Here is a 57,671-nt window from a genome sequence, read left to right on the forward strand (position 1 = left end):
AGCTCGTTGAAGCGGTCGGCCTCGGCGCGGCCGTGCCAGATCGCGGCGCAGGTGTCGGTGCAGCGGCGTGCGAAGTCGGCCTCGTCCAGCGGCTCGGCCGGCACGTGGTCGGGGTAGCGCAGGGTGAACCGGTACAGGCGGCAGTCGATTCCGGCGGCGGTGGTCAGGCGGTAGGGCCGCTCGTCGAGAACGTGCACGCCCAGGCTCTGCAGGATCGGCATCACCTCGCTCAGCGAGGCGGCCCGCCCGGCGACATACAGGGTGAGCCGCCACTCGCCGGCGGTGCCGGGCAGCCGTTCCATGCGCAGATCGACCGCGCCGTCGTCGAGCGCTTCGAGCCGTCCGAGGTCGGCGAGGGCCCGCTCGGGGGAGGTGTCGCGCTTATAGCCTTCGGGTATGACCGCGCTGTAGTGCCCGCTCAGCGCGGGTGCGATCGGGGTGTTGCGGAGGCGGTCGTCCCAGTCGCCGTCGAGGCGCCGCCGCGGTCGCGACGCCGCATCCGGAACCGAAGAAGTTGCCGTCATGTCCACTACCTTCCAGCGGAAATGCCACCGTTTCCGCGCCGGGGCGCGGCCGGGCGCAGGTCGCGGGCGGCCAGGGGTGGTCGCACACGAGGGCGCGCTGCGCCGGTCGCTTGACAGTTGCTTGTATATACAGGACTATACACCTAACTCCGGTTTCTCGTGACCCGGCGCACATTTTCCGATTCCGAGGAGAGAACAATGACGAACGCATCCACCCCGCCCGGCCCGCGCCCCGTGCGCGCCGCCCGCGGAACCGAACTGAGCGCGCTGGGCTGGCAGCAGGAAGGCGCGCTGCGGATGCTGATGAACAACCTCGACCCCGAAGTGGCCGAACGGCCCGACGATCTCGTGGTCTACGGCGGCACCGGCCGGGCGGCGCGCAGCTGGGAGGCGTTCGACGCGATCGTGCGCACCCTGAAGACGCTGAAGAACGACGAGACCCTGCTCGTGCAGTCCGGCAAGCCGGTCGGTGTCTTCCGCACCCACGAGTGGGCGCCGCGCGTGCTGCTGGCCAACTCGAACCTGGTGGGCGACTGGGCCAACTGGGAGGAGTTCCGCAAGCTCGAGCAGCTCGGCCTCATCATGTACGGCCAGATGACCGCAGGCTCGTGGATCTACATCGGCAGCCAGGGCATTCTGCAGGGCACCTACGAGACCTTCGGCGCGGTCGCGCGCAAGCGTTTCGGCGGCACGCTGGCCGGCACCATCACCCTGACCGCGGGCCTGGGCGGCATGGGCGGCGCGCAGCCGCTGGCGGTGACCATGAACGAGGGCGTGGCGATCTGCGTGGAATGCGACCCCGCGCGCATCGACCGCCGCATCGCGCACGGCTACCTCGACACCAGGGCCGACACCGTCGAGGAGGCGCTGAAGCTGGCGCTCGCGGCCCGCGACGAGCGCAAGCCGCTCTCGATCGGCCTGCTCGGCAACGCCGCCGAGATCTTCCCCCAGCTGCTGGCGATGGACGCCCCGATCGACATCGTCACCGACCAGACCTCCGCGCACGATCCGTTGTCCTACCTGCCGGTGGGCGTCGCGCTCGCGGACTGGCACACCATGGCCGAGAAGGACCCCGCCTGGTTCACCGAGGCCGCGCAGGCCTCGATGGCCAAGCACGTCGAAGCGATGGTCGGCTTCCTGGACAAGGGCGCGGAGGTGTTCGACTACGGCAACTCCATCCGCGACGAGGCACGCAAGGGCGGCTACGAGCGCGCCTTCGCGTTCCCCGGCTTCGTGCCCGCCTACATCCGCCCGCTGTTCGAGGAGGGCCTCGGCCCGTTCCGCTGGGCCGCGCTGTCGGGCGATCCGAAGGACATCGCCGCCACCGACCGCGCGATCCTCGAGCTGTTCCCCGAGAACGAGCACCTGAAGCGGTGGATCACCATGGCGGGGGAGAAGGTGAAGTTCGAGGGGCTGCCCGCGCGTATCTGCTGGCTCGGCTACGGCGAACGCCACCGTGCCGGCCTGAAGTTCAACGAGATGGTGGCCTCCGGTGAGCTGTCCGCGCCGGTCGCCATCGGCCGCGACCACCTCGACTCCGGTTCGGTGGCCTCGCCCTACCGCGAGACCGAGGCGATGGCCGACGGCTCCGACGCCATCGCCGACTGGCCGCTGCTCAACGCCCTGGTCAACACCGCCTCCGGCGCGTCGTGGGTGTCCATCCACCACGGCGGCGGTGTCGGCATGGGCCGCTCCATCCACGCCGGCCAGGTGTGCATCGCCGACGGCACCGAACTGGCCGCCCAGAAGCTCGAGCGCGTGCTGACCAACGACCCCGGCATGGGCGTCATCCGGCACGTGGACGCGGGCTACGACCACGCGGCCGAGGTCGCCCGGGAGCGCGGCGTGCGCATCCCGATGCAGGAAGGCTGATCGGCCCGACCGGTCCACGACCCCGGAGCTGCGTGAGGGGCAGCTTCGGGGTCGTCTGCGTTGCGGGAAGCCTTGGTATTCACCGGGATTCCGCGACCGCTGTCCGGACGGCCGGTGCCAGGATCGCGACGGCGTCGGTCCGAGGAACGGGGATACGACAATGCCCCCGCCCGGGTCGGGGCGGGGGCATCGTCGTGGTGCTCAGCCGGTGGCCGTGCTCAATCCAGCGGGCCGATTACCGATTCCGCGCCCGCGACGAGGGCGCCGGAGGCGGCCAGCCGGACCGCCGCCTCGATCTCGGGGGCCAGGTGGCGATCGGCGCCGGGGCCCTCGACGTGTTCGCGCAGCACCGCGCGAACGGCGGCGGTGGCGGGGGCAGGGGACAGCGGCGCGCGCAGGTCCAGGGCGCGCGCGGCGGTCAGCGCCTCGACGGCCAGTACGCGGGTGAGGCCGTCGAGGGCCCGGCGCAGCTTGCGGGCCGCCGACCATCCCATCGAGACGTGATCCTCCTGCATCGCCGAGGACGGGATGGAGTCCACGCTGGCGGGGACGGCCAGCCGCTTGAGCTCGGAGACGATCGCGGCCTGGGTGTACTGGGCGATCATGTGCCCGCTGTCCACGCCGGGGTCGTCGGCCAGGAAGGGCGGCAGGCCGTGGCTGCGCGCCTTGTCCAGGAAACGGTCGGTGCGGCGTTCGCTGATGCTCGCCACGTCGGCGACCACGATGGCGAGGAAGTCCAGCACGTAGGCCACCGGGGCGCCGTGGAAGTTGCCGTTGGATTCCACCCGCCCGTCCAGCGTCACCACCGGGTTGTCCACCGCGGCGGCCAGCTCCCACTGCGCGACCCGTTCGGCGTGCGCGAGGGTGTCCCTGGCGCCGCCGGCGACCTGGGGCGCGCAGCGCAGCGAGTAGGCGTCCTGCACCACGGTGCAGTCCGGGGTGGCGTGGCTGGCCACGATGGGTGAGTCCGCGAGCAGCCGGGACATGTTCGACGCCGCCGCGGCCTGGCCGGGGTGCGGGCGCAGCGCCTGCAGGTCGGCGGCGAACACCTTGTCGGTGCCCATCAGCGCTTCCACGCTCATCGCCGCGGTCACGTCGGCCAGCTGCAGCAACCGGCGCAGATCGTGGCAGGCCAGCACCAGCATGCCGAGCATGCCGTCGGTGCCGTTGATCAGCGCCAAGCCCTCCTTCTCGGCCAGCTCGACCGGCTCGATGCCGGCCTCGGCCAGCGCCTGGGCCGCGGGCCGGAGTTCGCCGTGGGCATCGCGCACGGTGCCCTCGCCGAGCACGGCCAGCGCCACGTGCGCCAGCGGCGCGAGGTCGCCCGAGCAGCCGAGGCTGCCGTACTCGTGCACCACCGGGGTGATCCCGGCCGAGAGCAGTTCCGCGTAGGTCCGGGCCACCTCGGGGCGCACGCCGGTGCGGCCGGTGGCCAGGGTGGACAGCCGCAGCAGCATCAGCGCGCGCACCACCTCGCGTTCGACCTCGGGGCCCGAGCCCGCCGCGTGCGAGCGCACCAGACTGCGCTGCAACTGCTTGCGGAGCTCGAGCGGGATGTGGCGCACCGCCAGCGCGCCGAACCCGGTCGAGACACCGTAGACGGGCTTCGGGTCGGCGGCCAGCGCTTCGATGCGCTTGCGACTGTCGGCCATCGCGGCCACGGCCTCGTCGGACAGCCGCACCGGCGCCCCGTCCCTGGCCACCCGCACCACGTCCGCGGGCGTCACCGGTCCGGTGCCCACCACGACGGGTTCGGCGGTGACCGATGCCTTGCGCTCGGCGTCGATGCTCACAGGTTCTTCTCCATTTCGATTCGAGGGGTCGGGGTCGTCAGTGCCGGGTCGGCCGGGTCGGTTCCGGGACCGGCCACGGGTGCCGCATCGGTTGCGGCGGGGGTGGGCCGCACCCACCGGCGATAGGCCAGCCACAGCAGGGCAAGCCACACCGCGCCCACCACCAGCGCCACCCGGCTGTCGGCGTCGAAGGCGATCATCGCCACGACGAACACCAGGAACGCGATGGTGATCAGCTGCCCGTAGGGCCAGAACGGCACCGGGAAGCGCAGCGCCGCGGTCTCCTCGGCGCTCATCCGCCGCCGGGAGCGGTAATGCGCGAGCAGGATCATCAGCCAGACGAAGATGGTCGCGAAGGTGGCGATGGAGGCGATGATCAGGAAGACCTTGTCCGGGATCAGGTAGTTCAGCAGCACGCCTACCAGCAGCGTGACCGTCATGATCACCACCGTCATCCACGGCACGCCGTTGCGGGAGACCTGGCGCATCACCGCGGGCGCCTGGCCGCGCTGGGCCATGCCGTACATCATCCGCCCCGCACCGAAGATGTCGCTGTTGATCGCCGAGAGTGCCGCGGTGATCACCACGATGTTGAGCACGGTGGCGGCCGGGCCGATACCGAGGGCCTGGAAGATCTGCACGAACGGGCTGCCCTCGGAGCCGATGCTCTGCCAGGGGTTGATCGCCATGATCACCGCCAGGGTGAGCACGTAGAACAGCATGATCCGCACCGGGACGGTGTTGATCGCGCGCGGGATGGTGCGCTCGGGCCGCTCGGCCTCGCCCGCGGTGATGCCGATGATCTCGGTGCCGCCGAAGGCGAACATCACGATCGCGAAGCAGGTGAGGAAGCCGCCGATGCCGGTGGCGAAGAAGCCGCCCTCGGCCCACAGGTGGGTGAGCCCGGCGTCGGTGTCGTGCATGCCGAAGCCGAAGATCAGGATCGCGACGCCGCCGACGATCATCGCCAGGATCGCGACGATCTTGACCAGGCTGAACCAGAACTCGACCTCGCCGAACACCTTGACGTGCAGCAGGTTGACCGCGCCGATGAACAGGATGATCGACAGCACCCAGATCCAGCGCGGCACGTCCGGGAACCAGAAGCCCATGTAGACGCCGAAGGCGGTGACGTCGGCCAGGCAGACGATCACCATCTCGAAGGTGTAGGTCCACCCGGTCATGAATCCGGCCAGCGGGCCCAGGTGCTTGCTGGCGTACTCGCCGAACGAGCCGGAGACCGGATTGCTCACCGCCATCTCGCCCAGCGAGCGCAGCACGATGTAGATCGCGGCGCCGCCGATCAGGTAGGCCAGCAGGACCGCGGGTCCGGCGCGGTGGATGGCCTCGGCCGATCCGTAGAACAGGCCGGTGCCGATGGCCGACCCGAGGGCGATGAATCGGATGTGCCGGGCCGTGAGGCCCCGCGTCAGCACGTCGGCGGTCTGGTTCAAACCAATCTCCCGGGTTTCGGAGGACGGAAACGGGGTCGATGCGTTCCGGGTATCGATGTGCGTCCGGTCACATCGAGGTGCATGTATAAGCCTGTCTATACAGGAATGTCAATGCCCACCTCGGCCGGACCTGATCGATCACTCTGCGGTTCGCCCGTGGTTCTGGACAAATTCTGCGATCCACGCCATAGTCAGTCTTGCCGTCTGGCGAAATACGTATTCCGTCTGATGAAATTCTCGTCCTATCCCGAGGAGCGTTCCCGTGTCCGTCCCGGTTCTCGACCACGACCTAGACCTGACCGAATTCCGCAGCAGCGTAAGAGCTTTCGCGGAGGCCGAGATCCTGCCCGGTGCCGCCGAGCGCGACGCCTCGGCGCGGTTCCCCGCCGACCTGGTGCGCAGGCTCGCCGACCAGGACCTGATGGGCATCTCGGTGCCCACCGAATACGGCGGGCTCGGCCTGTCCACCCGCGCGCAGCTGGTCGCCATCGAGGAGGTCGCCCGCGCCGACGCCGCCCTCGCCTCGATCTACACCGCCCACTACCTCGGCCTCGAACCGATCCTGGTCGGCGGCACCGAGGAGCAGCGGGCGCGCCGGCTGCCCGCGCTTGCCGCCGGTGAACAGCTGGCCGGGTTCGCCCTCACCGAGCCGGACGCCGGGTCCGACATCGCGTCCATGCGCACGGTGGCCCGCCGCGCCGCGGACGGCTGGCACCTCTCCGGCGCCAAGACCTTCATCTCCAACGCCCGCGAGGCCGACCTTGTGGTGCTGTTCGCCAAGACCGATCCCGACGCCGGGTTCCGCGGCATCACCGCTTTCGCGGTCCCGAAGGGCACGCCGGGCATCACCTACTCCGAGCCGCAGGACAAGCTGGGCATCCGCTCGGCGCCGACCTACACCGTCTACCTCGACGACGTGGTCCTGCCGCACGACGCGGTGATCGGCACCGAGGGCCGCGGCGGCAACATCGCGCTCACCGCCCTCAACCGCGCCCGCATCGATGTCGCCGCGATGGCCAACGGCATCGCGTTGCGCGCCTGGGAGCTGGGCCGCCGGTACGCGGCCGAGCGCAAGCAGTTCGGGCATCCGATCTCGGAGTTCCAGGCCATCCAGCTGCTGCTCGGCGCGTGCGACGCCGAACTCGTCGCCGCCCGGGTGACCGCCGACTGGGCGGCCGATGTCAAGGACGCCGGGCAGGACCTGCGCCGGGCCGCCTCGATCTCGAAGTACACCGCCACCGAGGCCTGCTTCGCGATCGTCGACCGGGTGGTGCAGATCCACGGCGGCGCGGGGTTCATGCGCGAATCCGAGATCGAACGCCTCTACCGGGACTGCCGCATCCTGCGCATCTTCGAGGGCACCTCGCAGATCCAGCTGTTGACCATCGCGGGCAACGCCCCGTCGATCCGGTCCTACGACTACTGAGAGGCCGACCCGTGAACGCCCTACCTCCGCTCGACGGCGTGCGCGTCGTCGACCTGTCCCGGGTGCTGGCCGGGCCGTACTGCACCGCGCTGCTCGCCGACGCGGGCGCCGACGTGGTGAAGATCGAGACCAAGGCCGGTGAGGACGCCCGTCACCTCGGGCCGTTCCGTGACGGCGAGAGCCTGTACTTCACCGTGCTCAACCGCGGCAAACGCTCGGTCGCGCTCGACCTCAAGGACCCGGCCGACCGGGACGCGCTGCTGGAGCTGATCGCCGGGGCCGATGTGGTGGTCGAGAACTTCCGGCCCGGCGTCACCACCCGCCTCGGCATCGACTACGCCGCCGCGCGGGCGCGCAACCCGCGCCTCGTCTACGCCTCCATCTCCGGCTTCGGCCAGCAGGGGCCGATGTCCGGCGCCGCCGCCTACGACCTGGTCGTGCAGGCGTTGTCGGGGATCATGAGCATCACCGGCTCGCCCGAATCCGGCCCGACCCGCCTGGGCGAATCGTTCGGCGACCTGATCGCCGGGCTGTTCGCCGCGTGGGGGATCAGCACCGCGCTGCTGGCCGCCCGCACCACCGGGCAGGGCCAGCACCTGGACGTGGCGATGTTCGACAGCATGCTCGCCATGCTGCCCACCGCGCACAGCCAGTTGCAGGCCACCGGCGCCGCGCCGGGCCGGGTGGGCAACCGGCACCCGGTGTCGACTCCGTTCGACACCTACCGCGCCGACGACGGACTGTTCGTGCTCGCCGTCGCCAGCCAGTCCGGTTTCGAGAAGCTGGCCCGCACCCTCGGCCGTGGCGACCTGATCACCGATCCGCGCTTCGCCGACGACACCGCCCGCACCGTCAACGAGCCGGTGCTGCGCAAGGAGATCGAGAACTGGGCGGCGGGCCGCACGGTCGCCCAGGTCGTGGCGATCCTGACCGCCGCAGGCCTGGCGGCCTCACCGGTGTGGGACGTGGCGCAGGCGCTGGACTCCGAGCAGGCGCGCAGCCGCGGGGTGGTGCAGTCCTTCGAGCATCCCGTGGCGGGCATCGTAAGCTACGTCCGGCAGCCTGTCGTCTTCGGCGGCAGCGCCCGTCCGCCGGTGCGGCGCAGTCCGCTGCTCGACGAGCACCACGAGGAGGTCCTCGCGGAATTCGGCTAGCTTCCGGCACACCTTGCTCCCGGTACATGGAGGAACACCCGATGGCCCCCGGCGACGTGACCCGCAGCGTGAGCCGGACCTTCGAGTTGCTCGGGGCCATCATCGAGCACGGCGGGCTCACCCTCGCCGACGCCGCCAAGGCCACCGAACTCGCGCCGAGCACCGCGCTGCGGCTGATCCGCAGCCTGGAGCAGACCGAGTTCGTGCTGCGCGGCGAGGACAACGTCTACCGGGTGGGCCCGCGGCTGCTGCAGATCGGCGCACGCGCCATCGCCGACCACCAGTTGGTGCTGCGTGCCCGTCCCGCGATGGCGGCCATCGCCGAGACCACCCGGGAGTCGACCTACCTGTCGGCGCCCGGCCCGCGGGGCACCGCGCTCTACATCGACCAGATCCAGGGCACCTACGCCATCCGGCACATGGGCTGGGTGGGGCAGACCGTGCCGCTGGTGGGCACCGCGGTGGGCGCGGCGCTGCTCGGTGAGGTCGGCCCGCAGGGCTACGCCGTCGCCCACGACACCATCGAGGAGCATTCGACCGGTGTCGCCGCGCCCATCCACGACGCCATCGGCCGCGTCGCCGGCGCGTTGAGCGTCGTCGGACCGACCTTCCGCCTCGACGACGAGACCTGCGCCCGGCACGGCCGGGTCCTGGTCGAGCACTGCGCCCGGCTCTCGGCCGAGCTGGGCCGCACGACCCCCGACTGATCACCTTTCGTCGCGCCACCGGACCCGGGGAACTCCGGGAAACCACTCCGAACCGCTTGACAGCCTGTCTATACAGGCATATACATATCTCCGGTGTGGCGTGATCCAACACACAGCACGCGCGTCGTCGTGTGCGACGCCGCGATCACCGCGCCGCACATGCACTCGCCGCAGAAAGTCAGGCCAGCCATGAAAAACGACGGCACCGCCGAGGACATCCTCACCCTCGAACGCCGCACCATCGACGTCGTTCCCGACAGCGAACGACACGGCACCCCGCGCAGCCAGTTCACCCTCTGGTTCGGCGCCAACATGCAGATCACCGCGATCGTCGACGGCGCACTGGCCGTCGTGTTCGGCGCCGACGCGCTGTGGGCGATCATCGGCCTGCTGATCGGCAACGTCTTCGGCGGCGCCGTGATGGCGCTGCACTCCGCGCAGGGCCCGCGGATGGGGCTGCCGCAGATGATCTCGAGCCGGGCCCAGTTCGGCGTCAAGGGCGCGGTGATCCCGCTGGTGATGGTGATCCTGATGTACCTGGGCTTCGCCGCCACCGGCACCGTGCTCGCCGGTCAAGCGGTGAACAAGGTCCTCGGCATCGACAGCCCCACCGTCGGCATCCTGATCTTCGGCGGCCTCACCGCCTTCGTCGCCATCACCGGCTACCGCCTCATCCACATGGTCGGGCGGGTCGCCACCGTCGTCGGCATCGTCGGATTCACCTACCTGGCGATCCGCTTGTTCGCCGAGTACCCGGTCGCCGACTACGTCGGCATCGTCGACTTCGACGTGGTCACCTTCCTGCTGGCGATCTCGCTGAGCGCGGGCTGGCAGCTGACCTTCGGCCCCTATGTCGCCGACTACTCCCGGTACCTGCCGCGCAGCACCAGCGAGCGCACCACCTTCTGGTCGACCTTCCTCGGCAGCGTGATCGGCTCGCAGTGGTCGATGACCTTCGGCGCGCTCGTCGCCGCGGTCGCGGGCGATGCCTTCCTCGGCAACCAGGTCGGCTTCATGGGCGATCTGGCCGGCCCGGCGGCCGTCGCCTTCCTGATCTACCTGGTGATCGTGGTCGGCAAGCTCACCGTCAACGTGCTCAACGCCTACGGCGGGTTCATGTCCATCCTCACCACCGTGACCGCCTTCAACGGCCGCTCGCACATCTCCACCACCGCGCGCACCCTCTACATCCTCGGCTTCGTCGGGGTGTCGATGCTCATCGCCATCGCCGCCAGCGCGGACTTCCTGGAGAACTTCAAGAACTTCGTGCTCGTGCTGCTCATGGTGTTCACGCCGTGGAGCGCGATCAACCTGATCGACTACTACCTGATCTCCAAGGAGCGCATCGACCTGCCCGCGCTCTACGACCCGAACGGCCGCTACGGCGCGTGGAACACCCCCGCGATGATCTGCTACGCGCTCGGGGTGGTGGCCCAGATCCCGTTCCTGGCGCAGAAGATGTACACCGGACCGGTCACCGAGATGCTCGGCGGCGCCGACATCTCCTGGATCGTGGGCATCCTGTTCACCGGCGCGATCTACTACCCGATCGCCAAGCGCACCAACAACCCGCCCGCGCAGATGATCTACCCGACCCACACCGAGATGGTCGACACCCGCCTCTAGGAGCCCGCGATGCCCACCACCGCACTGACCGGCATCGGCCAGCTGGTCACCAACGATCCCGCCCTGGGCGAGGGCCCGCTCGGCCTGCGCCGCGACGCCGCGATCGTGTTCGAGGAAGGGGTCGTCGCGTGGGTCGGCGACTCCGCCCACGTGCCCGCCACCGACACCGCGCACGACCTGGACGGGCGGGCCGTGCTGCCCGGCTTCGTCGAATCGCATTCGCACCTGGTGTTCGCCGGCGACCGCGCCGAGGAGTTCGCCGCCAGGATGTCCGGCCGCCCGTACGGCGCGGGCGGCATCCGCACCACCATCGAGGCCACCCGCGCCGCCACCGACGAACAGCTGGGCGCGAACGTGCGGCGGCTGCTCGACGAATCGCTGCGCGCCGGCAGCACCACCGTGGAATGCAAGTCGGGCTACGGACAGTCCGTCGAGCACGAGCTGCGCAGCGTGCGGGTGGCCGGCCGCTACACCGACGAGGTGACGTTGCTGGCCGCGCACGTGCCGCCGCCCGAATACGCCGGACGCGTCGACGATTACGTGGCGATGGCGTGCGCGGAGATGATCCCCCGGTGCGCGCCGCACGCGAAGTGGATCGACGTGTTCTGCGAGCAGGGCGCCTTCGACCGCGACCAGGCGCACGCGGTGCTCACCGCGGGCATCGCGCACGGACTGGTCCCGCGCGTGCACGGCAACCAACTGCACCGCGGGCCCGGTGTGCAGCTGGCGGTGGAGGTGGGCGCGGCCTCGGTCGACCACGTCACCTACATCGACGACGCCGACATCGAGGCGCTCGCGCACAGCGACACCGTCGCCACCCTGCTGCCCGGTGCCGACTTCTGCACCCGCAACAGCTATCCCGACGCGCGCGCCCTGCTCGACGCGGGGGTGACGGTGGCGCTCGGCGCCGACTGCAACCCCGGCACCAGCTACACCACCAGCCTGCCGTTCTGCATCGCGCTCGCGGTGCGCGAGCTGCGCATGACCCCCGACGAGGCGGTCTGGGCGGCGACCGCCGGTGGCGCGCGGGCGCTGCGGCGCGGCGACGTCGGCGTGCTCACGCCCGGCGCCCGCGCCGACGCGCTGGCCCTGGACGCCCCCTCGCACCTGCACCTGGCCTACCGGCCGGGTGTCCCGCTGATCAGCCGAGTGTGGCACGAGGGCACACTCGCCTACGCGACGAACTGAGGAGACATGCGACCCGCACCCCGCTGGACCGGCCGCACCGACGGCACCACCGACGAACACCTGCGCTGGCACCAGGTCGTGGCGCCCTACGCGCCCGGCGCCGAGCCCGGTTCCTGCGTGTTCGTCGGCTTCGCCAGTGACGAAGGGGTGCGGCGCAACAAGGGACGGGTCGGCGCGGCCGCCGGTCCCGACGCGCTGCGGCAGGCCATGGCCCCGATGGCGCTCGACCGCCCGCGCCGCGCCTACGACGCGGGCACCGTCGAGGTGGTCGGCGAGGCGCTGGAGGAGGGGCAGCGCGCGCTCGGCGGCACGGTCGCGGGTCTGCTCGACGCCGGGCATTTCCCGGTGGTGTTCGGCGGCGGGCACGAGATCGCCTACGGCACCTACCTCGGTGTCACCGGATCGTCGCGCCGTGCGCCCGGCACCCGCCTCGGAATCCTGAACCTGGACGCGCATTTCGATCTGCGGGCCGACCCGGTGCCCAGTTCGGGCACCCCGTTCCGGCAGATCCTCGCGGCCGAGGGGGACGCCGTCCGGTACGCGGTGCTCGGTATCAGCCAACCCAGCAACACCGCCGCCCTCTTCGACACCGCCGCGCGCTTCGGCGTGCGCCACCTCCCCGACGACGAGTGCGACCCCGCGACGGCCCTGGCCTTCGTCGACGCCTTCCTCGCCGAGATCGACCTGGTGTATCTGACCATCGACCTCGACGTGCTGCCCGCCGCCGTCGCCCCCGGGGTCAGCGCACCCGCCGCGTTCGGTGTGCCGCTGCCGACCCTGCAGGCCGTGTGCGACCGGGTCGGCGCCAGCGGCAAACTCGCCGTCGTCGACGTGGCCGAACTCAACCCCGGCCTCGACATCGACAACCGCACCGCGCGCACCGCGGCCCGGCTGATCCACCGGATCGTCACCCGGCACGTGCCGATCCCCGCGGGCTGACCGACGTCACGAATTCGGGTGCGCCGGAACGGAATCCGGCGCACCCGAGCTCACTTCGCGCTCGCCGCCGCCGATTCCGCCAGTTCCGCCGCCAGGGCCGCCCCGTCCTCGTCGGCCAGTGCCGCATCCCGCAGTCGCGCCAGCCGCTCGGCGGCGTCCGGGGTGCCCGCCAGCTCCTGCGCGGCCGCCATCAAGCGGGTGAAGCTCTCCCACCCGTGCTCCCAGGTCGCGCCGTATCCCTTGAGGACGCGTTGGCATTCGACGATCTCGCGGGCCAGGTCGGCGTCGATGCTCGCCGCCGACAGCGCGATGGCCAGCCACTCCTCGATGGCGGCCTGCTCGCGGGCGAACCGCAGCGAGCGCGGGCGCAGCGGGCGCACCCGGGCCATCACCGACAGGGCGGTGTAGCCGGTGATCGAACTGGTGTTGACGATCATGCCCCGGTGGGTCAGTTTGCGCACCACCCGGCCGAAGACCGTGGAGCGGCGCAGGGTCGCGCCCAGCCGCTCGGGCAGGGTGTCGGTGATCTCGTCGCTCTGCGGGTGCAGGTACTCGCGCACCTGGATGAGCTGATCCGGTTCCGCACGGGCCTCCGCCCGGATGCGATCCATCCGGTGACGCCGGGTCTTCTGCAGCGCGACCTGGATGGTGTCCTGATAGCACATCCACAACGCGAGGTGCCGGGCCGCTTCCACCGTAAGCCGCGCGGCGCCCTCGGCGTCGGGGTCCACGGCGGCGAAGCGCGCCACCCGCTCCAGATACCGCCGAGCGTAGGTCTTGTTCTGGTAGACCGCGGTGCGCACCAGGCCGTGCAGAATCATCGAACGCGCCGCGGCGGGCAGGTCGGCCACCTCGGCGGCCAGGGTCCGCAGTTTCGGCCCCACCAGCGCGCCGGGGTCGGTCGCGGCGATCTCGTTGCGCCGCCGGTCCTCCCGCTCCTTCTTCTCCTCCGCCGACAGCGGCCGGGGGACCAGCGTCAACGGCACCGGCTCGCTCGCGCGGGCCGCGCCGGAGCCGGCCGCCGTCGTGCCCCCGGCGGGGGCCGCCGACCGCGCCGCCTCGTAGCCCGCGGCGAACGCCGCGAGCGACTGCTCGACACCCTTGCCGAAATCGCGGATCGGCTGCTCGAACTGCTCGCGGCCGAACGGCAGCACCCCGCACCCGGCCAGCGCGCCGAACAGCGACGCGCTGATCACGCTGCGCGCCTGCTCGGCCACCGCCATGAAGTCGGCGGCGATCAGCCGCTTCGCCCCGCGCCGCGCGGTCTCCAGCAGCGCCGCCGAATCCGCGCGTCCGTCGCCCGGGGCCATCCGCTCGTCGATGGCGAACACCCGGTGCGTGGAGGTGATCAGGGTGGTCCGGTCGGGCGTGCTGAAGCCACGCTGCACCGCCCGCCCGGCTTCCATCAGCTCCGAGGCGACCACGACGTCGACCTCGCCGGGGGTGGGGAACACACTGAGCACCGGCACCGCCCGTGCGGCACCGGAAGGCGGTGTGGGCGGGAACAATTCGACGTAGTACACGGTCGCGCCGGTGCGCTGCGCCACGCCGGGCACCGAGGTGGACTGGGCCCAGTACCCGGCCTTCTCCGCCACCTCGACGATCCAGTCCGCGAGCACTCCGCCGCCCTCGCCGCCCATGGCCAGCACGGCCAGGGTGAGCGGCCGCTGCCCGTCGTACCAACTCGACATCACTGCGCCTCCAGACCGGCGATCCGCCGTTCGACTCCGCGGGCGAGCAGCCCGATCCACCACCCGCGCACCCGGGCGAGCAGCCGGTCCCGGCGGGTCGGGTTGTAGACGACATCCGTGCGATAGAACGACGGGCACAGCACCGCCGCGTGGGCGTTCGCCCCGCAGACACCGCAGCCAACGCAGCTGTCCAGCACGGTGGCGATGGGGTCGGTGCGCAGCGGGTCGGGATTGTCGGTGACGGTGAGCGAGGGGCACCCGGAGATGCGGATGCAGGCGTGGTCGCCGGTGCAGGTCTCCGGGTCGACGCCGTAGCGTTCCCGCACCACGCGCTTGCCCTCGCGCAGCGCCCGGGCCCGCTGCGGTTTCTCCCTGCGCTGCTTGTTGAGCTGGCATTCGCTCTGCATCACCAGGACTTTCGGCCCCGGCTCGTCGGTGGTGAGCGCTTCGACGAAGGTGTCGCGGACCTTCGTGACGTCGTAGGTGTCGTCGATCGTCTTGGCCCACCGGACGCCGATCCCGCGCACGGCCCGCTCGATCGGGTGCTTGGTGGAGCGGGCGGGCAGTTCGGCCGCCGAGGACAGCACATCCTGGCCGCCGGTCGCGGCGGCGTAACCGTTGTCGACCACCACCAGCAGCTGGTCGTTCTTGTTGTAGACGGCGTTGCCGACGCCGCTGCTCAACCCGTTGTGCCAGAAGCCGCCGTCGCCCATCATGGCGATCGTGCGGCGGTCCGAGCCCGTCGAGTTCAGCGCCGAGGCGGCCGCGGAGCCCAGGCCGTAGCCCATCGTGGTGGCGCCGAGGTCGAACGGCGCGTTCACCGAGAACAGATGGCAGCCGATGTCGGCGCTGATGTGGTGCTTGCCGGTCTCCCGCTCGGCGAGCTTCAGTCCGCTGAAGATCGGCCGCTCCGGGCATCCGGTGCACAGGCCCGGCGGGCGCGGATGCACGAGCTGCGGATCGACGCGGGTGGCGAAGGGGCTGGCCGGGTCGTCGGCGGGACGCAGCAGCGCCGGCTCGGCGGTGACCGCCGTGGGCAGATAGCGCGCGAGGAACTCGTGCAGGCCACGGGTGACCACCAGCGAGGTGTATTCCCCGGCCATCGTGAACAGATCCTTACCGTGCAGCACGGTAGGCACGTCGGCGCGGCGCAGCACGGTGTTGATGTTCTGTTCGATGAAGTCGGGCTGACCCTCTTCGACCAGCAGCACCGCCCGCTTGCCGCGGCAGAATTCGACGACCTCCTCGTCGATCACCGGGTAGGCCACGTTCATCACATACAGCGGCACCCGGGTGTTGCCGAAGGCGTCCGAGCAGCCGAGCAGTTCCATCGAGCGGTTGAGGGTGTTGTAGAGCCCGCCCTGCACGATGATCCCGACATCGGCCAGATCGGCGCCGAACACCTCGTTGAGCCCGTGCTCGCGGATGTAGCGCACCGCGGCGGGCCAGCGGTCCTCGATCTTCTCCCGTTCGTGCTGGAAACTGGCCGGCGGCAACACGATCCGGCTCACATCGCGGGTCGGCTGCCGGGTCGCCTCGGTCACCGTCAGCGGCGGTCGCTTGTTGTCCTTGGCCTCGAACGCGCCGTGCAGGTGGCACGAGCGCAGCCGCAGCAGCAGGAACACCGGGGTGTTGCTGGCCTCCGACAGCTCGAAGCCCGACTCCACCGCGTCGACGATCGCGGTCACGTCCGGCCGCGGATCCAGCAGCCACATCTGCGATTTCATGGCGAAGGCGTGCGAGCGCTCCTGCATGATGCTCGAGCCCTCACCGTAGTCCTCGCCGAGGATGATCAGCGCGCCGCCGGTCACGCCGCCGCTGGCCAGGTTCGCCAGCGCGTCGGCGGCGACGTTGGTGCCGACGGTGGATTTCCAGGTCACCGCGCCGCGCAGCGGGTAGTGCACCGAGGCGGCGAGCATGGCGGCCGCGGTGGCCTCCGAGGCGCTGTTCTCGAAGTAGACGCCGAGCTCGTCGAGGACCTCCTTGGCGTCGCCGAGCACGTCCATCAGGTGCGAGATCGGCGCGCCCTGATATCCGCCGACGTAGGCGACACCGGATTGCAGCAACGCCTTCGTGACGGCCAGGATGCCTTCGACGTGCAGGGTGCTCCCGGCCCCCTGGCGCAGCTTTCCGACTTCGTTGGCGAACGAGCGTTCCGCCATGTGTTGTCCTCCGATTCGTGTGCGAGAGCCCGGTGTTCGATCAGCCGCGGCGCCGCCCGGTGGGCGTGCCGGGTCAGCGTTCGACGAGGGCGAGCACCCGGGCGGGACTGCCGGAACCGCCGACGATCGGCAGCGGCGAGACGATCAGCAGCGCGCCGGTGGCGGGCAGCTTGTCGAGGTTGCGCAGGCTGGTCAGGCCCCATTTGTTCGCGCCGAGCAGCAGGCTGTGGCAGGGGAACGCGGGATCGAAGCCGGGCGCCGCGCCCGCGTCGGTGCCGACGGTCTCCACCCCGAAGCCGGCCAGCGGGGACTTCTCGGCCAGCCAGCGGGCGCACTCCACCGACACACCCGGGGTGTGCCCGTCGTTGGTGAAGGCGGCCGCGTCGGCACCGCGGACAGCCCAGCCGGTGCGGTAGAGCAGCCAGCCGCCCTCGGGCAGCGGTCCGTGTTCCTGTTCCCATGCCTCGAGGTGGGCGACCTCGAGCAGGAAGTCGGGGTCGTCGGCGACCTGCGCGGTGAGGTCGACGACGGCGGCGGGCGCCACCAGGGTCTGCAACGGCGCCTGCGAGACGTCGTGCCCGTCGCGGCCGGTCTCCCAGTGCACTGGTGCGTCGAGGTGCGTGCCGGTGTGTTCGCCGGTGTGGATGTTGTTCCAGTACCAGGCCGGGCCGCGGTCGTCGTACCGGCTGATCTCCTCCAGCCGGAACGGCACGGTGTTGGCCAGCGGCGGCGGCAGTTGCAGGATCGGCGTCGATTCCTGCAGCGGGGTGGTGAGATCGATGATCTCGACGGCCCCGCTGCGGGTGGCCTCGACGACGGTGCTGAGAACGGACATCACTACTCCTGCGAGGGTGCGTGGGTTTGCGACGAGTCTGGTGATCGGCGGGACGCCCGGCTATCCGCTCGGCGCGGCGGTTGTCCCGGGTGCGCGAAGTCAGCGCCGGCGCAGCCGGGCCAACGGTCCCGGCCGGGTGAGGGTGGTGGCGACCAGATGTCCGGAGCCGCCGCCGAGCCCGGGGCCGGGGTGGGTGGAGGCGCCGATCTGCCACAGCCCAGGCACCGGGGTGCGGTGCCTGCCGACCGAGCCCAGCGGCCGCCACAGGTAGCTCTGGTCGAGTTCGCCGGAGCCGCCGTACGGGTCGCCCGCGACCGCGTTGACGTTGTAGGCGGCCAGATCCGCCGGCGTCACCACGTCGACGGCGAGCACCTTGGCGCGCAGATCCGGCGCGTGCGCGGCGATCCGGTCCAGCACGCGGTCGGCGTACGCCGACGCCAGCTCTTTCGTCCATCCCGCGGCGGTGTCGAGGGCGCCCGCCGCGTCACCGCGCGGCGCGAAGGGCACCTCCTGGAGTTGCAGCCACAGCGCCGCCGCGCCCGCGGGCACCCGGTCCGGGTCCAGGACGTACTGCTGGCCCACCACGACCGTGGGCCGCCGCGGCAGCAGCCCGGCCTCGGCCTCGGCACAGGCGATGCCGGTGCTCGCCGATCCGTCCGACAGGTGCACCAGCGGAATCTCGGCCAGCCGCGGGTCGCGCCAGCCGAGCGGACCCGACAGCGCGACGTGGATCTGCATCTCGCCGCGGCCGTAGCGGAAGCGGGCGGCCTCCGCGCGCAGGTCCGCGTCGACGGCGGCGGCCGGGAGCAGGTCGCCGTAGAGCGCGGTCGGCGTCACCGAAGCGAGCACGGCCCGGCGGGCGCGGAAGGTCCTGCCGCCCGCGACGACGCCGGTCGCTCGCCCGGACTCGACCACGATCCGCTCGACCTCGGTGCCGGTCTCGATCCGCACGCCGAGCGCGCCGAGCAGTGACCGGAACGCCGCCACGAACTCGCCCGAGCCGCCCGCGACCACGGGCAGGCCTGCGGCGTGCAGGGTGGTGGCCAGCATCGGCACCATCAACCCGCCGGTGGCGTGGTCGGGCGCCAGCCCGGCGTGCAGCAGCCACGGCGCGAACAGGTGGTCGACCTCGGGGCCGCGGAAGTAGCGGCGGGTGTAGCCGCGCCCGCTGGTCAGCGCGTCGCGCAGCCACGTCTCGGTGCCGCGGCGGCCGTTGCCGCGCAGCAGGCCGGTCACCGGTCCCAGGACGGCGGGCGAGCGCAGTTCGGCGCCCATCAGCCCGCCGATCGCGGGCAGGTTCGCGGTCAGCCGCGCGACCATCTCCAGGTACGCGGCGCGGTCGCCGGCGTCGGTGAAGGCCGCGGCGGTGCGTTCCGGGTCGCGGTGCGCGGCCGTGACGGCGCCGTCGTCGCCGACGCTGGCGGTCACCCACCCGTCGGTGTTGCGGTAGGTCAGGCCGTGCTCGTGCAGCAGCTCGCCCAGGCCGGCGTAGGCCGCGCCGGTGACGAACAGCGGATGCCAGGAGGAGAAGGTGTCGTGCCGGTAGCCGGGCAGCGTGCGTTCCTCGGTGGCGATGAATCCGCCGATGTCGCTGTTGCGTTCGGCCACCAGCACCGACCATCCGGCGCGCGCGAGTTCCGCGGCGGCGACCAGCCCGTTGATCCCCGATCCGACGACGATCGCGTCGACCTCGGCCGATGTGTGTTCGCTCATGCCGCGCGACGGTAGGAGCGCGCGTGAGCCCGCGCTATCCACTGTGCGCGAGGGCTGTGCGGATAGCGCGGGGGAGCGGGCGGCGGTCCCGCGGCGACGGGTTCAGGCGCGGCGGTAGCCGGCCAGGATCGCGTCGTCCACGTCGGGCAGGTTGACCACGATGTTGTCGGGGGTGCGCGCGGTCAGCCACACCAGTTCCTCGGTGGTGCTCATGTTCACCTCGATGTGCGGCATGAACGGCGGCACGAACACGAAATCGCCCTCCTTCATGTCGACGTACTGCTGGTAGTCGGCGCCGAAGTAGATGCGCGCCACCCCCTTCAGCACGTAACCGCCGGTCTCCGCCTCGCCGTGGTGGTGCGGCAGCGACCGGTACCCGGGTTCGTTGGACACCCGGCCGTACCAGATCCTGGTGGCGGGGGTGTGCTGCGGGCTCACGCCCGACACCCGCACCGCGCCGCCGGACTGGGCGGTGTCGGTGTGCTCCTGCCCGGCCGGGGTGACGACGGGAACCGCGGTGGTGTCGAGGGTTTCGTTGCTCATCGGTCTTCCTTTCCGTCCCGCGGGGCGGGATCGTCTTCGGTGGGGAGGGTGATCCGGTTGCGGAGCAGCCCGATGCCTTCGATCTCGGTCTCCACCACGTCGCCGTCGCGCAGGTGCCGCGGCGGGTCGGCGGCCACCCCGACACCGCCCGGCGTGCCGGTGAGCACGACGTCGCCGGGGCGCAGGGTGGTGAAGGCGGAGATGTAGGACAGCAGCGCCCCCGGGTCGAACAGCAGGTCGTAGGTGGAGCCGCACTGCTCGACGACGCCGTTGACGCGGCAGGTGATGCGCAGGCCGTCGCCGGGATCGGCCTCGTCGGGGGTGACCAGGTCGGGGCCGAGGGGCGTGGTGGCGTCGAAGGCCTTGCCCTGCAACCACTGTGCGGTGCGGCGCTGCCAGGTGCGCACCGAGAAGTCGTTGGCGACCGTGTAACCGGCGATCCCGGCCCGTGCGGTCGCCCGGTCGGCGCGGCGCAGTTCGACCCCGACCACGACGGCCAGTTCCGCCTCCCAGTCCAGGCCGGCGTCGGCGGCGGCCATGCCGAGGGTGATGTCGGCGTCCCAGGCGGTGAGGGTGTCGGCGAATTTGGCGAACAGCGTGGGGAATTCGGGCTCCGCGCGGCCGAGTTCGGCGATGTGGGCGCGGTAGTTGTGGCCGCAGCAGACGATCTTGCGCGGCGCGGTGACCACCGGCGCCGAGCGGCCGGCGACCGGCTCGCCCGTCACCGCGGACCGCCAGTCGGGGCGGGCGAGCAGCGCGCCCACGTCGGGCGCGGCGGTGGGGTACCAGTGCCCGTCGCGGCGGATCTCCGCGTGGGAGCCGCCGTCGTCGGTGCGGACAGTTCGCAGGCGCATTGCTCGATGTACTCCAGAGGCTGGGGGCCGGGGCGATCCCCGCGGCGGTGGAACGCCGGAATATCGCGTTCTGTTGACGGTGGTGACAATAGCACTATAGTGTGGTCCGCACCACCCCTTCCCCCATGGCTCGCTGCTTCGTCGAGCCGGACCAGAGTGAGGCGACATGGCTGTCGAACGCATCAATCCCGCAACGCTGGCGAAGCCCTCCGGTTTCGCGCACGCCACCCGGCACCGCGGCATCGTGCATCTGGCCGGGCAGACGGCGATGGACGCCGACGGCAAGATCGTCGAGGGCGGCATCGTCGAGCAGTTCCGGCAGGCGATGACGAACATGCTGACCGCGCTGGCCGCGGCGGGTGGGCGCCCGCAGGATCTGGTGAGCGTGACGATCTACCTGCTCGACATTCCCGACTACCAGGCCAACGGCAAGGAGATCGGGCGCATCTGGCGGGAGCTGGCGGGCACCGAGTACCCGGCGATGACCGGCGTCGGCGTCACCGCGCTGTGGCAACCGGAGGCGCTCATCGAGATCCAGGCCGTCGCCGCGATCGACTGAGCGCGCGCGATCCCGTCTCCGATTCCCGTCTCGGAAAGGGCGGAAACCTTGCTCACTCCTTCAGCCCACATCGACACCTTCTGCCGGGACAACCTCCCGCCGCCGTCGCAGTGGCCGGAGTTCGTCTTCGACCTGCCCGCCCTGCGGTATCCGGAGCGGCTGAACTGCGCGAGCGTGCTGCTCGACGGCGCGGTGGACCGCCACGGCCGCGACCGTCCGTGCCTGTCCACCGCCGAATCCACCTGGAGCTACGGCGATCTGCTCGACACCGCCAACCGGATCGCGCGGGTGCTCACCGAGGACTTCGGCCTGGTTCCCGGTAACCGGGTGCTGCTGCGCTCGCCCAACACGCCCTGGCTGGTGGCCTGCTGGTTCGCCGTGGTCAAGGCGGGCGGCGTGGTCGTCACGACCATGCCGCTGCTGCGCGCGGCCGAACTGACCAAGCTGATCGACCTGACCCGCCCGGCCCTGGCGCTGTGCGATCACCGCCTCACCGCGGAACTGGCCTGCGCCGACCTGCCGGTCGTGCCGGTGGGCGGGCCGGGCGCCGAGGACCTCACCCGCCGCGCCGCCGCGAAGCCGCCGACCTTCACCGACGTCGCGACCGCCGCCGACGACGTGGTGTTGCTCGCGCCCACCTCGGGCACCACCGGGACTCCCAAGGCCACCATGCACTTCCACCGCGACGTGCTGGCCGTCGCCGACACCTTCGGCGCGCATGTGCTGCGCCCGCGCCCCGACGACGTGTTCATCGGCACCCCGCCGCTGGCGTTCACCTTCGGCCTCGGCGGGCTGGTGATCTTCCCGCTGCGGGTCGGTGCCTCGACGGTGCTGCTCGAGCGCGCCGACCCGGAGTCGCTGGTGGTGGCGATCGAGAAGTTCGCCGCCACCGTGCTGTTCACCGCACCCACGGCCTACAAGGCGCTGCTGAAGCGCGACGACCTGGACGGACTGCGCACGCTACGGCGATGTGTGTCGGCGGGAGAGCACCTGCCGGAGCCGGTGTTCACCGGCTTCCGTGAGCGGACCGGCATCTCGATCGTCAACGGCATCGGCGGCACCGAGCTGCTGCACATCTACATCTCCGCCGCCGACGCGGACATCCGGCCCGGTTCGCTGGGCCGCGCCGTGCCGGGCTTCCGGGTGGAGATCCAGGACGACGACGGCAACCCGGTCCCGGACGGCACCGCCGGTCTGCTTGCGGTCAAGGGCCCCACCGGCTGCCGCTACCTGGCCGACCCGCGCCAGCGGGACTACGTGCGCGGCGGCTGGAATCTGACCGGCGACACCTGCACCCGCGACGCCGACGGCTACCTCTGGTACCACGCGCGCAGCGACGACATGATCGTCTCCGCCGGCTACAACATCGGCGCGCCCGAGGTGGAGGCCGTGCTCGACCGGCACCCGGACGTGGCGGAGTGCGCGGTCGTCGGCGTGCCCGACGCGGACCGCGGCAACGTCGTGCACGCCGCCGTCGTGTTGCGCGCGGGCGTCGACGGCAGCGACGAGAAGGTCCGGGAACTCCAGGATTTCGTCAAGAGCACGGCCGCGCCCTACAAGTATCCGCGCAGCATCGTGTTCGTCACCGAGTTGCCGCGCAACCCCAGCGGCAAACTCCAGCGGTTCAAGGTGCGGGAACAGTGGAAGGCCGCACGATGAGCGGCGTCGTCGTCGAGCGCGTGGTGGACTGGCAGGACACCGACGCCGCCGGGCACTACCACCACAGCACCGTGATCCGCTGGGTGGAGGCGGCCGAAGCCGCCCTGCTGGACGGGCTCGGGCTGCGCGGGCTGTTCGGCAGCATCCCGCGGGTGCGTTTCGAGGTCGACTACCTGGACCGGCTGTGGTTCGGCGACACCGCCGCCATCGCGCTGTCGGTGGGCAGGCTCGGGCGCTCCTCGGTGCGCTACGACTTCCTCGTCACCCGGATTCCCCCGGATGCGCAGCCCCCGTCCCCGGCGGCGCGGGGTGCCTTGACCGCCGTGCACGCCCCCGACCCCGCCGCCCGTTCGCGGCCGTGGCCCACGGCGGTGGCCGCCGCGTTGCGCGGTACCCGGGCCGCCGACCCCAGAACCGATTACCCCCGACACCAGTGAGGCTTCGATGCGTATCGCCGTGATCGGCGGAGGGCCCGCGGGCCTGTACTTCTCCGCCCTGATGAAACAGCTCGACCCGAGCCACGAGATCACCATCTGGGAACGCAACGCTCCCGACGACACCTTCGGGTTCGGCGTGGTGTTCTCCGACGAGACCCTCGGCGGCATCGAGCACGCCGACGAGCAGATCTACCGTGGGATGAGCGAGCAGTTCGCGCGCTGGAGCGACATCGACATCCACTACCGCGGCCAGGTGCGCACCTCCGGTGGCCAGGGCTTCGCGGCGATGAGCCGCAAGGAACTGCTGCGGCTGCTGCAACGCCGCTGCACCGACCTCGGCGTCACCATCCACTTCCGCACCCCGGCCCCCGACGTCGAAGATCTCGCCGCCACCCACGATCTGGTGCTGGCCTCCGACGGCATCAACTCCGCGGTGCGCAGCACCTTCGCCGACGTGTTCGAACCGAGCCTGGATCCCCGGCGCAACAAGTACATGTGGCTGGGCACCGACCTGGTGTTCGAGGCGTTCGAGTTCTTCGTCAAACACACCCCGCACGGGATCATGCAGGTGCACGCCTACCCGTTCAGCGCGCAGCAGAGCACCTTCATCGTCGAGATGCACGAATCGGTCTGGCGCGAGGCCGGTTTCGCCGCCTTCGCCGACCGCGAGTTCGCGCCGGGGGAGAACGACGAGCAGTCCATCGCGCGGATCGCCGAGCTGTTCGCCGCCGAACTCGACGGACACCGGTTGCAGGCCAACAACTCCCGGTGGATCTCCTTCACCACCGTGCGCAACCGCACCTGGCGCCACGGCAACATCGTGCTCATCGGCGATGCCGCGCACACCGCGCACTTCTCCATCGGCTCGGGCACCAAGCTGGCGATGGAGGACGCCCTGGCACTGGCGGCCTGCCTGCACGAGAACGACTCGGTCGCCGCCGGCCTGGCCGCCTACGAGACCGAACGCAAACCGGTCGTGGAATCGGTGCAGCGCGCCGCACAGGCCAGCCTGGAGTGGTTCGAGTCCATCGCCCAGTACACCGACCAGCACCCCGACCAGTTCGCCTTCAACCTGCTCACCCGCAGCCGCCGGATCACCTACGACAACCTGCGGTTGCGCGACGACGGCTTCGTCGAGGCTATCGACGGCTGGTACCTGTCCACCCAGGACGCCGCCGCCGCGGCGCCGCGGCCGCCGATGTTCTACCCGTTGCGGCTCAAGGACGTCGAACTGCCCAATCGCATCCTGGTCTCGCCGATGGACATGTACTCCGCCGTCGACGGGGTGCCCACCGACTTCCATCTGGTGCACCTGGGCAGCAAGGCGCTCGGCGGCGCCGGCCTGGTGATGACCGAGATGGTGTGCGTGTCCCCGGAGGGGCGCATCACCCCCGGCTGCGCCGGGCTCTACACACCGGAGCAGGAGCGGGCCTGGGCCAGGGTGGTCGATTTCGTGCACGGCCACACGCGCGCGAAGATCGGTGTGCAGCTCGGACATTCGGGTCGCAAGGGCGCGACCAAGGTGATGTGGGAGGGCATCGACGACCCACTCGAGTCCGGCGGCTGGGAGACCGTCGGACCCTCGGCCATCCCCTACGGTCCGGCCAGCCGCACCCCGCGGGAGATCACCCGCGCGGAGATGGACCGGGTCACCCGCGAATTCGCCGACGCCGCCGCGGCCGCCGCTCGCGCCGGATTCGACCTGCTCGAGCTGCACTGCGCGCACGGCTACCTGCTCTCGGCGTTCCTCTCACCGCTGGCCAACCGGCGCACCGACGAGTACGGCGGCAGCCTGGACAATCGGCTGCGGTTCCCGCTACGGGTGTTCGACGCGGTCAAGCAGGTCTGGCCCGCGGACCGGCCGCTGTCGGTGCGCATCTCGGCCACCGACTGGGCCGAGGGCGGCAACACCGTCGACGACGCGGTCGAGATCGCGCGCGCCTTCGCCGCCCACGGGGTCGACGTGCTGCACGTCTCCTCGGGGCAGGTGGTCAAGCACGAGAAGCCCGCCTACGGCCGCAGCTACCAGACGCCCTTCGCCGATCGCATCCGCCAGGAGGTCGGGGTGCCGCACGGCGTGGCCGTCGTCGCCGTCGGCGCCATCTCCTCCCACGACGACGTCAACTCGGTCCTGCTGGCCGGTCGCGCCGACCTCGTCGCCATCGGCCGCGCGCACCTGTGGGATCCGCAGTGGACCCTGCACGCGGCGGTGGAACAGGGCTATCGCGGCGAGGCCGCCGAATGGCCCGCGCCCTTCCGCGCGGGCAACCGGAAACCACCCACCGGTCGCACCGACGGCCCACCGCCGCGCCTGGAACTGATCCGCGCGACGGGCACGTCCGCACCGCGGCGGCGGTGGACGCCCGCGCGGGTGACGGCCGCGGTCTGAGACCCGAACGTGCCCGGGAGCCACGCTCCCGGGCACGTGGTCGTTCCGGGGTCGGCGGCGGACCGGTCGCCGAGCCGACGAGGGCGCGCCGGGTCAGCAGGCGGCCGCGGTCTGCGCTGCGCCGTCGGTGGCCAATCGCAGTGTCTGCGAGGGTGATTCGCCGAAACGGTCCCGGTAGAGCACCGAGAAGCGGCCCGGGTGCAGGAAACCCCAGCGAATCGCGATGTCGGTGACCGTGGTCAGGGTGGGGTCGGCTTGGAGCAGGTCGGTGCGCACGCGGCGCAGTCGCACATCGCGCAGGAACGCCATCGGGGTGGTGTTGTAGTAGCGGCGGAAACCGTCCTGCAGGGTACGGGTGCCGATGCCGACCGCGTCGGCGATGTCGTCGACGGTCAGCGGTTCGTGGGCGTGCGCCTCGATCAGTTCGGCCGCCCTGGCGATCGGCCGGGACACCACGGGCTGTGGTTTGCGGTCGAGTTCGTCGCGATAGTTGTGCGGCTGGCCCAGGATCAGCTGGCTGACCAGCAGCCCTTCGAACTCCTGCACCGCGATGGAGGTGGGTGCGGCCGCGCGGTCGATGGCGTCGACCAACAGGGTGAGCAGTCCGCGCCAGGTCCGGTTGGCCGGGGTGGTGAGATCCATGCGGGGGTCGAACACCAGCGGCGCGGCGGGCTCGCGGCCGAGTTTCTTGCGCACCGCGTCGTGCACCGTGGCGCGGTCCAGGCGCAGCAGCAGCTGCCGATTGGCGCCCTCCCACGCCATCGACACCCGGTCGCCCGGCTCGAGCACCGAGGCGACCTCGGGGGTGGAGACGAAACTGCGCGAGCCGACCGTGATCGCGGCGTGGCCCTCGAGCGGAACCTGGATGAGGTAGAAGTCGTCGAGGTCGCGCGGGTCGATACGCACGTCGGTGCCGTATTCGAGGTAGTAGACGCCGGCGGTGTCCCAACGGACGCCGTGGAAGTGTGCGTCCAGGGCGATGTCGCGGCGCAGCGGCGAGAGCCGGTGATCGCAGAACGCGGTGCCGACGGCCGAACGGACGAGGTCGGGATCGCCGGAAGTGGTGAGCTGGTGCCGGGCCAGCGGCCGGTCCTCGTACTGCAACGGCTCCTCCACGGGAATGGTCCAACGCATGACGATTCGATGACCATCGTCACAAACGCGCATTACCATTGTGTTCCACGCCGAGGTCCGGCGTGTCAAGAATCGCGAAATCGATGCCGTCGCGCGGGCGGAACCGTCCGTGACTCGCAGGACAGTCTGCCGTGACCGGGGTCACACTGTCCAGTCCGTCGCCGCGACCGTCGTCATCCGGGCCGCAGACTCGTGCGCGATCGACAGAGTTCGGACAACTCCCGCGCTCCGCGGATAGCTGCCCGCCCGCGGCGTCCCTACCGTGACAGCCCTCACCGGAACCAGCGTCTCGGAGGGCGTGATGCCACAGTCCAGCTCACTAGCGAACAAGACCGCGATCGTCACCGGCGGTGCCACCCTGTTCGGCGCCGCGGTCGTCGAGGAACTCGTGGCCGCGGGCGCGCGCGTCGTGCTCGCCGACCTCGACGACGCCGCGGGGCCGCAGGTCGCCCAGCGCACCGGTGCCACCTTCGTGCACACCGACGTCACCGACGACGATTCCATCGCCCGGTGCGTGGCCACCGCCGTCGAGCGCTTCGGCTCGCTCGACGTGCTGGTCAACCTGGCCTGCTCCTACGGCGACGACGGCGCCGACACCGACCGGGCGACCTGGCTGCGCACCCTCGACGTCAACCTGGTCGGCGCGGTCGTCTTCGCCGCGGCGGCCCGCCCGCACCTGGCCCGCGCCGGCGGCGCGGTGATCAACCTCAGCTCGATCTCGGCCAAGGTCGCCCAGGCCGGCCGCTGGGTCTACCCGGCGAGCAAGGCCGCGATCGTGCAGGTCACCCGCAGCATGGCCACCGACTACGCGGGCGACGGCATCCGGGTGAACTCGGTCAGCCCGGGATGGACCTGGTCGAAGATCATGGACGACCTCTCCGGCGGCGACCGCGCGCACACCGACGCCGTCGCCGCGCCGTTCCACGTGCTCGGCCGCGTCGGCGACCCGCACGAGGTCGGCCGCGTGATCGCCTTCCTCGCCTCCGACGCCGCCTCCTTCGTCACCGGCGCCGACTGGGCCGTCGACGGCGGCTACTCCGCGCTCGGCCCGGAGCAGGCGGTGCCCGCCATCCCCCGACTCGCCGCGGTCGACGCGACCGCCTAGCCCATCCGCTCGAAAGGAACCACACCGATGCCTTCCATCACCATCGTCGGCGCAGGACAATCCGGCCTGCAGCTCGGATTCGGGCTGCTCGCGGCCGGTTACGAGGTCCGCATGGTCTCCAACCGCACCCCGGAGCAGATCCACCAGGGGCGGGTCACCTCGAGCCAGTGCATGTTCGGCTCCTCGCTGGCGCGCGAACGCGTGCTCGGCATCGACTTCTGGGGCAGCGAATGCCCCGACGTCGAAGGCATCGGCTTCACCGTGCCCGACGGCGCGGGCGGGCGAGCCATCTCCTGGGACTCGCGGCTCGACCTGCCCGCCCAGTCGGTGGACCAGCGGGTGAAGATGCCGCGCTGGATGGCCGAATTCACCGCGCGCGGCGGCGTTCTCGACATCCACGACGCGACCGTCGACGACCTGGAGGACTACGCGCGCTCGAGCGATCTGGTGCTGGTCGCCGCGGGCAAGGGCGAGATCGCCAAGTTGTTCGACCGCGACGCCGAACGCTCCACCTTCGCCACCCCGCAGCGCGCGCTCGCGCTCACCTACGTGCGCGGCATGACACCGCGCGAGCCGTTCTCCGCGGTGTCGTTCAACATGATTCCCGGCATCGGCGAGTACTTCGTGTTCCCGGCGCTGACCACCACCGGTCCCTGCGAGATCATGGTCATGGAGGGCGTGCCGGGCGGCCCGATGGACTGCTTCGACGGCGTCACCGACCCGCAGCAGCATCTCGAGCTCGCGCTCGGCGTCGTGCGCACCTACCTGCCGTGGGAGGCCGAACGGTGCCGCGAGCTGGAACTCACCGACGACCTCGGCGTGCTGGCCGGGCGCTTCCCGCCCACCGTGCGCCGCCCGGTCGGCGTGCTGCCCTCCGGCGCGACCGTGCTCGGCATGGCCGATGTGGTGGTGCTCAACGACCCCGTGACCGGCCAGGGCTCCAACAACGCCGCCAAGTGCGCCTCGTCGTACCTGGCCAGCATCCTCGAACACGGCGACCGCCCCTTCGACCGGGCGTTCATGCAGGACACCTTCGAGCGGTACTGGGATTACGCCCGCTACGTCGCCACCTGGACCAACGCGCTGCTCGTGCCGCCGCCGGAGCACGTACTGCGACTGCTCGGGGCGGCCGGCGCCAATCCGCGCATCGCGCGTCGCTTCGCCAACGGCTTCGACGACCCGCGCGACTTCTTCCACTGGTTCATGGACCCCGACAGCGCGAAGTCGTATCTGGACGACCTCGCCGTGGCGGCATGAGCGCGCAGCGGCGGATCGCGATCGTCGGCGCCGGTCAGGCGGGCGCCCTGGTGGCGCTGGGGCTGCGCAGGCACGGCTGCGCGGTCACCCTGATCGGCGACCGCGATCCCGACCAGGTGCGCGCGGGCGGGGTGCTGTCGAGCCAGTGCCTGTTCGGGTCGGCGGTGCGGGTGCTCGACCGCCTCGTCGACGGCGGCCTCGCCGCACCGCCCATCGACCGGCTGGCGCTGACCGTCGACGGGGTCGGCACGGTGGTCTCGGGATTCGACGCACCGGCGCAATCGGTCGATCAACGGGTGGCCTGTGCCGCGCTGATCGAGGACTTCGTCGCCGCGGGCGGCGACTTCCGGGTCGCCGACATCGACCCGGCCGGTCTCGATGTCCTTGCCGGACACCATGATCTGACCATCGTGGCGACCGGCACCGGTGACCTGGGCCGGATGTTCGTGCGCGACGCGGTCCGCTCGCCCTACGACCGCCCGCAGCGGGCGCTGGCCGTCGCCTACGTGCACGGCCTGCTGCCCGACGAGACCGGCGCGGAGCTGACGATCACCGTCGCGCCGGGGGTGGGGGAGCTGATCACCCTGCCCGCCCTGACCACCACCGGGCCGTGCTCGATCCTGGTCTTCGAAGGCGTGCCGGGCGGGCCGATGGACCGCTTCGAGGACGTCACCGGGCCCGAGGAACACCTGCGCCGCTGCCAGAAGGTGCTCGAGGAGGTGTTCCCCGCCGTCGCCGCCCGCGCCCGGTCCGTGGAACTCACCGACGAGGGCGCCGTGCTGCGCGGCAGGCTCACCCCGACCGTGCGCAAGCCCGTCGCCTACACCGCCTCCGGCCATCCGGTGCTCGGCCTCGCCGACGCGGTGGTGCTCAACGACCCGGTCACCGCCCAGGGCGCCAACAACGCCGTGCACGCCGCCGGCAGCTATCTCGACGCGGTGCTGCACCGCGGTGCGCGGCCGTTCGACGCCGAGTGGATGCACGAGACCTTCGAGTCGTTCTGGCGCAGCTGGGGGCGCTGGTCGGTGGCCTGGACCAACCGGGTGCTGGCCGGCCTGCCCGCCCACGTGGTCGACCTCGTCCCGGTGGCGGCGCAGGAGCCCGCGGTGGCGGCGCTGTTCGCCGCCGGCTTCGACGACCCCAGCACGCTGCACGACTGGTGGTTCGACCCCGGCGACGCCGAGCGGATGCTCGCGGCCGTGCGCGCCGCCGACCGTTCCGTCGACCCGCGCGCCCTGCGCAACGCCTTCGGCCAGTACGCCACCGGCGTCACGGTGGTCACCACCCGTGCGCCGGACGGCCGCAAGATCGGCGTCACCGCCAATTCGTTCACCTCGGTGTCGCTCGATCCGCCGCTGATCGCGTGGTGCCCGGCGAAGAAGGCGCCGAGCCTGCCCGACCTCATCGCCGCCAGCCACTTCGCGGTGAACGTGCTCGCCGCGGATCAGCACGAGCTGTCCCGGCAGTTCGCCACCCCGGCGCCGGACAAGTTCGCCGACGTCGCCTACCGCGACGGCATCGCCGGTGTGCCGCTGCTCGATCGCAGCATCGCGCGCTTCCAGTGCCGCACGGTGCAGCGGGTGGAGGCGGGCGACCACATCATCTTCATCGGCGAGGTCGAGCACTTCGACACCAGCGACGGCGCGCCCCTGGTGTTCCACTCCGGCGGCTATCGCATCGCCGCCGACCATCCCGACTTCGCCTGAACCGACCGCGCCGGCGTGATCCGGCCGAAAGGACCGCCGCCACGGGCACCTACATCGCTGTCGTGCAATCCGCCGGCGAACGCTTCGCCGCCGACCCGGCCGCACTTCGCCGTCACCGTCGTCGCGCTGCGGGCCAGGGACAACCAGGCCGGTGGCGTCGGCCTGCGTGCCCTGTCCCGCTTCTACGCCCACCATTTCGCGCACAGCGATCCCGCCGACACCGAGGCCATCCCGATCTCGCGGATGATCGGCGCCGACCGCATCGTCGCGGAGCAGTTGTCCTGCTTCACCCACGACCGCGAGATCGACTGGATGCTGCCCGGTGTCGCGCCGACCGCCCGCTATGGGGAGGTGCCGCTGGTGGCGATCGTGACCGGAGGCCGAATCGGTCCACCGGCGAAGGCGAACCGATCAGCTGACCTGGGGGCGTTTGCCGTGGATCACCGCGAGCGCGTGCTTGTGGGCCAGCGGGTTGAGCACCTCGTTGAGCTGATCGAACAGCGTGCCCGCGGCTTCGCCCTGCCAGGCGGGCGGCAGCAGCGACAGCGGGATGCCCGGGTCGCGGTAGGGCAGCCGTCGCCACTGCGTGAGCATCGGCACGTAGAGCTGGAAAGCCTCACGCGCGGTGACGGTTTCGCTGGTCACCCGATACAGCACCGGCCGGTACTGCTGGAGGAACTCGGTGTAGAGCGCGGTGAGCTCGTCCAGATCCCACCAGGTGGTGACCTTCTCCCGCGGGTCGCCGAAGCCGAGGTGCCTGCCGCGGAAAAGGTCGACGTAGGAGGACAATCCGCGGCGCTGCAAGGTCTGCTCGGTCTCGCGCACCAGGTTTCCGGGCGCCACCCACACCCCCGGGGCCGCGGTGCCGAAACCCAGGCGGGTCAACGTGGTTCGCAGGGAATGCCGCTTCTCGCGCTCGGTTTCGGGCACCGAGAACACCACGACCACCCAGCCGTCGTCCTCGGTGGCGCGGGTGCGGTGGAAGATGCGGATGTCGCCTTCGGCGATCACCTCCAGTGTCTGCGGGGCGAGCGAGTAGCCCGCCGCGCCCCCGTGCCGCTCGCTCACGAGCACACCGCGGCGCTTGAGCCGGGAGATGGAGGAACGGACGGCCTGGCCCTCCGCGCCGAGGTCGGCCATCAGCGCGACCACCGACGCGACGGAGAGCCAGTTGCCTTCCGCACGGGCGCACAGGCCGAAGATCGTGATGATGAACTGGGCGAGGCGAGTGTCCCGGCCGCCTGCCGTACCCGCGCCGGTCGGTTCGAGCTCAGCCGTCATGCCTGCACCATACGTCACCGCCGGTCCGGCCACGAAGCGCGATGGTAGGGCTCGCCGAGACAACGCCGGTGGCCTGCTGACCTGCGGATCCCCACGGGAGAACGGCGGAAATATGTCAACTGCAAGACTTTCGTCACATATACGCTATATTCAGGCGACCGGTGGATGTCCCACCGGAGTCCGAGACGTTCGACCGGCTGGAGCAGCTGATGACCGACACCATGACGACCTCGGGGATCTTCACCGCCGCCATCACCCTCACCCCGGCGCACCCCGAACACTTCGACCTCGCCTTCACCGCCACCACCCAGCCCTGCCCGTGGCCCAAGGCCTACGGCGGGGACCTGGTCGCCCAGGCCGCGGTCGCGGCGATGCGTTCGGTCACCGACGCCAAGGCCATGCACTCCATGCACAGTTACTTCCTGCGCCCGGCCGACATCGGCGCCGACGTGCGCTACGAAGTCGAGATCCTGCGCGACGGCCGCGGCTACAGCACCCGCCAGGTCCGCGGCTACCAGAACGGCAAACCCATCTACGTCGGCCTGGCCAACTTCGCCGCGGGCGAACCCGGCGGCAGCTACGCCGCCACCCTCACCGAGACCGTCCCCGACCCCGGCAGCCTGCCCAGCTCGGCCGACTACCTGCGCGACCGCAGCGGCGGTTCGATGACCGAGGAGTCCAAGGCGTACTGGTCGGCGGGCCGCAGCTTCGACATGCGGCACGTCCCCGGCCCGGTCTACCTGGAGATCGACGGCGAGCGCACCCCGCACCAGGCCGTCTGGGTGAAGCCGTTCGATCCGCTGCGGCCCGTCGACGGCCTGCGCGCGGACCAGCGCGACCTCGCCGCCCTCGCCTACGTCTGCGACTACACCATCCTCGAACCGACCCTGCGCGTGCTCGGCCTGCCCTGGGCCGATCCCGCCCTGGTCACCGCCAGCCTCGACCACGCCATGTGGTTCCACCGCCAGGGCCCCGTCGACGACTGGCTGCTCTATGTCCAGGACGCCGTCGCCGCCGACGACGGCCGCGGCCTCAACGCAGGCCGCTTCTTCACCCGCGACGGCCGCCACCTGGCCACCGTCCTGCAGGAAGGCATGATCCGCACGCGCTGAGGTGGACCGAGGTGGGCCCAGTCCGTCTCCGCCCCAGCGTCTTCGGCTCAGTCGAAGAACCGCGCCAGATGCTCGGGGTCCGGCGTGACCGGGCTCCCGCGGTTCTCCAGATCCGCGAAGATGCTCGCACCGTCACACCCCGCGTGCAGCGGATACCACGCCGGATCCCGCGTGCAGATCCCCTTGAACGTCTGCACATCCAGCAGCCGCAGATGCGTCGGATCGGCCACCGCGTTCACATAACGCCACCACGGCGACAGCACGTGCAGGATTCCGCCCGGCCGCAGCACCCGGCGGCACTCGTCCACCAGCGGTAGGAAATCCGCCAGGTGCTCGAGCACGTGCACCGCGAACACCCGGTCGAAGGACGCGTCGTCGAACGGCAGCCCGCCCCGCAGATCCGCCACCACGTCGACCCCCGGCACCGGACGCACATCCACCCCCACGTTCCCCGGATACTGCTTGGTCTCCCCACACCCCACATCCAGGATCCGCGGCTCCCGCCCCGCCACCCGCACCCGATCCCACACCGCCAGCACCCCCGCCAGCCCCCCGATCAACCCGCGCGCGGTCCGCAGCTCCGCCGCATCGGCCACCTCCCCGGTCAGATGCGCGACCCCACCCCGGAACTCGACCCGCAAGTCCAGCCCCCGCAGCCGCTCGTCATACCCCACCATGTCCCGAACCACGGCCTCCAAGTGCCGATCACACAGATCCATCCGTCGCGGAGACAGTTCCTGCACAGGAGCGGTCATAGTCATGCCGATGCCCTACCCGGCCGATCCACGGACAAACGTGGGGTAGCGCCGATGGCCGGGCACCGGACGACGATGCCGAAACCCGAAGACGGCCGGACCAACCCGTCTCCCGCCGTGCACCGGCGGTCCGCTCGCGCAGTGATCAGGCCGCCCTCGATCAGTGCCATCTCGGCTGGGGCGTCGGCTGGAGCAGCGGGGATGTCACCAGTGATTCGTTCGCCGGTGGGCGGAATTCTCGGCGGCCAGGCTGTTGTACAACATGCCGAGATCCAGCGAATCCAACGGCCCGCTGCGGGCGGGCGCACCCCGATCCACCTGCCGGTGCAACGCCTCCATCTTCGCGTCGAGTTGGGTGGCCACCTCGGCGGCCTGCGCCAGGTCGCTGCGCAGGTTCGGGGGTACCTCGCCGCGGTACTTGTAGTAGATCTTGTGTTCCAGGCTGGCCCAGAAATCCATGGCAATGGTGCGGATCTGGATTTCGACCGGCATGCGTTCGGTGCGGTCGGACCGGAACACCGGGATCGAGACGATCAGGTGCAGGCTCTGGTAGCCGTTGGGTTTGCGGTGGGTGATGTAGTCGCGTTCCTCGAGCAGGGTGATGTCCTCCTGGCTCACCAGCATGTCCCTGATCGTGGTGATGTCGGAGATGAAGCTGCACACGACGCGGACCCCGGCGATGTCGAGCACGTTCTCCCGGATGGCGGCCAGGTTCATCGGGTAGTTCTTGCGCTGCACCTTCTCCAGGACGCTCTCCACGGACTTGAGCCGGGAGCGGACGTGCTCGATCGGGTTGTACTCGTGCTTGCTGTTGAAGTCCTCGCGAAGGATGTTGATCTTGGTGGTGATCTCGTCGATGGCGAACTTGTAGCCGAGCATGAAGTCGACGAACTGTTCGCGCAGCACGCGGAGGTCCTCGAGGTCGGCCGGGCCCGGGCCGACGGTCGCGCCGTCGTGGGTGGTCATTGCTGCGGGCCAGGGCTTCATCGAGTCCATTGTGCCCGTGCCGGGAGTTTGCCCGCCACCGTGGGGTGATACACCGATGCCCGGTGAGCAGGACGGTCCCCTCGACGCCGCCGCGGCCGTGGGTAGGGTGCGCAAGCGTGAGCCTCATCGCCGACAGACCCGCAGGATCGCCGGCGGAGTCTCGGCGGATTCCGCGTCCCGCGGTCCTGGTCGCGGCGCTCGGCACGGTCGGCATCGTCGTTTCGCTGATGCAGACCCTGGTCATCCCGATCGTCCCGCTGCTGCCCGGCCTGCTCGGCACCGACGCCACCAATGCCTCCTGGGTGGTCACCGCGACGTTGCTGGCCGGGGCGGTGGCGATGCCGATCAGCGGCAGGCTCGGCGACATGTTCGGCAAGCGGCGCATGGTGCTGGTGAGCCTGCTGATGCTGGTGACCGGTTCCCTGGTCTGCGCGCTGGCCTCCTCGCTCGCCCCGGTGATCGTCGGTCGCGTCCTGCAGGGCTTCGCCACCGGCGCGATCGCGCTCGGCATCAGCATCATGCGCGACGAACTGCCGCCGGAGCGGGTCGGCTCCGCGATCGCGTCGATGAGCGCGACCTTCGGTGTCGGCAGCGCGGTCGGCCTGCCGCTGGCCGCGGTGATCGCCCAGCACGCGCACTGGCACGTGCTGTTCTGGACCTCGGCCGGGCTCGGCGCGGTCTGCGCGGTACTGGTGTTCACGCTGGTACCGGAATCACCGGTGCGCACGCCCGCCCGGTTCGACTACCTCGGCGCGGTCGGCCTGTCGGTCACCCTGGTCGCCCTGCTCGTCGTGATCACCAAGGGCACCGCGTGGGGCTGGTCGAGCAGGCGCGTCCTCGGCCTGTCCGCGCTGGCCGCGGTCGCGGCACTGCTCTGGGGCTGGTACGAACTGCGCCGCACCGCTCCACTGGTCGACCTGCGCGTCTCGGCACGCCCGCGCGTGCTGCTCACCAACCTCGCCTCGATCGCGGTCGGTTTCGCCCTCTACGGCATGTCGCTGACCTTCCCGCAACTGCTCCTGGCACCGACCGCGACCGGCCACGGCTTCGGCCTCTCGATGATCGAGGCCGGCCTCGCGCTCGCCCCGACAGGCCTGCTGATGATGCTGCTCTCCCCAGTGTCCGCCCGCGTCACCGCCGCCCGCGGCCCCAAGCTGACCCTCGCCCTGGGCGCGTCGGTGCTCGGCCTCGGCTACCTGAGCGCAACCCTGTGGACGGGCGCGGTGTGGCAGATCGTCCTCGCCGCCTGCACCGTCGCCGCCGGTGTCGGCCTGGCCTACTCCGCCATGCCCGCCCTCATCATGGGCGCCGTGCCGGTCACCGAAACCGCCGCGGCCAACGGATTGAACGCCCTGATGCGCGCCATCGGCACCTCCACCTCGGCCGCGGTCATGAGCGCGGTGTTGGCGAACCTGACAGTCGGCGTCGCAGGGGATCGGCTGCCCTCGCGCGAGGGATTCGTCGTGGCGTTTCTCGTCTCCGGCGCCGCGGCGGTGCTGGCGGTCCTCATCACGGTGTTCATCCCGGCGAAGAGAACAGCCGACGCCGCCACGACGCTCGGTGCAGAGTCCGGTTAGCCGGGACCGGTCGGACGATCACCATCGGGGCGGCCGGTCGGCCTGGAGACCATCGATCGCATTGCGGCGCACTGGTTCTGCGTCGATGGGCTGTCCTTGTCCAACGGTCGACGGGGTTCCCCGGAGCTCTCGGAACGTCTGGGAGGTGACCGGACCGCCCGGCGCCCATAGGCGAAGCATTCACGACGTGATGTAAACGAAGGGAATCTGTGCGCGAGGGGGGACTTGAACCCCTCAGTGCGGCAGATCTACCGATTCGGTGTGTTCGATCGCATCGAACGGTAGTCGATGTCTATCGAGACGATCAAGCGCTGATCTGAAACCCGACGCTGGCCCAATGCCCGTGACAGATCACCTTGGCCCCACGAGGCAGTTCGGTTGACCTTGCTGTGTGCATCGCTCAGGGCCATGGGTAACTCCAGCGCCTCGGTGGGTCAATTTCTCGATTTCGTCCGCCAGGCCTGTAACGATGTCAGCCTGCTGGAGGGCCCGATGCTCGATAACCGCACAGTGCGCAGAGAGAGCGGCATGACTGTCCGGTACTGATGGCTCTTGCCAGCGGGATGGAGGGCGGTTAGGAATATCGGGTGGCTGATCAGCAGAGTGTTGCCCGGATCATCATGGCCGTCTCATCGGTTGTGGTCGCCGTGTGCGCGGTGGTAGTGACGGTGAAGGTGGCGGGCGCCGATCTCGACCCAGCCGAACCACCGCGGGTGCTGGACCAGGCGGCGCTGGAACAGTTGGTGGCAACCCGGTTGCAGGGCGTGGGGGACAAGCCAGTGGGCCGGGTGACCTGTCCCGGTTCCGTTCAGGTCGTCGTCGGTAACCAGTTCGATTGCGAGACATGGGATTACCTGCGTTCGGTTAAGGCGCATGTTGAGATCGTCAGCGATCAGGGCGAGATCAAGGTCACTAGGTCGTGACAGGAGCCCGGGATTCGAGTTGATCCAGCATCTGCTCGGTTTCGGCGTGTTCGAAAACGGTCGCTTACGAACACCGTCCGCAGGGAGCGCGGCGCCGTATCGGGGACACCGCGCCGCGTTAGTAGAACCTCTCGATCCGTCACCCGCCGTCACGCTCGCCGAGCAGAATGCCGAGATTGGGCATCGCGTCGTTGTTTCCGGCCTCTGAGGCTTTGCGGTATCAGGACTCGGCGCCGGCCAGATCACCACGCTGTTTGAGCGGCAAACCGAGATTGTTGCTACGACACCCTGGCCGTGAGCCGCGGACGTAGCGTGGGACGAGCTCGCCCGTTTCGCGGAGGTCGGGTTACGGAGTCACTCGACGGTCTCGATGAGTACCTTCAACTTGGGTTTGCTCGTCTCCGGTGTCTCCGGAGTTGCCAGTTGTTCCCACATCGAGTCGACCATGGGCTGGAGGAATAGGTGCCCTAGTTGGCGGATCATGAGGCCGACGACTTGGGTGGCTTCGGATCTCCGGGTGGAGGCGCTGCCTGCCTCGCGGAGCTTGGACACCTCGGTCCGGCTCAGCTCTGTGAGCCGCGCCAGGAGTCGACTGTGGGCGCCGGCTGGATCGAGGAGAACTCGACGCAGGTAGTTCACGACTGGCGGATGGTCCTCGAGCATCCGCCGAACCGCCTCGTCGCGCGCGGCGGCTACTTCTGCGGGCGAGCCGTCGCCGGGCGCATCTGCGATGGCTTGCGCGTGATAGTCCACGACCAGTTGCTCGACAGCGTTGCGCAGTCCGTCCTTGGTTTTGAAGTGATGCTGAACCAGTCCGACCGTGACGCCCGCCGCGGCCGCGACGGCGCGCATCGAAACGCGGTCTTCGCCCTGTTCGGCGTAGAGATCGAGGGCAGCATTCCGGATCTTCGCTTTTGCCGTGAGGTCGTTGACGCCGGCGCGGGGGTCGGTCACGGTTGTCCACCTGTCATGAGCATGGATGATACAGATCACCCCATTCCCTTTACATCTGCATTTGAAGCTGTACAGTTGTATTGCAGTGAAGGGAGTGTTCGTTGTCACAAGATTTGCCACTGGCCGGCGTGCGTGTTGTCTCGCTCGCCATCAACCTGCCCGGTCCGCTCGCGGTCGCGCGGCTGTGCGCGCTGGGGGCGCAGGTGATCAAGGTGGAGCCGCCGACCGGAGATCCGCTGGCCTCCGCGGCGCCGCGCTGGTACGCAGACCTCGTCTCCGGGCAAACGGTCGTCCGATGGGACCTCAAGGTTCCAGATCAGCGGGCCTTGTTCGACCGTGAGCTCGCGCAGTCGGATCTTCTCGTCACCGCGATGCGACCATCCGCGACGAAACGTCTCGGATTGCACGACATCGGGCGGCGTTTTCCGGAGCTCTCGATCGTCGAGATCGTCGGCCATGACGGAGAACTCGCCGAAGCCCCAGGTCATGACCTGACCTATCAGGCCGCCCACGGCACGCTGACTCCGCCGACGATGCCGACCGTGCCGGTGGCCGACCTGCTCGGCGCGGAACGGGCGATCGCCGCGGCATTGCTGTCGCTGATGAACCGTCAGCGCACGGGCAGGGGAGAGTCTCGGCGCATCGTCCTCGAGGATGCGGCGGCCGATGCCGGTGCGGCTGTGCGGCACCGGCTGATGGGTCACGACGCACCGCTCGGCGGCGCCGATCCCGCGTACGGCATCTACTCGACGGCGGACGGCCACGTGGCCGTCGCGGCGATCGAGCCACATTTTCGTGCTCGGCTCACCGCCGCTGTCGGTGCCACGACCCGCGAGGAACTCGAGCAGGTGTTCCGCGCCCGCCCGACCGCTCATTGGGTGAGCCTCGCTACCCGAAAAGACATACCGATCAACGAAATTCGTCGTACACACGCAGGAGTAGCCGGATGAGCGTCAGAGAAGCAGTGATCGTCGGTGCCGTGCGGACCCCGGTCGGCCGCCGCGGCGGCGCCCTCAGCCGGTGGCATCCGGTGGATCTGCTCGGCGCCACCCTCGCCGAACTGGTCCAGCGGGCGGCCATCGACCCGGCTCTCATCGAAGACGTGATCGCCGGGTGCGTGTTGCAGCAGGAACAGCAGAGCGGAAACCTGGGCAGGCACGCGGTCCTGGCCGCCGGGTTCCCGGAGTCGGTACCCGCGGTGACGATCGACCGGCAGTGCGGATCGGGGCAGCAGGCGGTCAGTTTCGCCGCGCAGGCCGTCATGGCCGGTTCCCACGACCTCGTCGTGGCCTGCGGTGTGGAGTCGATGTCGCAGGTGCCGATGCCCCCGGCGATGGTGCCCGGCGCTCCGCTCGGCCCCCAGTACAGTCCACGTGAGCTCGCCCGGTACGACGGTGGGCTGATGGCGCAGGGCGCCTCGTCCGAACTGTTGAACGAGAAGTTCGACCTCGGCCGAGACACCCTGGACGCCTTCAGTATTCGCAGCCACCAGCGGGCCCTCGCGGCAACCCGCGCGGGCCGGTTCGCTGATCAGCTGGTACCGATCCGTCGCGATCCGGCCGATCCGTCATCCCCGCTGGTCACCGCTGACGAAGGGATCCGCGAACACGTCGACCCCGCGAAGATCGCCTCGCTGACTTCGGTATTCGCGGAGAACGGCCGAACGACGGCCGCCAATTCCTCACAGCTCAGCGACGGCGCCGCCGCGCTGCTGATCGCCGACCGTGCGTTCGCCGAGCGGCACGGACTCACCCCACGGGCCCGGTTCCGAGCTCTGTCGGTCGCCGCGGCGGATCCGGTCATCCAGTTCACCGCCATCTGCGACGCCACCCACAAGGCGCTGACGCGCGCGGGGCTCGAGGTCGACGACATCGACCTGTTCGAGGTCAACGAGGCCTTCGCCGGGGTGCCGCTGATGTTCCAGAGCGAGTTCGGCGTGCCCGACGACAAGTTCAACGTCAACGGCGGCTCGATCGCGCTCGGCCATCCGCTCGGCTCCACCGGTGCGCGAATGCTCACCGATCTGCTCTGCGAACTCGAGCGCAGTGGCGCGAACATCGGCCTGCAGACGATCTGTGAGGCGACAGGCACCGCCAACACCACCATCATCGAACGAATCCGAGAGGGCGCGAAATGACCGCCGAGATCGTCCGGGGCTTGCCCTCGACCCATGGTGACAGCTACCAACTCAACACAACGACCCTGATCCGCCATTCGGCACGCACCTACCCGGAGCAGGAGATCGTCTTCCGCACCCCGGACGGCGGCTGGGACCGCTACACCTACGGCGAGGCGTTCACCCGGATCGAGCGCGCCGCGAACGTGCTCGGCTCGCTCGGTGTCAGCGCCGGCGACGTGGTGGGAATCCTGGACTGGAACAGTAAGCGGCACTTCGAGCTGTACTGGGCGATCCCGGGCACCGGCGCGGTGATGCTGCAGATGAACCTTCGGCTGGCGCCGGAAGACCTCGGATACGTCGCCGCCCACAGTGGTGCGTCGGTCGTGCTCGTCGACGAGACGCTGCTGCCGGTCGCCGAGGCGTTGGCGACCACGGCGACTGGGGTGCGCGAGTGGGTCGTCATGACCGACAAACCGCTGTCGGAGATCGTCACGTCGTTGCCGAACGTTCGCCATTTCGAGGAGTTGATGGAACAGGCGGCCGACTCCTACGACTGGCCGGTCATCGACGAGCATTCCGCGTACAGCGCCTGCTACACCACCGGAACCACCGGGCGGCCGAAGGGCGTCTACTACTCCCACCGCGGCATCTATCTGCACACCATGGCACAGGCCGCGAATCTGCGGATGGGCGGCGACGACACCGCCATGCTCATCACGCCGATGTTCCACGGGCAGAGCTGGGGTCTGCCGCAGTCCGCGGTCTACAGCGCCGCCAAGATCGTGCTCCCCGGCCGCTACCAGGCAGAGGACACCTCGGTGCTGGTCGAGGCGATGATCGCCGAGGAGGTCACCGTCGCCAACGGTGCGCCCGCGATCTTCCAGCCGATGCTCGACTACATCAAGACCCTCGACGTCACGCCGGACTTCAGCCGCGCCCGGTTGCTCTCGGGCGCAACCGAACCCGCGCTCTCGCTGATGCGCGAGTTCTACGACATCGCCGGAGCCGACATCATCCACGCCTATGGCGCTACCGAGACCACGCCCGTCGTCGCGGTGAACATGGGTCTCAAACGTTCACTGCAGGGCACGATCTCCGACGACGAGAAGTGGAACCTCAAGCGATGCCAGGGTCTGCCGGTCAACGGCGTCGACATCCGCATCGTCGACGCCGACGGCAACGACCTGCCGCACGACGGCACCAGCCAAGGCGAGATCCTGCTGCGCGGACCGTGGATCACCGAGCGCTACCACCGTCTCGACGATGATGCCGACCGGTTCCTCGACGGCTACTGGCGTAGCGGAGACGTCGGCACGATCTACCCCAACGGTTACCTCAAGCTCACCGACCGCCTCAAAGACGTCATCAAGAGCGGCGGCGAGTGGATCTCGTCGATCGACATGGAGAACGCGATCGTCGGACACCCCAAGGTCTCCGAGGCCGCCGTGATCGGCGTCGATCACCCGAAGTGGCAGGAACGTCCCGTCGCGCTCGTCGTCACCGTCGACGGTGACGAGCTTCCGATCGAGGAGATCCACGGTTTGCTCGCGGGCCAGTTCGCCAAGTGGCAGCTACCCGACATCGTCCTGTACGTCGACCACCTGCCCCGCACCAGCGTCGGCAAGCTCGACAAGAAGGTACTGCGCGCGCGCCACGCCGACATCTACACGGAGACACGATGAACACCACAGTCCTGCAGAGCACGCGACAGGGCGCGGTAGCGGTCCTCGAACTGTGCAGGCCCGCCGCGAAGAACAGCCTCGACGAGGAACTCCTCACGGCACTGAACACCGAACTCGCCCGCCTGCGCGTCGACGACACCGTGCGCGCCGTCGTGCTCACCGGCGCCGGCGGGGTGTTCTGCGCCGGCGCCGATATCACCGCTTTCGACACCCTGCGCGCCCAACCGTTGCTCGGTGACCGGCCTGCCCTGGGTGGCACCCTCTGGGCCGACCTGGGCACCTACCCCAAACCGGTCATCGCGGCCGTGGAGGGCCTCGCGCTCGGCGGCGGGTGCGAACTGGCGCTGGCCTGCGACATCGTCATCTCCGGCGAATCCGCGAAGTTCGGCGTGCCCGAAGTCAAACTCGGTGTCATCCCCGGGGGTGGCGGCACACAACGACTCGTCCACGCCGTCGGCAAGTCCAAAGCCATGGCGATGCTGCTGACAGGTGACCTCGTCTCGGCCCGGAAGGCCTGCGACGCCGGCATCGTCGCCGACGTCGTCGCGGACGGCGAAGCACTCGCCCACGCACTGAAGATGGCCGAACGTATCGCGAGGAACTCACCGCTGGCCGTCGCGCTCGCCAAAGACGCTGCGGTGCGCACTTTCGAGACGTCACTGTCGCAAGGACTCGAACACGAGAAGCGCAACTTCGACATCGCCCTCCGCTCCGCGGACAGCCACGAAGGCCAAGCCGCGTTCCTCGGCAAACGCGCGCCCGAATTCACCGGAAAGTAGACCCGTCATGAGCGAACTGTTCCCCGACTACCGATCCCCGTGGGAGACCGACGATCAGGCGGTGCTGCGCAAGCACGCCGCCGAGTTCTTCCGCAAGGAAGCCACCCCCAACCAGGAACGATGGGCCCGCCAGCACCAGGTGGACCGCGAATTCTGGACCAGAACTGGAGCCGCCGGACTGCTCTGCCTCGGTCTGCCCGAGGAATACGGCGGCGGCGGAGGCAATTTCGGCCACGAAGCGGTCGTCCAGCAGGAACTCGCCCTCGCCCACGACACCGCCTTCGGCTTCAATGTGCACTCGACGATCGTCGCGCACTACATCGCCGCCTACGCCACCGAAGAGCAGAAGAAGCGGTGGATCCCGAAGATGGCCGGCGGCGAGATGGTCATCGGTGTCGCCATGACCGAGCCGGGCACCGGTTCGGATCTGCAGGCGGTCCGCACCACCGCGATCCGCGACGGCGACCACTACGTCGTCAACGGCTCGAAGACCTTCATTTCCAACGCAACTCACTGCGACCTGCTTGTCATCGTCGCCAAGACCGACCCGTCGGCCGGCGCCAAAGGCATCTCACTGCTCGTCGCCGAAACCCGGGATCTCGAGGGATTCGAGCGAGGGCGAGTGCTCGACAAGATCGGCCAGCACGGTCAGGACACCCGCGAGCTGTCGTTCACCGACATGCGGGTACCTGCCGAGAACTTGCTCGGCGGGGTCGAAGGCCAGGGCTTCTACCAGCTGATGGAGCAACTCCCCCGAGAACGCTTGATCCTGGGCGTCTCGGGAATCGCGATGGCCGAAGCCGCAGTTGTCGAGACCATCAAGTACGCCAAAGAGCGTCAAGCGTTCGGTAAGCCCATCCTGGACTTCCAGAACACTCAGTTCGTCCTCGCCGAATGCAAGACCGAGGTGCTGGCGGGTAAGACGCTGATCGACCACTGCATCACCCAGTACATCGACGGCAAGCTCGATGCCGCGACCGCGTCGATGGCCAAACTGTGGGGCTCCGAGCGACAGGTCGAGATCATCGACCGCTGCCTGCAGATCTTCGGCGGCTACGGCTACATGATGGAGTACCCCATCGCACAGATGTATGCGGCGGCACGCGTGCAGAAGATCTACGGCGGCACCAACGAGATCATGAAGGTGCTGATCGGGCGGACGCTGTAACCGAGCGGCCACCGGTCCCACGGTCCCCGTGGTCACCGGGCGCACCACCGCGGTCCGGCGTGTCCCTCGTCAGCGCCACGGTCTTGCTCGGTGAGCGATTCCGCGCAACCGAAGCCGTGAGAGTACCGGGCTCGCATCCTGACGAATTCCGACCCACAGCTGGAGGCCGGCGCCAGCGCACTCGCCGCCCGGCTGCACCGCGAGCTGCAAATGACAGAGAGGCGCGGCCCGAGTCAACGCTTGGCGCCTCGAAATTGGTTCGGGGAGCGAGGACATGGCCCACAGATCGAAGTTTCGGTCCCTTCCGGGCTTCGAAGGTTTATCGCCGCTGCCTCGCGCGGGCGAAATCCACCACCAACCCTGAAGTCAGTCAGTCAATTGACGGAGAAACCATGGCAACACTCGGCGGACAACTGTCGATCAATGCGCGTCGACACCCGGACCGATGCGCGCTTGTGTTCGGCAAGACCGAACGCAGCTACCGCGAATTGAATGCGGACATCAATCGGTACGCCCACGCCCTGCTGTCTCTGGGTGTGACGAAGGGCGATCGTGTGGCAGTACTGTCGCCGAACTCCGACCGCTTCCTGCTCGCATTGTACGCGGCGTTGAAGGTCGGCGCGATCGCCGTCCCACTGAACCCGCGTGCGACAGCGCGTGAATTGCGATATCTGCTAGACGATTCCGGCGCGTGCATGCTGCTGTTCGGCGGTGACACCGACAGCGCCGTCCGGGGTTTGATCCAACTCGGTCCGGAGCCGACCGCCAGGATCTACTCGCTGGACGGAGCGGCCGGCTTTGACGACTTCACTCAGCTCACCGCGGAGATGCCGGATGGTGAGCCGTCAGTCGAGGTCGTCGAGCACGACGACTGCATGATCATCTACACCTCGGGCACCACAGGATCACCCAAGGGCGCATTGTTCGACCACCATCGAATGCTTTGGGTCGGACACTCGATGAGCGCACTGGGGCTAAACTCGTTCGACCGGCAGCTGCACGTAGCACCGATGTATCACTGCGCCGAACTCGTACTCATGGTGCTGGCCGGGTTCTCGATGGGCACTACGCATGTGGTGCTGCCGGCATTCGAGCCCAACGCAGTGCTCGACGCACTCGAACACCACCGCGTCACCGTGTTCCTGGGTGTGCCGACGATGTATCAGATGCTGTTGACGCTGCCCGATCTGCCGGACCGGGATTTGTCGGCGTGGCGGCTCGGGTTCTTCGGAGCCGCACCGATGCCGCCGAGCGCGGTCGAGAAGCTCGTTGCGACCCTGCCGGACGTGGGCTTCTTTCAGCTGTGCGGCCAGACCGAAGGCGGCCCCACCGGCATCTACTCGACACCCGATGATGTGAAGGCACGTCCCGACGCCACGGGGCGGTGGGCAATCACCAACGCCGAGGTGCGGCTCGTCGACCTCGACGGCAACGACGTCGCCGTCGGCGAAACCGGCGAGATGATCGTGCGCGGTGAGACCATCATGAAGGGATACTGGAACAACCGGGACGCTACGGCCGAGACGCTGCGCGGTGGCTGGCTGCACAGCGGGGATATGGCAGTCCGGGACGCGGACGGATACATCACCATCGTCGACCGCCTCAAGGACATGATCATCACCGGAGGCCGCAACGTCTATTCCGTCGAGGTCGAGAACGCGCTCGCAGCGCATCCGGACGTGCAGGACGTCGCGATCGTCAGCCGCCTCGACGACACGTTCGGCGAGACTATCGTCGCCGTCGTGTCACCGGTCGAAGGACGAGAGGTGACGCTGCACGATCTCCGCGTGTTCGCGGCCGAGTATGTCTCCGACTACAAGCTGCCGCGTGACCTCGTACTCCGGTCGATCCCTCGCAACCCATCGGGGAAGATCCTCAAACACGTTCTCCGGGCGGAGGTGCGTGCGCAGTGACCGACTACTTCGACACCGTCCAGTCCGGTGTGGTGTATGGGGAAGACATCGAGGTGGGTCGCCAGTACCGGCTGGGTACGTACACGATTTCCGAGCGCGCTCTGGTCGACTTCGCCGCGTTGTGGGATCCCCAGGGCTTCCACGTCGACAAGGACGTAGCTGAGGCCGGGGCATATGAGGGGCTCATTGCCAGTGGCCTGCACACCCTCGCGGTGTATCAGCGGCTCGCGGTCCTGGACGTGTTCTCCGGCTGGAGCGTGATCGCCGGACGACGACTGCGCGAGGTCCGGTTTCTGCGGCCCGTCCGGCCGGGGGACACGCTCACCGGCACCGTGGTTGTCCAGGATGTCACCTTCGACGACCGGGATCGGGCCCTCGTCACTACCGCGGCCGAGCTGACCGATGGCCAAGCCCGGCCGGTGTTGAGCGTGGACGTCGAGGCCTATGTCCGTGCCCGACCACCGCACATCTTGTGAATACGACTCTGTCCGGAGGCCTCATGCCCGACGCATACATCATCGACGCTGTGCGCACGCCCGTCGGCCGACGCGGGGGAGGGTTCGCCGAAACCCATCCGATCGATCTTGCCGCGCACGTCATCGCCACTCTTGTGGGGCGCAACGACATCGACCCGACCGGAATCGACGACGTCATCTTCGGCTGCCTCGACAACATCGGTGCACAGGCCGGCGACATCGCCCGCACCGCAGCTCTCGCCGCCGGACTACCCGAATCGGTCCCCGGTGTCACCCTTGACCGTCAGTGTGGATCGTCGCAACAAGCGGTACATTTCGCCGCACAAGCTGTGATGAGCGGGACGGCCGACTTGATCGTCGCGGGCGGGGTACAGAAGATGAGCCAGTTCCCGCTGCTGTCGGCGATCACCGCGGGCGAGCCCTACGGCTCACCGGATCTGTACTCCGGATCGCGAACGTGGCGGGCCCGATTCGGCGATCAACAGATCTCCCAGTTCCGGGGCGCCGAGATGATCGCCGAGCAATGGGGTCTCGAGCGATCCGCAATGGAGGAGTTTGCGCTCGAAAGCCATCGCCGCGCGCTGCATGCCATCGATGCGGGCCGGTTCGCTGCCGAGATCGCCCCCTTCGCAGGTGTGACCTCGGACGAAGGTCCACGCGCGGACACCTCTGCGGAGAAGATGTCGGCGCTCCGCACTCTCTCCCCGGGAGGACGCCTGACCGCCGCTGTGTCGAGCCAGATCTCCGACGCATCGTCGGCGGTGCTCATCGCATCCCACGATGCCGTGAACCGGTTCGGCCTTACCCCCCGTGCCCGCATCCACCACCTGACCGTTCTCGGCGCTGACCCCGTTCTCATGCTCACCGCCCCGATTCCCGCGACCCAGCGGGCATTGCAGCGGACCGGCCTGACCATCGATGACATCGATGTCGTCGAGATCAACGAAGCGTTCGCTCCGGTGGTCATGGCTTGGCTGAACGAACTCGACGCCGATCCAGAACGGGTGAATCCGAACGGCGGCGCGATCGCGCTCGGACACCCGATCGGTGCGACCGGCACTCGACTCATGACGACGCTGCTCCACGAACTCGAACGCACTGGCGGCCGTTATGGGCTGCAGACGATGTGTGAGGGCGGCGGCCAAGCCAACGTCACGATCATCGAACGACTTTCTTAACCTTCCTCTCACCCAGAAAGCAGTCAACGACATGGACATTGCAGGAAACACAGCCCTCGTCACCGGCGCCGCCTCCGGGCTCGGTCTGGCCACTGTGACCGCGCTTGCCAAAGCTGGTGCGCGCGTCGTCGCACTCGACCTATCCACCGCGAATACCGAGGCACTCGACGCGCTGGGCGACGCCGTGCAATTCGCTCCTGCCGACGTCACCGACGAAGATGCCGTCCTCTCGGCTGTTGCCCTCGCCAATGCCGACAACACCCTGCGCGTGACCGTGAACTGTGCAGGCATCGGCAATGCCGTCAAGACCGTTGGCAAAACTGGGCCGTTCCCCCTCGCTGCGTTCAAGAAGGTCATCGAGGTCAACCTCGTCGGCACCTTCAACGTCATTCGCCTTGCTGCGCATGCGATGTCGACGAACGAGCCCGTCGATGGCGAGCGCGGTGTAATCATCAACACTGCATCCGTCGCGGCATTCGAGGGACAGATCGGACAGGCCGCGTATTCGGCATCCAAGGGCGGCATCGTCGGTGCCACACTCCCTATCGCCCGTGACCTCGCGTCACTTCAAATCCGGGTGAACACCATCGCCCCAGGTCTGTTCAAGACTCCGCTGCTCGGCACCCTCCCCGGTCATGTGCAGGAAGCGCTCGGCGCCCAGGTGCCGCACCCATCCCGTCTCGGTAACCCCGCCGAGTACGCCCTTCTGGTGGAATCCATCATCAGCAACCCCATGCTCAACGGTGAGACCATTCGTCTCGACGGGGCGATCCGCATGGCGCCACGCTGACCCCGACACTCCAGGTCACCACCGCGGTCGTCTCGACGTCCGCGGTGGACTGGTTGACAATCACCATGTGATCCTCGGCCCTGAGCAAAAGCGGCCTCGACACACCCGAGACGGCGCCGGTCGCCGTTTACAGACCGTCTTGGGATCACGTTCAAAAGGGGCAGATCGAATGACTGATACGGGTGCCGAAATAGTCGAGATCGACGGCCACTCGACGGCGACGCGTGCTGCACAATGGGAACAAGCCATATCCAATATCGGGATCGCTCTCGAGGCATCGGTACCGGCCCGCCCTCGCGTCGCATCGGAGCACTTGCACCGGCACACGCCGCTTGACGAGATCCTTCTTGTCGACTTCCACTGCGGACCCCTCACGCTTTCGCGGACCAGGCGGTCGATTGCGCGTGCAGCCACCGATCTCGTAGCGGTTGCGGCGATCCGGGGCGGCGTGGAGCAAATGTCGCAGGGCGATGCCGGAATCGCGCTCAGGCCCGGTGACTTGGCGGTGTGGGACACTCGCCGACCAGTCCGGTTCGACTTCGACGACAACGTCAGCAAGCGGGTACTGCTCATTCCTGAGGCGACCTTCAAAGACCTCGGTGTGTCGTTAGGGCCGCTGGGCGTCGTTGCGCGCCAGAGTGGGCCTGCCACCCGACTGCTGTCACACTTCATCGACGCGCTGACCGAGTCCGTCGCCGACCTGTCGGGCACGGCTCTGGCTTCCGCCCGGAACGCCACCCTCGAGCTTTTGTCCGGCGCACTACGTCCGGATGTCGGCGCCTCTGCCTGCAGTTCCGTGGCTGCGCTTCGCGCGACGATTGAGCAATGGATCGAGCGCAATCTGTTCGACGAGATCACCCCGGCTTCAGTCGCCGCGGCACACGCAGTCTCGGTGCGAACGGTGCACCGGGCCTTCGCTGAGTCTGGTGAATCCCTTGGCGCGATGGTTCGCCGACGCCGGATCGTGCGGGCGCGGGCGGAGTTGTGCCGCACCGACATCCCGGTTGCTTCGATCGCGTCCAGGTTCGGCTTCGCAGATGCGAGCCACTTCAGTCGCGCATTCAAAGATATGTACGGGATGCCGCCAGCGACCTACAGACAGCGCAGCGGTAACGCAGTCCGACGCGGTGAGATCGCCTTTCGACATCCACGCAAGGGTGCAGCCGAATGAGATGAGACCCGGGTGTGATGTCGAGCGCCCGTCCTTGGGATTCATGAACAAGCGCTCGTCGCCGTAGTCGTTCGCCACTCTCTCCGATCGAGACTCATTGCTGCGGCCGGCTCTTCGACAGCTGGCATCGAGATCGCGTCCAATCGATCCGAGTCGCATTTGATTTGGGCACTCGTGAAAGAGGTCGTGCGCGAGAGGTACGTGATCGAGTAGTCGTGGCGAGGTGCGCCCGTAGCCTTGTTGAGGGACGTACAACGCACCTCGCGCCCTATCACGCGATCTGTGTATCGGATCTGCTCCCGTCGGCTCCGTCGCCGCGATTCCGACAGTGCGCCTTGGACACTGCGGTTCACCCGCCTCATCACGCTGGTCCAAAACGCTCCACATATGACGCATCACACTTAGGTACGCGACCGTCTTCGCCGAAGACCTGGCCGAACCGCTGATCCTGACGTGACAGCTGTCGCGCATCGGGATGCCGTGGTCTCTGTTCGATAACAGGACAGCGACCGCAGCGCGTCCATGGCGCACCGACTCGAGTCGCGACGGCGTCGATCGGCCGCGTCATGCGACGCCGCGCAGCGGCCGTCGAACTTGACCGTCAACTGTCCCGGACAGTTTGCGTCCGGACGGCCGGTGCCGGGGGATCGGTCTGGCCAGGTCGGCGATGGTGGCGGGGCTCTGGCGCAGTCGGAAGAGCTCGGTGTTTGTGCTGGTGACCATGGCGCGCCACCGCTGTCCAATCGCCCGCTCGTCTCGGAGTTCCTGGCGCAGTCGCCGCATGCTCTCGTTCGAGCGCGCTGCACTGGTCGATGGTGTCGCGTAAAACGTCCTGGGGTGCGGTATTTCGGGCCGCGGTCTCGCGAAACTGCTCGACGATGCACCGGTGGCGGTAGACCGCATGCCGGGACAGGCCGGACTCGATGACGAGTTTGCTGACGGTCAGTTTTCCCGAGGTCGAGATCAGTGGCGTGCGGGTCAGCAGCCGGGCGGCGGCCGCCGAGGTCGCCGCGGCCTCGATCGACCGATCGTGTTGTCCCATCGGATGTGTTCTCCGCAGGTCAGGGGGTATGTGGGTCGCCGAGATTGCTGACGCGCAACAGTTCGAGCGCCGCATCCAGCTGGGCCAGCGCACCCGAGCCGAGGACGGTGCCGATGCGCTGGTGCAGTTCATCGGTGACGGTGGCGCCCGCGGCCGCCAGCACCTGCTCGCCGGATGCTGTCAACGCGATGCGGTGTGACCGGCCGTCGCCGGGATCCGGTTTCCGCTCGACATGGCCGACGCTCTGCAGCCGATCGACGAGCTTGCTGGCGCCGCCCTCGGTGATGATCAACCGGTCCGCGATATCACGGACGCGGGCCGACCCGAGCTCCTCGACGACCCGCATCGGCTCGTACCACGACAGCGGGATGCCGTGCTCGGCCCGGAGACGCTCATCGAGTCGGGTCCACAGCAGTGTCTCGACGCGCACAAGACGGTCGAACGCTGTGGCTGGGTCGCTGGCTGCCACTGATATCCATCCCTCAGATTGATTCTTCCTCCACGGTATCAATCGAGATGTCGTAAAGATGCAGGAAAACAGCTTCAGGCAGAGCCCGAATATTCATTCCATGGAATGGACTATTCGACGACGGCGTCCTATCGGTCCATGGGCTAGCGCAGCGTCTCAGACGGAGACCCGCTCGGTTGACACCGACCTGTAGCGCACGCCACACTATCGGATACACAACTAGATGTGGATACACAAACGTATGTGAAAAGGGAAGGACTCAACCCATGCGGTGGTTGTCCCCGGCGGTGCCCCTCGTGGCCGCGGCGTCGATCCTCGGAGCCACGGCGGTCGCTGCGGCCGACGGGCCGCTCGCCGATCATCGGGCCTGCGTTCCGGCCGCGGCCCATCCTGATCCCGTGGTGCTGCTGCACGGGACCACCGACAGCACGCAGGCCTTGGCCGCGCTCGCCGCTCGGCTGACCGCGGCGGGACACTGCGTCTACGCGCTGGACTACGGCAAGGACCCGGCGACGGGCGGCCTGATCAACGGCTACGCGCCGATCGAGCGATCAGTCGGTGAGACAAGGGATTTCGTCACCTTGGTACTCGACCGGACCGGCGCGGCGCGCGTCGACCTGGTCGGGCATTCGCAGGGCGGGGTGATCGCACTGGCGCTGGCCAAGGAGCCGACGCTGGTGGACCGGATCGACACCGAGGTCCTGCTCGCTCCGGCGACCCACGGCACGACCCTCGATGGCGCGGTCGACCTGTCGAACGGCACGGGCGCGCGGCCTGCCGTGGACGGCATCCTGGCCGCCGGCGTCTGCCCGGTCTGCCGCGATCTGCAGGCGGGTTCGCCATTCATTCAGCGCCTCGCCACCCCGTCCGTGACGGTTCCGGGCATCCGGTACGCGGTGCTCGCTACCCGGGACGACCTCGTCGTCACCCCGGCCGGGCAGGCCTCGTTCATCGACGAACCGGCCGTGGCCAATGTCTTCCTGCAGGATCTCGCGCCGAACCGGTACGTGGAACATGCTCGGCTGCCCCAGGACTCGGTCGTCATCGACTGGGTCGCCGACACCCTGGCCGACGCGGCGGCGACGAACGACCGGCATGGCGCGGGCCCGGCGTGACCGAATCGCCGACAGGGCAGCGATCGCCGCCGCGGCGGCACGGCTGTTGACCGACACGGCCTCGGTCGTGCCCCTCGGCGACCGGACGATCGGTGATCTGATCGCCGAATCCGGGCTGCGCCGCGATGTCGTCTATCAGCACTCCGGCGCCGTCCGCCGATTTCAGCAGCAGGTGGCCGAGCAGGTGTCGACCGCCGACGCGACGCGGGCTGTCATCGAACGGCGGCGGTCCCTGCAAGTCGAGAACGACTGTCTGGCAGCCGAACTGGAGGACGAGCGGACCGTTCGGCACCGCCTGGAGACGATCATGTCGTCGTTCACCGAGGAGTTGGGGCAGTTGCGGCGGGCGCTGCTCGCCATCCAGGAACTCGCGCGCGGGTAGCCGTCGCGGGCATTCATCGCCGAAAAATGAAGAGAGAAGAGATCAATGCGGATAACTCTCCCCACCAGGCAGAGGCGGCGAGTCGTCGCCGCCTCGGTCGCCGTGGCGTTCACCGCCTGCTGGACGACCGTCGGCGTCTCGATGCCCGCGTTCGCCGATCCCGGGCAATCCGATGCGCCGCCGGTGATTTCGCCGGCGCGACCGCTACCCCTGCCGCCGGAACTCGATCCGGGTTTCTACCACCAGCCCCCGGAAGTTCTCGCGGCGACCGCGCCCGGCGGGATCATCGCGGTCCGCCAGGTCACGCTGGCGAACTTCAGCGTCTTTCCCCTCAATGTCGACGCCTGGCAGGTGGCCTATCGATCGAACAACAGTCGGGACGAACCGATTTCGGCGGTCGCGACACTGATCAAGCCGCGTGGTGTCGCACCGGAACCGCGCAAACTCCTCTCGATGCAGCTCGCGGAGGACTCCACCGCCGGGTATTGCACGCCGTCCTACGGGCTGCAGCATCTGTCGCTGTCAGCGCTGGGCGGACAGCTCGACGTCCCGGGCGAGTTCATCCTCGCGCAGGGGGCATTGCAGCAGGGCTGGGCCCTGGTCATCCCCGACCATCAGGGACCGGAATCGGCTTTCGCGGCGGGCCCGCTCGCGGCGCGGATCACCCTCGACGGCATCAGGGCGGCAACGTCTTTCGCGCCGCTCGAGGTCGGGCCCACGGCGCCGGTCGGGATGTACGGCTACTCCGGCGGGTCGATTCCGACCGTCCACGCCGCCGAACTGCACTCCAGCTACGCGCCCGAACTGAACATCAAGGGCGCCGCGGCGGGCGGTGTCGGCGCCGATCTCGGGATGGCGGTGGACATGGCGAACGGCCAGGCCACCTCCGGTGTGGTGCTGGCCGCGGTGCTCGGCCTGTCCCGCGAATACCCGGAATTCGAGGCCTTCCTGGAGGAGAAGATGGACCCCGTCGGCCGCACGCTGCTGGCGGCGAAAGCGCCACTGTGCGTGCAGTATCAGGGCGCGGTGCTGCCGTTCCTCAACATCAAGGGCATGATGCGCACGCCGGGAGATCCCCTGCGTGAGCCCGTCGTCGCGGCCATGCTCGACGAGACCCGGATGGGGAGCGAGCTGCCCGATATGCCGATGTTCCTGTGGCACTCCGCCCTGGACGAGGTCCTCCCGCTGGCCGCGACCGATCAGCTCGTCGACTCCTACTGCCGGAATCCGGACGCCACGGTGCGCTACACCAGGGACCACCTCAGCGAGCACGTGATCGCCGGGATCGCCGGATTCCCGAGCGCCATGCTGTGGCTGCGGGATCGCCTGAACGAGGTTCCGGTCGACGCCGGTTGCTCGGTGCAGGACGTGCCGTCCATGGTCGGCGACGCCGAGCAGCAGGCCTACTTCGCCTCGGTGGTCGGCGAGACCGTCGCCGCACTGTTCGGTAAGGCCATCGGCGCGCGCTGAGCCGCGCGTCGACCCACGACGACGACCACCCGGCCGAGGACATCGCGTCCTCGACCGGGTGGTCGCAGTTCGTGGGATCAGGCCCGGCCGCGGACCGTGACGGTCACCGGGTCAACGCCGGTCGCCACGACCCGCACCCGGTTGCGTTCCGGCGCCGGGTCTACCGTGCCGCCGGTGACGATCACGTCGTAGCCGTTCGGATAGTGCAGCGGGCTGACGAAGATCTCCGTGGGCACGCCCAGTTCGGCCGGGGCGTAGCTGTAGCGGAAGTCGCCGGTCACCGGATCGAAACTCAGCTCCCGCGGGATGCCCGCCGTCGCCTGCGGGTAGGTGCGAACCAGTGTGCGCAGCTTCGGTTTTCCGCTGGTGAGGTCGCCGTCCTCGGTGAACAGGCCCTGTGATCCGTCGGCGGTCGTCGGATCGTTCCAGCCCTTGTAGGACCAGTACATCCAGCTGGTGAACGCGCTGTCCGCGGCGGCGGTGTCGATGTCGAGCAGCCGGAGATCGTCGGTCGCGCCGAACTCGGACATCAGCCCGACGGCGTTCATCCGCTCACTCTGCGCCGCGGCCCTGCTGTTCATGTCGGCGCTGAACGCGGCGCAGTCCTCGACCGAGCCGAGCGGCAGGCCCTGGGAGCGGAAGAAGCCCTGCGGGCAATAGCTGTGCCACGAGTAGCCGAGCTGATTCTCCCCGGCGACCGGGCCGTAGAACGTCGGGGTCGCGCGGCCGCCGGTCAGCTGGTCGGGCTCGAACCAGACCAGCCCGTCGGGATCGGCCGCCCTGGCCGCCCGCAAGCCCAGTTCCATGGCCGGTTGCAGGCGGTCGCGATAGTGGTCCGGGCATCCGGTGACCAGGCACTCGGGCCAGGAGGACCCGGACCAGGGTTCGTTCAGCAGGTCGTAGCCCATCGAGTAGGGGTGATCGCGGAAGCGGGCGGCCAGCGCGCCGATCGCTCGGATCCAGCCGTCCCGCAGGCCGTCTCGTCCGGCCCAGAAGTCGTCGAACTTCGCCGACTGCTCGGGCGTGAAGTAGCCCTGGGGGAAGCGCGGCGCGAACACCGGCGCGGTCTCGTAGCCCACAGGGCGTCGCGCGGCCCAGTCCGGTGCTCCCTCGCCGCCGTAGACCTCGTTCCACTGGTCCTGATGCAGGTCGAACTGCATCCAGATTCGCTGGGCGGCAAGCTGTTCGGTGATCCGCGCCCAGGCGTCGAGATAGCCCGCGTCGACGGTGTCCGGCGCATCAGGGGTGATGCCTGCCCACAGCGTCCCCAGCCGGGCGCCGTTGAATCCGTGCTCGGCGAGCCAGGTGGCGTCGGCGGCGGTGAAACCGGTTGGCGCGTCCGGCGGGACGTACGGTGCGTGTTTCCACACCAGGTTCACGCCGTGCACGATGACCACCCGCCCGTACTCGTCGACCAACCAGCGCCCGGCCCGCTGCAGCGTCTGCCCCGGTCCCGGCGTCGCCGCCGCGGTGCCGTGGTCGAGGGCGGGGACGAGGCCGAGCGTCAGGGTGACGGTGGCGAGCAGGCCCGCGGTGCGCACGACTGCCGCGGTGGTGCGTCGCCGCGCTTCTCGCGGTCGGTGCTGCGGTGGTGCGGCCGAAATGGCGCGAGAGAGACGGGGACGCCTCAATACTGATCTCCGTTCGGGATACTGGATCGGAGGCAGCGATCGAGTCGATACTGAATCCAGATACATCAGTGACTCTGAAAGGGTGGTGGACGACACATGTTCTTGTCAAGCGCGACGTCGAGCCGAGGTGAGCGTGGCTAGGTTGTCGCGGACCGAGAGCATGGCCCGCACCCGGGCTCAGGTGCTGACGGCGGCCCAGGAGGTCTTCGCGGAGAAAGGGATCGCGGGCACCTCGATCGAGCAGATCGCCGAACGGGCCGGCTACACCAGGGGCGCGGTATACGCGCATTTCGCCGGGAAGGACGAACTGGCCATCGCGGTCCTGGATCTGTGGCTCGACGAGCAGATCGCCGGTGGCGAGGTGATCCAGAGTGCAGGGGGCACCGACGAGGTGCTGAACGAACTGGCGACCCACGAGGGCAACAGATTCGCCGATCGGCGAAAGTTCATGCTCCTCACCGAATTCCGGCTCTACGCGATGCGCCGACCGGAGGTGAGGGAACGGCTCGCGGAGCTGGACCGGCGGCAGCTGAGCTGGTACACCGACGCGATCGAGGTGGCCGCGCGGCACAACGCCATTGAACTACCCGCTCCCGCATCGGAATTGGCGCTGGCGGTCCTCGGGTTGGAGAACGGAATCGCCGCGCTGGCCCACACCGATCCCGACCGGGTCCGCCACCACGCCTTCGTCGACGCGGTGAGCCTGCTCGCCCGGATCGCCATGGGGCCGGCGACCTGACCCGGCGTCGCCGCGTGGGGGTGGCATTCCGCGGGCCACCCCGCCCGGGGTGACCGGGCGGGGTCGACGTGATCAGGGACGCGAGCTCACTGGACGTTGCGCGCGTTGTCGGCCCAGCACCGACCGCGCGTTCTCTCTTGAGGATCTTGCCCGCACCCGACATCGGCAGGGCGTCTACGAACGATACCGACCGAGGCACCTTGTAGCCGGCGATCAGCTCGCGGGTGAGATCGCGCAGCTCCTCCTCGGCGGCCGCTTCGTCGGATTTGGCCCGCGATCACCGCGTGTGCCCGCTCGCCCCACCGTTCGTCGGGCACCCCGATGACGGCCAGCGGCGCCACCGTCAGGTGCTTGGCCGGCGCGTTCTCGACCTCGGCCGAGTACATGTTCTCCTCGTCGGTGATGATCATGTCCTCGAGCCGGCCCACCACGAACACATAGCCGTTCGCGTCCACGTATCCGCCGTCGCCGATGCGCTTGGCCAGGCGGATCGTCGAGCTGCGACCACACGGTACCCGTCCGCCCGGGACATGGCGTCGCTCCACCGACGGCAATCGAGGGCCGGTCGGCGATTCGAGTCCGGGTGCGGTCGGTCGCGGGAGAGGAGGAAAAGGGCTACGCGCAGCCGGTGGGTCAGGACCGCCGCGATCGTGTGGTGAGGGCCGCTGCCGGGACCACGGCCATGGCGAGGACGCCGCAGGCCAGGGCCAAGGCCGGGTAACTGGTGGCGGCGACTATCAGACCCGAACCCATGCCACCGGTGGCTCCGGCGATGGCGATCGAAACATCTACCGCACCTTGGGATTTCGCGCGGATGGCCAGCGGAACCGTGTCCGTGACGACAGCCGTGCCCGCCACCAGGCCGAGGTTCCAGCCGAGCCCGAGGATGGCCAGCGCCAGCGCGAGTAGCGCGACCGAGTCTTCCGGCGCGGACGCGGCGAGCGTCCCAGCGGCGAGCAATGTCAGCCCGGACGCGGCGGCGACGGGAAGTCGGCCGTAGCGGTCGACGAGCCAGCCGCTCAGCGGTGAGGGCAGATACATCGCACCGACGTGGACCGCGATCACCGCACCGGCCGCCACGGTGCCGTGCCCATGCTCGATCATGTGAACCGGGGTCATGGTCATGATCGCGACCATGACCAGCTGTGTCACCGCCATCACGAAACCGCCCACCGCTACTCCCTTTCCTGGGTGGGCGACGGGAGGATCGGCCGGGCCCGGGACAGTGATC

50 protein-coding genes (2 of these 50 only partly in view) are annotated in these 57,671 nt (G+C 69.3%); 32 read left to right on the plus strand and 18 right to left on the minus strand.

Features of this window, described 5'->3' with window-relative positions; translation table 11 throughout:
- A protein-coding gene (locus CRM89_RS28170; protein WP_098086688.1) for an NAD-glutamate dehydrogenase domain-containing protein crosses the window boundary here: on the minus strand, positions 1-530 show its beginning. It extends 2,875 nt beyond the left edge of the window; the window shows 530 of its 3,405 coding nt (coding positions 1-530); its start codon is at positions 528-530; the stop codon falls past the left edge of the window.
- Positions 531-722: 192 nt separating this feature from the next.
- Between CRM89_RS28170 and hutU the strand changes: the two genes are divergently transcribed.
- The gene (hutU, locus tag CRM89_RS28175) at positions 723-2,396 is read left to right on the plus strand and encodes a urocanate hydratase (RefSeq protein WP_060592899.1); all 1,674 of its coding nucleotides are present in this window, start codon (positions 723-725) and stop codon (positions 2,394-2,396) included.
- Positions 2,397-2,614: 218 nt separating this feature from the next.
- Here hutU and hutH read toward each other — a convergent pair whose 3' ends face one another.
- A complete protein-coding gene (gene hutH, locus CRM89_RS28180; RefSeq protein ID WP_172964589.1) occupies positions 2,615-4,189 on the minus strand; it encodes a histidine ammonia-lyase in 1,575 nt (524 codons plus the stop codon).
- Positions 4,186-5,643 carry an amino acid permease gene (locus CRM89_RS28185; protein ID WP_098086689.1) on the minus strand — a complete coding sequence of 486 codons (1,458 nt, stop codon included), beginning with the start codon at positions 5,641-5,643 and terminating at the stop codon, positions 4,186-4,188. The genes hutH and CRM89_RS28185 overlap by 4 nt, the downstream gene beginning before the upstream one ends.
- Positions 5,644-5,905: 262 nt before the next feature.
- Between CRM89_RS28185 and CRM89_RS28190 the strand changes: the two genes are divergently transcribed.
- From CRM89_RS28190 to hutG, 6 genes are all read left to right on the plus strand, one after another.
- On the plus strand, positions 5,906-7,069 hold the full coding sequence (locus CRM89_RS28190) for an acyl-CoA dehydrogenase family protein (RefSeq protein ID WP_098086690.1): 1,164 nt from the start codon (positions 5,906-5,908) through the stop codon (positions 7,067-7,069).
- 11 nt (positions 7,070-7,080) lie between these two features.
- Positions 7,081-8,223: a CaiB/BaiF CoA-transferase family protein gene (locus tag CRM89_RS28195; protein ID WP_098086691.1), complete on the plus strand. Its 1,143-nt coding sequence runs from the start codon at positions 7,081-7,083 to the stop codon at positions 8,221-8,223.
- A 41-nt stretch (positions 8,224-8,264) separates the two neighbouring features.
- Complete coding sequence (locus tag CRM89_RS28200; protein ID WP_060593489.1) at positions 8,265-8,930, plus strand: IclR family transcriptional regulator; 666 nt, start codon at positions 8,265-8,267, stop codon at positions 8,928-8,930.
- A gap of 189 nt (positions 8,931-9,119) precedes the next feature.
- Complete coding sequence (locus CRM89_RS28205; RefSeq protein ID WP_041560729.1) at positions 9,120-10,556, plus strand: cytosine permease; 1,437 nt, start codon at positions 9,120-9,122, stop codon at positions 10,554-10,556.
- 9 nt (positions 10,557-10,565) lie between these two features.
- Positions 10,566-11,744 (plus strand): imidazolonepropionase, encoded by a 1,179-nt coding sequence (hutI, locus tag CRM89_RS28210; protein WP_098086692.1) that lies wholly within the window; start codon positions 10,566-10,568, stop codon positions 11,742-11,744.
- Between the two features lie 6 nt (positions 11,745-11,750).
- Complete coding sequence (gene hutG / locus CRM89_RS28215; protein WP_098086693.1) at positions 11,751-12,683, plus strand: formimidoylglutamase; 933 nt, start codon at positions 11,751-11,753, stop codon at positions 12,681-12,683.
- A 50-nt stretch (positions 12,684-12,733) separates the two neighbouring features.
- Here the strand turns inward: hutG and CRM89_RS28220 are convergent, their stop codons facing one another.
- From CRM89_RS28220 to CRM89_RS28245, 6 genes are all read right to left on the minus strand, one after another.
- Positions 12,734-14,374 carry an indolepyruvate oxidoreductase subunit beta family protein gene (locus tag CRM89_RS28220; protein WP_060592894.1) on the minus strand — a complete coding sequence of 547 codons (1,641 nt, stop codon included), beginning with the start codon at positions 14,372-14,374 and terminating at the stop codon, positions 12,734-12,736.
- Positions 14,374-16,536, minus strand: a complete 2,163-nt coding sequence (locus CRM89_RS28225; protein WP_011207767.1) for an indolepyruvate ferredoxin oxidoreductase subunit alpha — start codon at positions 16,534-16,536, stop codon at positions 14,374-14,376. Before CRM89_RS28225 ends, CRM89_RS28220 begins: the two co-directional genes overlap by 1 nt.
- Before the next feature lie 73 nt (positions 16,537-16,609).
- A complete protein-coding gene (locus CRM89_RS28230; RefSeq protein WP_060592893.1) occupies positions 16,610-17,371 on the minus strand; it encodes a cyclase family protein in 762 nt (253 codons plus the stop codon).
- Between the two features lie 99 nt (positions 17,372-17,470).
- Positions 17,471-19,084: an NAD(P)/FAD-dependent oxidoreductase gene (locus tag CRM89_RS28235; protein WP_098086694.1), complete on the minus strand. Its 1,614-nt coding sequence runs from the start codon at positions 19,082-19,084 to the stop codon at positions 17,471-17,473.
- A 102-nt stretch (positions 19,085-19,186) separates the two neighbouring features.
- The gene (locus CRM89_RS28240; RefSeq protein ID WP_098086695.1) at positions 19,187-19,627 is read right to left on the minus strand and encodes a cupin domain-containing protein; all 441 of its coding nucleotides are present in this window, start codon (positions 19,625-19,627) and stop codon (positions 19,187-19,189) included.
- Positions 19,624-20,481, minus strand: a complete 858-nt coding sequence (locus CRM89_RS28245; protein ID WP_086846821.1) for a fumarylacetoacetate hydrolase family protein — start codon at positions 20,479-20,481, stop codon at positions 19,624-19,626. Before CRM89_RS28245 ends, CRM89_RS28240 begins: the two co-directional genes overlap by 4 nt.
- 166 nt (positions 20,482-20,647) lie before the next feature.
- Here CRM89_RS28245 and CRM89_RS28250 point away from each other — a divergent pair, with 166 nt between their 5' ends.
- From CRM89_RS28250 to CRM89_RS28265, 4 genes are read left to right on the plus strand one after another with little or no spacing between them, the layout of a single operon-like run.
- Entirely contained in the window at positions 20,648-21,040 is a 393-nt protein-coding gene (locus CRM89_RS28250) for a RidA family protein (protein WP_011207772.1), read from the plus strand.
- Positions 21,041-21,088: 48 nt separating this feature from the next.
- Positions 21,089-22,699: an AMP-binding protein gene (locus CRM89_RS28255; protein ID WP_060592889.1), complete on the plus strand. Its 1,611-nt coding sequence runs from the start codon at positions 21,089-21,091 to the stop codon at positions 22,697-22,699.
- Entirely contained in the window at positions 22,696-23,136 is a 441-nt protein-coding gene (locus tag CRM89_RS28260; protein WP_060592888.1) for a thioesterase family protein, read from the plus strand. The genes CRM89_RS28255 and CRM89_RS28260 overlap by 4 nt, the downstream gene beginning before the upstream one ends.
- A gap of 7 nt (positions 23,137-23,143) precedes the next feature.
- Positions 23,144-25,525, plus strand: a complete 2,382-nt coding sequence (locus tag CRM89_RS28265) for a bifunctional salicylyl-CoA 5-hydroxylase/oxidoreductase (protein WP_098086696.1) — start codon at positions 23,144-23,146, stop codon at positions 25,523-25,525.
- Positions 25,526-25,618: 93 nt separating this feature from the next.
- Here the strand turns inward: CRM89_RS28265 and CRM89_RS28270 are convergent, their stop codons facing one another.
- Positions 25,619-26,659, minus strand: coding sequence for an AraC family transcriptional regulator (locus tag CRM89_RS28270; protein WP_060592886.1), 1,041 nt, complete (start codon positions 26,657-26,659; stop codon positions 25,619-25,621).
- 301 nt (positions 26,660-26,960) lie between these two features.
- On the opposite strand from CRM89_RS28270, the gene CRM89_RS28275 reads away from it, so the two are divergent.
- Genes CRM89_RS28275 through CRM89_RS28285 form a run of 3 tightly spaced genes read left to right on the plus strand, consistent with a single transcriptional unit; the run spans position 26,961 to position 30,727 of the window.
- Positions 26,961-27,764 carry an SDR family oxidoreductase gene (locus tag CRM89_RS28275; RefSeq protein WP_098086698.1) on the plus strand — a complete coding sequence of 268 codons (804 nt, stop codon included), beginning with the start codon at positions 26,961-26,963 and terminating at the stop codon, positions 27,762-27,764.
- Positions 27,765-27,791: 27 nt separating this feature from the next.
- Positions 27,792-29,021, plus strand: coding sequence for a styrene monooxygenase/indole monooxygenase family protein (locus tag CRM89_RS28280; RefSeq protein WP_060592884.1), 1,230 nt, complete (start codon positions 27,792-27,794; stop codon positions 29,019-29,021).
- A complete protein-coding gene (locus CRM89_RS28285) occupies positions 29,018-30,727 on the plus strand; it encodes a flavin reductase (protein WP_098086699.1) in 1,710 nt (569 codons plus the stop codon). Before CRM89_RS28280 ends, CRM89_RS28285 begins: the two co-directional genes overlap by 4 nt.
- Positions 30,728-31,138: 411 nt before the next feature.
- Here CRM89_RS28285 and CRM89_RS28295 read toward each other — a convergent pair whose 3' ends face one another.
- The gene (locus CRM89_RS28295) at positions 31,139-32,008 is read right to left on the minus strand and encodes a PaaX family transcriptional regulator C-terminal domain-containing protein (protein WP_011207781.1); all 870 of its coding nucleotides are present in this window, start codon (positions 32,006-32,008) and stop codon (positions 31,139-31,141) included.
- 161 nt (positions 32,009-32,169) lie between these two features.
- On the opposite strand from CRM89_RS28295, the gene CRM89_RS28300 reads away from it, so the two are divergent.
- The gene (locus tag CRM89_RS28300) at positions 32,170-33,120 is read left to right on the plus strand and encodes an acyl-CoA thioesterase II (RefSeq protein ID WP_253805104.1); all 951 of its coding nucleotides are present in this window, start codon (positions 32,170-32,172) and stop codon (positions 33,118-33,120) included.
- A 47-nt stretch (positions 33,121-33,167) separates the two neighbouring features.
- On the opposite strand, the gene CRM89_RS28305 is transcribed toward CRM89_RS28300, so the two are convergent.
- Both CRM89_RS28305 and CRM89_RS28310 read right to left on the minus strand, forming a co-directional pair.
- Positions 33,168-33,881, minus strand: coding sequence for a methyltransferase domain-containing protein (locus CRM89_RS28305; protein WP_306663634.1), 714 nt, complete (start codon positions 33,879-33,881; stop codon positions 33,168-33,170).
- A gap of 198 nt (positions 33,882-34,079) precedes the next feature.
- Positions 34,080-34,862, minus strand: coding sequence for a GTP pyrophosphokinase family protein (locus CRM89_RS28310; RefSeq protein WP_371392040.1), 783 nt, complete (start codon positions 34,860-34,862; stop codon positions 34,080-34,082).
- 116 nt (positions 34,863-34,978) lie between these two features.
- Between CRM89_RS28310 and CRM89_RS28315 the strand changes: the two genes are divergently transcribed.
- The 3 genes from CRM89_RS28315 (at position 34,979) to CRM89_RS30565 (ending at position 37,570) form a co-directional block, all read left to right on the plus strand.
- The gene (locus tag CRM89_RS28315; RefSeq protein WP_098086702.1) at positions 34,979-36,439 is read left to right on the plus strand and encodes an MFS transporter; all 1,461 of its coding nucleotides are present in this window, start codon (positions 34,979-34,981) and stop codon (positions 36,437-36,439) included.
- A gap of 587 nt (positions 36,440-37,026) precedes the next feature.
- Positions 37,027-37,362 carry a DUF4333 domain-containing protein gene (locus CRM89_RS28320; RefSeq protein ID WP_098086703.1) on the plus strand — a complete coding sequence of 112 codons (336 nt, stop codon included), beginning with the start codon at positions 37,027-37,029 and terminating at the stop codon, positions 37,360-37,362.
- A 19-nt stretch (positions 37,363-37,381) separates the two neighbouring features.
- Entirely contained in the window at positions 37,382-37,570 is a 189-nt protein-coding gene (locus CRM89_RS30565; RefSeq protein ID WP_127516341.1) for a hypothetical protein, read from the plus strand.
- A gap of 146 nt (positions 37,571-37,716) precedes the next feature.
- On the opposite strand, the gene CRM89_RS28325 is transcribed toward CRM89_RS30565, so the two are convergent.
- Complete coding sequence (locus tag CRM89_RS28325) at positions 37,717-38,316, minus strand: TetR/AcrR family transcriptional regulator (RefSeq protein WP_098087157.1); 600 nt, start codon at positions 38,314-38,316, stop codon at positions 37,717-37,719.
- Positions 38,317-38,417: 101 nt separating this feature from the next.
- Here CRM89_RS28325 and CRM89_RS28330 point away from each other — a divergent pair, with 101 nt between their 5' ends.
- The 10 genes from CRM89_RS28330 to CRM89_RS28375 all read left to right on the plus strand — a co-directional run bounded on the left by CRM89_RS28330 (position 38,418) and on the right by CRM89_RS28375 (position 49,592).
- Positions 38,418-39,266, plus strand: coding sequence for a CoA transferase (locus CRM89_RS28330; RefSeq protein WP_098086704.1), 849 nt, complete (start codon positions 38,418-38,420; stop codon positions 39,264-39,266).
- Positions 39,263-40,453, plus strand: a complete 1,191-nt coding sequence (locus CRM89_RS28335; protein WP_098086705.1) for a thiolase family protein — start codon at positions 39,263-39,265, stop codon at positions 40,451-40,453. The genes CRM89_RS28330 and CRM89_RS28335 overlap by 4 nt, the downstream gene beginning before the upstream one ends.
- The gene (locus CRM89_RS28340; RefSeq protein WP_098086706.1) at positions 40,450-42,117 is read left to right on the plus strand and encodes a long-chain-fatty-acid--CoA ligase; all 1,668 of its coding nucleotides are present in this window, start codon (positions 40,450-40,452) and stop codon (positions 42,115-42,117) included. Before CRM89_RS28335 ends, CRM89_RS28340 begins: the two co-directional genes overlap by 4 nt.
- Entirely contained in the window at positions 42,114-42,896 is a 783-nt protein-coding gene (locus tag CRM89_RS28345; RefSeq protein ID WP_098086707.1) for an enoyl-CoA hydratase/isomerase family protein, read from the plus strand. The genes CRM89_RS28340 and CRM89_RS28345 overlap by 4 nt, the downstream gene beginning before the upstream one ends.
- A gap of 7 nt (positions 42,897-42,903) precedes the next feature.
- Positions 42,904-44,064 (plus strand): acyl-CoA dehydrogenase family protein, encoded by a 1,161-nt coding sequence (locus CRM89_RS28350; RefSeq protein ID WP_098086708.1) that lies wholly within the window; start codon positions 42,904-42,906, stop codon positions 44,062-44,064.
- A 392-nt stretch (positions 44,065-44,456) separates the two neighbouring features.
- Positions 44,457-45,977 (plus strand): class I adenylate-forming enzyme family protein, encoded by a 1,521-nt coding sequence (locus CRM89_RS28355; protein ID WP_098086709.1) that lies wholly within the window; start codon positions 44,457-44,459, stop codon positions 45,975-45,977.
- Entirely contained in the window at positions 45,974-46,453 is a 480-nt protein-coding gene (locus tag CRM89_RS28360; protein ID WP_253805105.1) for a MaoC/PaaZ C-terminal domain-containing protein, read from the plus strand. The genes CRM89_RS28355 and CRM89_RS28360 overlap by 4 nt, the downstream gene beginning before the upstream one ends.
- Positions 46,454-46,476: 23 nt before the next feature.
- Positions 46,477-47,631: an acetyl-CoA C-acetyltransferase gene (locus tag CRM89_RS28365; protein WP_098086710.1), complete on the plus strand. Its 1,155-nt coding sequence runs from the start codon at positions 46,477-46,479 to the stop codon at positions 47,629-47,631.
- A 31-nt stretch (positions 47,632-47,662) separates the two neighbouring features.
- The gene (locus tag CRM89_RS28370) at positions 47,663-48,421 is read left to right on the plus strand and encodes a 3-hydroxyacyl-CoA dehydrogenase (RefSeq protein ID WP_098086711.1); all 759 of its coding nucleotides are present in this window, start codon (positions 47,663-47,665) and stop codon (positions 48,419-48,421) included.
- Positions 48,422-48,590: 169 nt separating this feature from the next.
- Positions 48,591-49,592, plus strand: a complete 1,002-nt coding sequence (locus CRM89_RS28375; RefSeq protein ID WP_098086712.1) for a helix-turn-helix domain-containing protein — start codon at positions 48,591-48,593, stop codon at positions 49,590-49,592.
- A 1,061-nt stretch (positions 49,593-50,653) separates the two neighbouring features.
- Here CRM89_RS28375 and CRM89_RS28380 read toward each other — a convergent pair.
- Complete coding sequence (locus tag CRM89_RS28380; protein ID WP_253805106.1) at positions 50,654-51,064, minus strand: MarR family winged helix-turn-helix transcriptional regulator; 411 nt, start codon at positions 51,062-51,064, stop codon at positions 50,654-50,656.
- Between the two features lie 305 nt (positions 51,065-51,369).
- On the opposite strand from CRM89_RS28380, the gene CRM89_RS28385 reads away from it, so the two are divergent.
- Genes CRM89_RS28385 through CRM89_RS28395 form a run of 3 tightly spaced genes read left to right on the plus strand, consistent with a single transcriptional unit; the run spans position 51,370 to position 54,070 of the window.
- Positions 51,370-52,218 carry a triacylglycerol lipase gene (locus CRM89_RS28385; protein ID WP_098086713.1) on the plus strand — a complete coding sequence of 283 codons (849 nt, stop codon included), beginning with the start codon at positions 51,370-51,372 and terminating at the stop codon, positions 52,216-52,218.
- A 46-nt stretch (positions 52,219-52,264) separates the two neighbouring features.
- Positions 52,265-52,600, plus strand: coding sequence for a hypothetical protein (locus CRM89_RS28390; RefSeq protein WP_127516343.1), 336 nt, complete (start codon positions 52,265-52,267; stop codon positions 52,598-52,600).
- A gap of 45 nt (positions 52,601-52,645) precedes the next feature.
- Positions 52,646-54,070, plus strand: coding sequence for a lipase family protein (locus CRM89_RS28395; protein WP_253805107.1), 1,425 nt, complete (start codon positions 52,646-52,648; stop codon positions 54,068-54,070).
- Positions 54,071-54,147: 77 nt separating this feature from the next.
- Here the strand turns inward: CRM89_RS28395 and CRM89_RS28400 are convergent, their stop codons facing one another.
- Positions 54,148-55,611, minus strand: a complete 1,464-nt coding sequence (locus CRM89_RS28400; RefSeq protein WP_172964590.1) for a cellulase family glycosylhydrolase — start codon at positions 55,609-55,611, stop codon at positions 54,148-54,150.
- Positions 55,612-55,834: 223 nt separating this feature from the next.
- On the opposite strand from CRM89_RS28400, the gene CRM89_RS32075 reads away from it, so the two are divergent.
- On the plus strand, positions 55,835-56,440 hold the full coding sequence (locus CRM89_RS32075; RefSeq protein WP_280498410.1) for a TetR/AcrR family transcriptional regulator: 606 nt from the start codon (positions 55,835-55,837) through the stop codon (positions 56,438-56,440).
- A gap of 86 nt (positions 56,441-56,526) precedes the next feature.
- Here the strand turns inward: CRM89_RS32075 and CRM89_RS30570 are convergent, their stop codons facing one another.
- Positions 56,527-56,985: a hypothetical protein gene (locus tag CRM89_RS30570; protein WP_127516345.1), complete on the minus strand. Its 459-nt coding sequence runs from the start codon at positions 56,983-56,985 to the stop codon at positions 56,527-56,529.
- A gap of 88 nt (positions 56,986-57,073) precedes the next feature.
- Positions 57,074-57,671, minus strand: partial view of an MFS transporter gene (locus tag CRM89_RS28410; RefSeq protein ID WP_098086717.1) — the end only. It continues 665 nt past the right edge of the window; 598 of the gene's 1,263 nt are visible here — the last part of the coding sequence; its start codon lies off the right edge, out of view — the gene reads right to left on this strand; it ends in the stop codon at positions 57,074-57,076.

The organism is Nocardia sp. FDAARGOS_372, from assembly GCF_002554515.1.
In the GTDB taxonomy this organism is placed as follows: domain Bacteria; phylum Actinomycetota; class Actinomycetes; order Mycobacteriales; family Mycobacteriaceae; genus Nocardia; species Nocardia farcinica.

Excerpts from the sequence above, each read along its gene's own strand:
- hutU (WP_060592899.1), top strand. The coding sequence starts at position 723 with ATGACGAACGCATCCACCCCGCCCGGCCCGCGCCCCGTGCGCGCCGCC.
- CRM89_RS28200 (WP_060593489.1), top strand. The coding sequence starts at position 8,265 with ATGGCCCCCGGCGACGTGACCCGCAGCGTGAGCCGGACCTTCGAGTTG.
- CRM89_RS28205 (WP_041560729.1), top strand. The coding sequence starts at position 9,120 with ATGAAAAACGACGGCACCGCCGAGGACATCCTCACCCTCGAACGCCGC.
- hutI (WP_098086692.1), top strand. The coding sequence starts at position 10,566 with ATGCCCACCACCGCACTGACCGGCATCGGCCAGCTGGTCACCAACGAT.
- hutG (WP_098086693.1), top strand. The coding sequence starts at position 11,751 with ATGCGACCCGCACCCCGCTGGACCGGCCGCACCGACGGCACCACCGAC.
- CRM89_RS28220 (WP_060592894.1), bottom strand. The coding sequence starts at position 14,374 with ATGTCGAGTTGGTACGACGGGCAGCGGCCGCTCACCCTGGCCGTGCTG.
- CRM89_RS28225 (WP_011207767.1), bottom strand. The coding sequence starts at position 16,536 with ATGGCGGAACGCTCGTTCGCCAACGAAGTCGGAAAGCTGCGCCAGGGG.
- CRM89_RS28230 (WP_060592893.1), bottom strand. The coding sequence starts at position 17,371 with ATGTCCGTTCTCAGCACCGTCGTCGAGGCCACCCGCAGCGGGGCCGTC.
- CRM89_RS28235 (WP_098086694.1), bottom strand. The coding sequence starts at position 19,084 with ATGAGCGAACACACATCGGCCGAGGTCGACGCGATCGTCGTCGGATCG.
- CRM89_RS28240 (WP_098086695.1), bottom strand. The coding sequence starts at position 19,627 with ATGAGCAACGAAACCCTCGACACCACCGCGGTTCCCGTCGTCACCCCG.
- CRM89_RS28245 (WP_086846821.1), bottom strand. The coding sequence starts at position 20,481 with ATGCGCCTGCGAACTGTCCGCACCGACGACGGCGGCTCCCACGCGGAG.
- CRM89_RS28250 (WP_011207772.1), top strand. The coding sequence starts at position 20,648 with ATGGCTGTCGAACGCATCAATCCCGCAACGCTGGCGAAGCCCTCCGGT.
- CRM89_RS28260 (WP_060592888.1), top strand. The coding sequence starts at position 22,696 with ATGAGCGGCGTCGTCGTCGAGCGCGTGGTGGACTGGCAGGACACCGAC.
- CRM89_RS28265 (WP_098086696.1), top strand. The coding sequence starts at position 23,144 with ATGCGTATCGCCGTGATCGGCGGAGGGCCCGCGGGCCTGTACTTCTCC.
- CRM89_RS28270 (WP_060592886.1), bottom strand. The coding sequence starts at position 26,659 with ATGCGTTGGACCATTCCCGTGGAGGAGCCGTTGCAGTACGAGGACCGG.
- CRM89_RS28275 (WP_098086698.1), top strand. The coding sequence starts at position 26,961 with ATGCCACAGTCCAGCTCACTAGCGAACAAGACCGCGATCGTCACCGGC.
- CRM89_RS28280 (WP_060592884.1), top strand. The coding sequence starts at position 27,792 with ATGCCTTCCATCACCATCGTCGGCGCAGGACAATCCGGCCTGCAGCTC.
- CRM89_RS28285 (WP_098086699.1), top strand. The coding sequence starts at position 29,018 with ATGAGCGCGCAGCGGCGGATCGCGATCGTCGGCGCCGGTCAGGCGGGC.
- CRM89_RS28295 (WP_011207781.1), bottom strand. The coding sequence starts at position 32,008 with ATGACGGCTGAGCTCGAACCGACCGGCGCGGGTACGGCAGGCGGCCGG.
- CRM89_RS28305 (WP_306663634.1), bottom strand. The coding sequence starts at position 33,881 with ATGACTATGACCGCTCCTGTGCAGGAACTGTCTCCGCGACGGATGGAT.
- CRM89_RS28310 (WP_371392040.1), bottom strand. The coding sequence starts at position 34,862 with ATGAAGCCCTGGCCCGCAGCAATGACCACCCACGACGGCGCGACCGTC.
- CRM89_RS28335 (WP_098086705.1), top strand. The coding sequence starts at position 39,263 with ATGAGCGTCAGAGAAGCAGTGATCGTCGGTGCCGTGCGGACCCCGGTC.
- CRM89_RS28340 (WP_098086706.1), top strand. The coding sequence starts at position 40,450 with ATGACCGCCGAGATCGTCCGGGGCTTGCCCTCGACCCATGGTGACAGC.
- CRM89_RS28345 (WP_098086707.1), top strand. The coding sequence starts at position 42,114 with ATGAACACCACAGTCCTGCAGAGCACGCGACAGGGCGCGGTAGCGGTC.
- CRM89_RS28350 (WP_098086708.1), top strand. The coding sequence starts at position 42,904 with ATGAGCGAACTGTTCCCCGACTACCGATCCCCGTGGGAGACCGACGAT.
- CRM89_RS28355 (WP_098086709.1), top strand. The coding sequence starts at position 44,457 with ATGGCAACACTCGGCGGACAACTGTCGATCAATGCGCGTCGACACCCG.
- CRM89_RS28365 (WP_098086710.1), top strand. The coding sequence starts at position 46,477 with ATGCCCGACGCATACATCATCGACGCTGTGCGCACGCCCGTCGGCCGA.
- CRM89_RS28370 (WP_098086711.1), top strand. The coding sequence starts at position 47,663 with ATGGACATTGCAGGAAACACAGCCCTCGTCACCGGCGCCGCCTCCGGG.
- CRM89_RS28375 (WP_098086712.1), top strand. The coding sequence starts at position 48,591 with ATGACTGATACGGGTGCCGAAATAGTCGAGATCGACGGCCACTCGACG.
- CRM89_RS28385 (WP_098086713.1), top strand. The coding sequence starts at position 51,370 with ATGCGGTGGTTGTCCCCGGCGGTGCCCCTCGTGGCCGCGGCGTCGATC.
- CRM89_RS28395 (WP_253805107.1), top strand. The coding sequence starts at position 52,646 with ATGCGGATAACTCTCCCCACCAGGCAGAGGCGGCGAGTCGTCGCCGCC.